The sequence below is a fragment of the Streptomyces sp. NPDC059224 genome, assembly GCF_042754285.1.
Taxonomy (GTDB): Bacteria; Actinomycetota; Actinomycetes; order Streptomycetales; family Streptomycetaceae; genus Streptomyces.
This window is the reverse complement of the sequence record NZ_JBHZAN010000012.1, coordinates 169,084-224,655: the sequence shown is the minus strand read 5'-3', so window position 1 is coordinate 224,655 and position 55,572 is coordinate 169,084. Positions and strand designations below refer to the sequence as shown.

General features: G+C 69.7%; 56 protein-coding genes, 4 tRNA genes and 2 pseudogenes (2 of these 62 cut by a window edge). 24 read left to right on the top strand and 38 right to left on the bottom strand.

From position 1 onward, the window contains the following. The 6 genes from fusA to ACFXI4_RS15450 all read right to left on the bottom strand — a co-directional run. Positions 1–1,953: the 5' portion of an elongation factor G gene (fusA, locus tag ACFXI4_RS15475; RefSeq protein ID WP_362716989.1), read on the bottom strand. Its footprint begins 174 nt before the window's first position; the window shows 1,953 of its 2,127 coding nt (coding positions 1–1,953); its start codon is at positions 1,951–1,953; its stop codon lies beyond the left edge, outside the window. Positions 1,954–1,992: 39 nt separating this feature from the next. Then, positions 1,993–2,463, bottom strand: a complete 471-nt coding sequence (gene rpsG / locus ACFXI4_RS15470; RefSeq protein ID WP_007384059.1) for a 30S ribosomal protein S7 — start codon at positions 2,461–2,463, stop codon at positions 1,993–1,995. 2 nt (positions 2,464–2,465) lie between these two features. Further along, on the bottom strand, positions 2,466–2,837 hold the full coding sequence (gene rpsL, locus ACFXI4_RS15465; protein WP_003948652.1) for a 30S ribosomal protein S12: 372 nt from the start codon (positions 2,835–2,837) through the stop codon (positions 2,466–2,468). 446 nt (positions 2,838–3,283) lie between these two features. Next, positions 3,284–3,481 (bottom strand): hypothetical protein, encoded by a 198-nt coding sequence (locus ACFXI4_RS15460; protein WP_384990688.1) that lies wholly within the window; start codon positions 3,479–3,481, stop codon positions 3,284–3,286. Beyond that, complete coding sequence (locus tag ACFXI4_RS15455; protein WP_384990686.1) at positions 3,478–4,182, bottom strand: hypothetical protein; 705 nt, start codon at positions 4,180–4,182, stop codon at positions 3,478–3,480. The genes ACFXI4_RS15460 and ACFXI4_RS15455 overlap by 4 nt, the downstream gene beginning before the upstream one ends. Next, positions 4,175–4,489 (bottom strand): WhiB family transcriptional regulator, encoded by a 315-nt coding sequence (locus tag ACFXI4_RS15450; RefSeq protein ID WP_362716979.1) that lies wholly within the window; start codon positions 4,487–4,489, stop codon positions 4,175–4,177. The genes ACFXI4_RS15455 and ACFXI4_RS15450 overlap by 8 nt, the downstream gene beginning before the upstream one ends. Before the next feature lie 257 nt (positions 4,490–4,746). Here ACFXI4_RS15450 and ACFXI4_RS15445 point away from each other — a divergent pair, with 257 nt between their 5' ends. The 5 genes from ACFXI4_RS15445 to ACFXI4_RS15425 all read left to right on the top strand — a co-directional run bounded on the left by ACFXI4_RS15445 (position 4,747) and on the right by ACFXI4_RS15425 (position 7,307). Then, complete coding sequence (locus ACFXI4_RS15445; protein WP_384990683.1) at positions 4,747–5,229, top strand: helix-turn-helix domain-containing protein; 483 nt, start codon at positions 4,747–4,749, stop codon at positions 5,227–5,229. A gap of 143 nt (positions 5,230–5,372) precedes the next feature. Then, the gene (locus ACFXI4_RS15440) at positions 5,373–5,786 is read left to right on the top strand and encodes a hypothetical protein (protein WP_384990680.1); all 414 of its coding nucleotides are present in this window, start codon (positions 5,373–5,375) and stop codon (positions 5,784–5,786) included. Between the two features lie 129 nt (positions 5,787–5,915). Beyond that, the gene (locus ACFXI4_RS15435) at positions 5,916–6,515 is read left to right on the top strand and encodes a phage tail protein (protein WP_384990678.1); all 600 of its coding nucleotides are present in this window, start codon (positions 5,916–5,918) and stop codon (positions 6,513–6,515) included. 79 nt (positions 6,516–6,594) lie between these two features. After that, positions 6,595–6,885 (top strand): hypothetical protein, encoded by a 291-nt coding sequence (locus tag ACFXI4_RS15430; protein ID WP_384990675.1) that lies wholly within the window; start codon positions 6,595–6,597, stop codon positions 6,883–6,885. Positions 6,886–6,950: 65 nt separating this feature from the next. Further along, a complete protein-coding gene (locus ACFXI4_RS15425; protein ID WP_384990726.1) occupies positions 6,951–7,307 on the top strand; it encodes a hypothetical protein in 357 nt (118 codons plus the stop codon). 103 nt (positions 7,308–7,410) lie between these two features. Here ACFXI4_RS15425 and ACFXI4_RS15420 read toward each other — a convergent pair whose 3' ends face one another. Together ACFXI4_RS15420 and ACFXI4_RS15415 are read right to left on the bottom strand one after the other, a co-directional pair. Beyond that, entirely contained in the window at positions 7,411–7,725 is a 315-nt protein-coding gene (locus tag ACFXI4_RS15420; protein ID WP_384990673.1) for a hypothetical protein, read from the bottom strand. Positions 7,726–9,022: 1,297 nt separating this feature from the next. After that, positions 9,023–9,445, bottom strand: coding sequence for a DUF3592 domain-containing protein (locus ACFXI4_RS15415; protein ID WP_384990670.1), 423 nt, complete (start codon positions 9,443–9,445; stop codon positions 9,023–9,025). Positions 9,446–9,564: 119 nt separating this feature from the next. Here ACFXI4_RS15415 and ACFXI4_RS15410 point away from each other — a divergent pair, with 119 nt between their 5' ends. From ACFXI4_RS15410 to ACFXI4_RS15355, 12 genes are all read left to right on the top strand, one after another. Continuing rightward, a complete protein-coding gene (locus tag ACFXI4_RS15410; RefSeq protein ID WP_384990668.1) occupies positions 9,565–10,377 on the top strand; it encodes a hypothetical protein in 813 nt (270 codons plus the stop codon). A 27-nt stretch (positions 10,378–10,404) separates the two neighbouring features. Further along, positions 10,405–11,595 (top strand): phage tail protein, encoded by a 1,191-nt coding sequence (locus ACFXI4_RS15405; protein WP_384990666.1) that lies wholly within the window; start codon positions 10,405–10,407, stop codon positions 11,593–11,595. After that, positions 11,592–12,842, top strand: coding sequence for a tape-measure protein (locus ACFXI4_RS15400; protein ID WP_384990664.1), 1,251 nt, complete (start codon positions 11,592–11,594; stop codon positions 12,840–12,842). Before ACFXI4_RS15405 ends, ACFXI4_RS15400 begins: the two co-directional genes overlap by 4 nt. Before the next feature lie 26 nt (positions 12,843–12,868). Then, the gene (locus tag ACFXI4_RS15395; RefSeq protein ID WP_384990662.1) at positions 12,869–13,789 is read left to right on the top strand and encodes a phage distal tail protein; all 921 of its coding nucleotides are present in this window, start codon (positions 12,869–12,871) and stop codon (positions 13,787–13,789) included. A gap of 43 nt (positions 13,790–13,832) precedes the next feature. Next, the gene (locus ACFXI4_RS15390; RefSeq protein ID WP_384990660.1) at positions 13,833–15,050 is read left to right on the top strand and encodes a hypothetical protein; all 1,218 of its coding nucleotides are present in this window, start codon (positions 13,833–13,835) and stop codon (positions 15,048–15,050) included. 63 nt (positions 15,051–15,113) lie between these two features. Continuing rightward, positions 15,114–16,211, top strand: coding sequence for a hypothetical protein (locus ACFXI4_RS15385; RefSeq protein ID WP_384990658.1), 1,098 nt, complete (start codon positions 15,114–15,116; stop codon positions 16,209–16,211). Then, the gene (locus ACFXI4_RS15380; RefSeq protein ID WP_384990655.1) at positions 16,208–17,350 is read left to right on the top strand and encodes a hypothetical protein; all 1,143 of its coding nucleotides are present in this window, start codon (positions 16,208–16,210) and stop codon (positions 17,348–17,350) included. Before ACFXI4_RS15385 ends, ACFXI4_RS15380 begins: the two co-directional genes overlap by 4 nt. Continuing rightward, positions 17,350–18,042 carry a hypothetical protein gene (locus ACFXI4_RS15375; RefSeq protein ID WP_384990653.1) on the top strand — a complete coding sequence of 231 codons (693 nt, stop codon included), beginning with the start codon at positions 17,350–17,352 and terminating at the stop codon, positions 18,040–18,042. The genes ACFXI4_RS15380 and ACFXI4_RS15375 overlap by 1 nt, the downstream gene beginning before the upstream one ends. A gap of 29 nt (positions 18,043–18,071) precedes the next feature. Further along, the gene (locus ACFXI4_RS15370; protein WP_384990650.1) at positions 18,072–18,497 is read left to right on the top strand and encodes an ATP-binding protein; all 426 of its coding nucleotides are present in this window, start codon (positions 18,072–18,074) and stop codon (positions 18,495–18,497) included. Positions 18,498–18,596: 99 nt separating this feature from the next. Continuing rightward, positions 18,597–19,463: a peptidoglycan-binding protein gene (locus tag ACFXI4_RS15365; protein ID WP_384990647.1), complete on the top strand. Its 867-nt coding sequence runs from the start codon at positions 18,597–18,599 to the stop codon at positions 19,461–19,463. Between the two features lie 27 nt (positions 19,464–19,490). Then, positions 19,491–19,718, top strand: coding sequence for a hypothetical protein (locus ACFXI4_RS15360; protein WP_384990644.1), 228 nt, complete (start codon positions 19,491–19,493; stop codon positions 19,716–19,718). Next, complete coding sequence (locus ACFXI4_RS15355) at positions 19,705–19,968, top strand: hypothetical protein (RefSeq protein ID WP_362564606.1); 264 nt, start codon at positions 19,705–19,707, stop codon at positions 19,966–19,968. Before ACFXI4_RS15360 ends, ACFXI4_RS15355 begins: the two co-directional genes overlap by 14 nt. Before the next feature lie 55 nt (positions 19,969–20,023). Here ACFXI4_RS15355 and ACFXI4_RS15350 read toward each other — a convergent pair whose 3' ends face one another. The 10 genes from ACFXI4_RS15350 to ACFXI4_RS15305 all read right to left on the bottom strand — a co-directional run bounded on the left by ACFXI4_RS15350 (position 20,024) and on the right by ACFXI4_RS15305 (position 33,331). Continuing rightward, entirely contained in the window at positions 20,024–23,923 is a 3,900-nt protein-coding gene (locus ACFXI4_RS15350) for a DNA-directed RNA polymerase subunit beta' (RefSeq protein WP_362719895.1), read from the bottom strand. 102 nt (positions 23,924–24,025) lie between these two features. Beyond that, positions 24,026–27,511, bottom strand: a complete 3,486-nt coding sequence (gene rpoB, locus ACFXI4_RS15345; RefSeq protein ID WP_362719898.1) for a DNA-directed RNA polymerase subunit beta — start codon at positions 27,509–27,511, stop codon at positions 24,026–24,028. Between the two features lie 579 nt (positions 27,512–28,090). Next, positions 28,091–28,474 carry a 50S ribosomal protein L7/L12 gene (gene rplL, locus ACFXI4_RS15340; protein ID WP_384990724.1) on the bottom strand — a complete coding sequence of 128 codons (384 nt, stop codon included), beginning with the start codon at positions 28,472–28,474 and terminating at the stop codon, positions 28,091–28,093. Between the two features lie 136 nt (positions 28,475–28,610). Then, positions 28,611–29,141, bottom strand: a complete 531-nt coding sequence (gene rplJ, locus ACFXI4_RS15335) for a 50S ribosomal protein L10 (RefSeq protein WP_362719901.1) — start codon at positions 29,139–29,141, stop codon at positions 28,611–28,613. 285 nt (positions 29,142–29,426) lie between these two features. Next, complete coding sequence (locus tag ACFXI4_RS15330) at positions 29,427–30,293, bottom strand: hypothetical protein (RefSeq protein ID WP_384990640.1); 867 nt, start codon at positions 30,291–30,293, stop codon at positions 29,427–29,429. Positions 30,294–30,484: 191 nt separating this feature from the next. Beyond that, complete coding sequence (rplA, locus tag ACFXI4_RS15325; protein ID WP_351748951.1) at positions 30,485–31,210, bottom strand: 50S ribosomal protein L1; 726 nt, start codon at positions 31,208–31,210, stop codon at positions 30,485–30,487. 81 nt (positions 31,211–31,291) lie between these two features. Further along, positions 31,292–31,726, bottom strand: a complete 435-nt coding sequence (rplK, locus tag ACFXI4_RS15320) for a 50S ribosomal protein L11 (RefSeq protein ID WP_132857189.1) — start codon at positions 31,724–31,726, stop codon at positions 31,292–31,294. A 156-nt stretch (positions 31,727–31,882) separates the two neighbouring features. Next, positions 31,883–32,782, bottom strand: coding sequence for a transcription termination/antitermination protein NusG (nusG, locus tag ACFXI4_RS15315; protein ID WP_384990638.1), 900 nt, complete (start codon positions 32,780–32,782; stop codon positions 31,883–31,885). 80 nt (positions 32,783–32,862) lie between these two features. Next, complete coding sequence (gene secE, locus ACFXI4_RS15310) at positions 32,863–33,150, bottom strand: preprotein translocase subunit SecE (protein ID WP_071385039.1); 288 nt, start codon at positions 33,148–33,150, stop codon at positions 32,863–32,865. A 108-nt stretch (positions 33,151–33,258) separates the two neighbouring features. After that, a tRNA-Trp gene (locus ACFXI4_RS15305) sits at positions 33,259–33,331 on the bottom strand. Positions 33,332–33,593: 262 nt separating this feature from the next. On the opposite strand from ACFXI4_RS15305, the gene ACFXI4_RS15300 reads away from it, so the two are divergent. Both ACFXI4_RS15300 and ACFXI4_RS15295 read left to right on the top strand, forming a co-directional pair. Further along, complete coding sequence (locus ACFXI4_RS15300) at positions 33,594–34,820, top strand: pyridoxal phosphate-dependent aminotransferase (protein WP_362725344.1); 1,227 nt, start codon at positions 33,594–33,596, stop codon at positions 34,818–34,820. Between the two features lie 134 nt (positions 34,821–34,954). Next, entirely contained in the window at positions 34,955–35,995 is a 1,041-nt protein-coding gene (locus tag ACFXI4_RS15295) for an adenosine deaminase (RefSeq protein WP_384990635.1), read from the top strand. 12 nt (positions 35,996–36,007) lie between these two features. Here ACFXI4_RS15295 and ACFXI4_RS15290 read toward each other — a convergent pair whose 3' ends face one another. The 10 genes and pseudogenes from ACFXI4_RS15290 to ACFXI4_RS15245 form a co-directional block, all read right to left on the bottom strand. After that, positions 36,008–36,679 (bottom strand): hypothetical protein, encoded by a 672-nt coding sequence (locus ACFXI4_RS15290; protein WP_384990633.1) that lies wholly within the window; start codon positions 36,677–36,679, stop codon positions 36,008–36,010. Between the two features lie 18 nt (positions 36,680–36,697). Continuing rightward, positions 36,698–36,873 (bottom strand): annotated as a pseudogene (locus ACFXI4_RS15285) (TetR/AcrR family transcriptional regulator); the annotation flags it as partial. A gap of 154 nt (positions 36,874–37,027) precedes the next feature. Next, on the bottom strand, positions 37,028–38,083 hold the full coding sequence (locus ACFXI4_RS15280) for a UDP-N-acetylmuramate dehydrogenase (RefSeq protein WP_384990630.1): 1,056 nt from the start codon (positions 38,081–38,083) through the stop codon (positions 37,028–37,030). A 116-nt stretch (positions 38,084–38,199) separates the two neighbouring features. Next, positions 38,200–39,648, bottom strand: a complete 1,449-nt coding sequence (locus ACFXI4_RS15275) for an MFS transporter (protein ID WP_384990627.1) — start codon at positions 39,646–39,648, stop codon at positions 38,200–38,202. A gap of 94 nt (positions 39,649–39,742) precedes the next feature. Next, positions 39,743–40,324, bottom strand: a complete 582-nt coding sequence (locus tag ACFXI4_RS15270) for a TetR/AcrR family transcriptional regulator (protein ID WP_384990625.1) — start codon at positions 40,322–40,324, stop codon at positions 39,743–39,745. A gap of 173 nt (positions 40,325–40,497) precedes the next feature. Next, positions 40,498–40,926, bottom strand: a complete 429-nt coding sequence (locus ACFXI4_RS15265) for a MaoC family dehydratase (protein WP_362725925.1) — start codon at positions 40,924–40,926, stop codon at positions 40,498–40,500. A 7-nt stretch (positions 40,927–40,933) separates the two neighbouring features. Continuing rightward, positions 40,934–41,395, bottom strand: coding sequence for a MaoC family dehydratase N-terminal domain-containing protein (locus ACFXI4_RS15260; RefSeq protein ID WP_362725923.1), 462 nt, complete (start codon positions 41,393–41,395; stop codon positions 40,934–40,936). A 117-nt stretch (positions 41,396–41,512) separates the two neighbouring features. Next, the gene (gene rpmG, locus ACFXI4_RS15255; RefSeq protein ID WP_003948671.1) at positions 41,513–41,677 is read right to left on the bottom strand and encodes a 50S ribosomal protein L33; all 165 of its coding nucleotides are present in this window, start codon (positions 41,675–41,677) and stop codon (positions 41,513–41,515) included. 89 nt (positions 41,678–41,766) lie between these two features. Next, positions 41,767–41,839, bottom strand: a tRNA-Met gene (locus ACFXI4_RS15250). A gap of 44 nt (positions 41,840–41,883) precedes the next feature. Beyond that, positions 41,884–41,956 (bottom strand) — tRNA-Thr (locus ACFXI4_RS15245). 266 nt (positions 41,957–42,222) lie between these two features. Between ACFXI4_RS15245 and ACFXI4_RS15240 the strand changes: the two genes are divergently transcribed. Both ACFXI4_RS15240 and ACFXI4_RS15235 read left to right on the top strand, forming a co-directional pair. Next, positions 42,223–43,491 carry an amidohydrolase family protein gene (locus tag ACFXI4_RS15240; protein WP_384990623.1) on the top strand — a complete coding sequence of 423 codons (1,269 nt, stop codon included), beginning with the start codon at positions 42,223–42,225 and terminating at the stop codon, positions 43,489–43,491. Between the two features lie 211 nt (positions 43,492–43,702). After that, positions 43,703–44,359 carry an SDR family oxidoreductase gene (locus ACFXI4_RS15235; protein WP_384990621.1) on the top strand — a complete coding sequence of 219 codons (657 nt, stop codon included), beginning with the start codon at positions 43,703–43,705 and terminating at the stop codon, positions 44,357–44,359. Between the two features lie 54 nt (positions 44,360–44,413). Here ACFXI4_RS15235 and ACFXI4_RS15230 read toward each other — a convergent pair whose 3' ends face one another. Then, complete coding sequence (locus ACFXI4_RS15230; protein WP_362716164.1) at positions 44,414–44,626, bottom strand: hypothetical protein; 213 nt, start codon at positions 44,624–44,626, stop codon at positions 44,414–44,416. A 316-nt stretch (positions 44,627–44,942) separates the two neighbouring features. Then, a tRNA-Tyr gene (locus ACFXI4_RS15225) sits at positions 44,943–45,024 on the bottom strand. Positions 45,025–45,247: 223 nt separating this feature from the next. Here ACFXI4_RS15225 and ACFXI4_RS15220 point away from each other — a divergent pair. Continuing rightward, positions 45,248–45,736: a YajQ family cyclic di-GMP-binding protein gene (locus tag ACFXI4_RS15220; protein WP_362716161.1), complete on the top strand. Its 489-nt coding sequence runs from the start codon at positions 45,248–45,250 to the stop codon at positions 45,734–45,736. Positions 45,737–45,819: 83 nt separating this feature from the next. Here ACFXI4_RS15220 and ACFXI4_RS15215 read toward each other — a convergent pair whose 3' ends face one another. Next, entirely contained in the window at positions 45,820–46,086 is a 267-nt protein-coding gene (locus ACFXI4_RS15215; RefSeq protein WP_384990616.1) for a GlsB/YeaQ/YmgE family stress response membrane protein, read from the bottom strand. 189 nt (positions 46,087–46,275) lie between these two features. Between ACFXI4_RS15215 and ACFXI4_RS15210 the strand changes: the two genes are divergently transcribed. After that, entirely contained in the window at positions 46,276–47,520 is a 1,245-nt protein-coding gene (locus tag ACFXI4_RS15210) for an APC family permease (RefSeq protein ID WP_384990614.1), read from the top strand. A 31-nt stretch (positions 47,521–47,551) separates the two neighbouring features. Here the strand turns inward: ACFXI4_RS15210 and ACFXI4_RS15205 are convergent, their stop codons facing one another. Both ACFXI4_RS15205 and ACFXI4_RS15200 read right to left on the bottom strand, forming a co-directional pair. Continuing rightward, a complete protein-coding gene (locus ACFXI4_RS15205) occupies positions 47,552–48,124 on the bottom strand; it encodes an SMI1/KNR4 family protein (protein ID WP_384990612.1) in 573 nt (190 codons plus the stop codon). 131 nt (positions 48,125–48,255) lie between these two features. Beyond that, the gene (locus ACFXI4_RS15200; protein WP_384990721.1) at positions 48,256–48,546 is read right to left on the bottom strand and encodes a YccF domain-containing protein; all 291 of its coding nucleotides are present in this window, start codon (positions 48,544–48,546) and stop codon (positions 48,256–48,258) included. A 117-nt stretch (positions 48,547–48,663) separates the two neighbouring features. On the opposite strand from ACFXI4_RS15200, the gene ACFXI4_RS15195 reads away from it, so the two are divergent. Next, positions 48,664–49,065, top strand: coding sequence for a YccF domain-containing protein (locus ACFXI4_RS15195; RefSeq protein ID WP_384990609.1), 402 nt, complete (start codon positions 48,664–48,666; stop codon positions 49,063–49,065). Between the two features lie 341 nt (positions 49,066–49,406). Here ACFXI4_RS15195 and ACFXI4_RS15190 read toward each other — a convergent pair. From ACFXI4_RS15190 to ACFXI4_RS15170, 5 genes and pseudogenes are all read right to left on the bottom strand, one after another. Further along, a pseudogene (locus tag ACFXI4_RS15190) lies at positions 49,407–49,565 on the bottom strand (YccF domain-containing protein); the annotation flags it as partial. Beyond that, entirely contained in the window at positions 49,562–50,425 is an 864-nt protein-coding gene (gene htpX / locus ACFXI4_RS15185; protein WP_362716151.1) for a zinc metalloprotease HtpX, read from the bottom strand. The gene htpX and the pseudogene ACFXI4_RS15190, both read right to left, overlap by 4 nt. Before the next feature lie 224 nt (positions 50,426–50,649). Further along, entirely contained in the window at positions 50,650–52,173 is a 1,524-nt protein-coding gene (locus tag ACFXI4_RS15180; RefSeq protein ID WP_384990606.1) for an NADH-quinone oxidoreductase subunit N, read from the bottom strand. Next, the gene (locus tag ACFXI4_RS15175) at positions 52,170–53,744 is read right to left on the bottom strand and encodes an NADH-quinone oxidoreductase subunit M (protein WP_384990604.1); all 1,575 of its coding nucleotides are present in this window, start codon (positions 53,742–53,744) and stop codon (positions 52,170–52,172) included. Before ACFXI4_RS15175 ends, ACFXI4_RS15180 begins: the two co-directional genes overlap by 4 nt. A 6-nt stretch (positions 53,745–53,750) precedes the next feature. Then, positions 53,751–55,572 carry the 3' portion of an NADH-quinone oxidoreductase subunit L gene (locus ACFXI4_RS15170; RefSeq protein WP_384990601.1) on the bottom strand. The gene runs 173 nt beyond the window's last position, so only the last 1,822 of its 1,995 coding nucleotides appear in the window; its start codon lies beyond the right edge, outside the window — the gene reads right to left on this strand; its stop codon occupies positions 53,751–53,753.

Sequence of the window (55,572 nt, the reverse complement as noted above, 5' to 3'; positions counted from 1 at the left end):
CCGCTCCTCCATGGCCTGGATCTGGCCACGGCGGGAGTTGATGTCGCCGATGACGTCACCCATGTAGTCCTCGGGCGTGACGACCTCGACGGCCATCATCGGCTCGAGGAGCACGGGGGACGCCTTGCGCGCGGCCTCCTTGAAGGCCTGCGAGCCGGCGATCTTGAACGCGAGCTCGGAGGAGTCCACCTCGTGGTAGGCACCGTCGAGAAGCGTGACGCGGACGCCCGTCATCTCGTACCCGGCGAGGATGCCGAACTGCATGGCCTCCTGCGCACCGGCGTCCACCGAAGGGATGTACTCCTTCGGGATACGGCCACCGGTCACCTTGTTCACGAACTCGTACGAGGCGTCGCCGCTCTCGATGGGCTCGATCGCGATCTGCACCTTGGCGAACTGACCGGTACCACCGGTCTGCTTCTTGTGGGTGTAGTCCACGCGCTCGACGGCCTTGCGGATCGTCTCACGGTAGGCGACCTGCGGCTTGCCGACGTTGGCCTCGACCTTGAACTCACGGCGCATCCGGTCGACCAGCACCTCGAGGTGCAGTTCGCCCATACCGCCGATGATGGTCTGGCCGGTCTCCTCGTCCGAGTGAACCTGGAAGGAGGGGTCCTCCTCCGCGAGACGCTGGATGGCGACACCCAGCTTCTCCTGGTCACCCTTGGACTTGGGCTCGATGGCGACCTGGATGACCGGCGCCGGGAAGTCCATGGACTCCAGGATCACCGGCTGCTTGTCGTCGCACAGCGTCTCACCGGTCGTGGTCTGCTTCAGACCCATGACGGCGATGATGTCGCCGGCGCCCACCGACTCGATCTCCTCACGCTTGTTCGCGTGCATGCGGTAGATCTTGCCGATGCGCTCCTTCTTGCCCTTGACGGAGTTCAGCACGGCGGTGCCGGACTCCAGGCGGCCCGAGTAGACCCGGACGAAGGTGAGCTTGCCGAGGTGCGGGTCGCTCATGATCTTGAACGCCAGCGCGGACAGCGGCTCCTCGTCGGACGGCTTGCGCTTGACCACGACCTCCGGGTCCTTCACGTCGTGGCCCTCGATGGCCTCGACGTCAAGGGGGGAGGGCAGGTAGCGCACGACCGCGTCGAGCAGGGGCTGAACGCCCTTGTTCTTGAACGCGGTACCGCAGAACACCGGGGTGACCGTGATGTCCTTGGACTTGCCGGACGCGATGGTGATACGACGGATCGCGGCGTACAGCTGCTCCTCGGAGGGCTCCTCGCCCTCCAGGTACAGCTCCATGATCTCTTCGTCGTTCTCGGCGACGGCCTCCAGCAGCTTGCCGCGGTACTCCTCGGCAGCCTCGGTGTGCGTGGCCGGGATGTCGACGACGTCGTACATCTCACCCTTGGTGGCCTCGGCGGACCACACGAGCGCCTTCATGCGGACCAGGTCCACGACGCCCTGGAAGTCGGCCTCGGCACCGATCGGGAGCTGCATGACGATCGGCTGCGCGCCCAGACGGTCCTTGATCATGTCCACGCAGCGGTGGAACTCGGCACCGGTCCGGTCGAGCTTGTTGACGAAGCAGATACGCGGCACGCCGTAGCGGTCCGCCTGACGCCAGACGGTCTCGGACTGGGGCTCGACACCAGCGACGCCGTCGAACACCGTCACGGCACCGTCGAGCACGCGGAGCGAACGCTCCACCTCGACGGTGAAGTCGACGTGGCCCGGGGTGTCGATGATGTTGATCGTGTGGTCGACGTCTTCCAGCGGCCAGTGACAGGTGGTGGCAGCAGAGGTGATCGTGATGCCACGCTCCTGCTCCTGCTCCATCCAGTCCATGGTGGCGGCGCCGTCGTGAACCTCGCCGATCTTGTACGACACACCGGTGTAGAACAGGATCCGCTCGGTAGTGGTCGTCTTGCCCGCGTCGATGTGGGCCATGATCCCGATGTTGCGGACCTTGGCCAGGTCAAGTGAAGTGGTAGCCATAAGGCTTCAGTCTTCTCTCGGTCTCGATGTGGGTAGCGACTACCAGCGGTAGTGCGCGAAGGCCTTGTTGGACTCGGCCATCTTGTGGGTGTCCTCGCGCTTCTTGACGGCCGCACCGAGGCCGTTCGAAGCGTCGAGAAGCTCGTTGAGCAGACGCTCGGTCATGGTCTTCTCGCGACGGGCGCGGGAGTAGCCGACCAGCCAGCGCAGCGCCAGGGTGTTGGCGCGGCCGGGCTTGACCTCGACCGGCACCTGGTAGGTGGCGCCACCGACACGGCGGGACTTGACCTCAAGCGTGGGCTTGATGTTCTCCAGCGCGCGCTTGAGCGTGATGACCGGGTCGTTGCTGGTCTTCTCGCGCAGGCCCTCCATGGCGCCGTACACGATGCGCTCGGCGGTGGAGCGCTTGCCGTTCAGCAGCACCTTGTTGATGAGCGACGTGACAAGAGGAGAACCGTAGACCGGGTCGATGATGACCGGGCGCTTCGGGGCAGGGCCCTTACGAGGCATTCTTACTTCTCCTTCTTGGCGCCGTAGCGGCTGCGGGCCTGCTTGCGGTTCTTGACACCCTGGGTGTCGAGCGAGCCGCGGATGATCTTGTAGCGAACACCGGGCAGGTCCTTCACACGGCCGCCGCGCACGAGCACGATGGAGTGCTCCTGCAGGTTGTGTCCCTCACCCGGAATGTAAGCAGTGACCTCGATACCGCTGGTCAGACGCACACGCGCGACCTTACGCAGGGCCGAGTTCGGCTTCTTCGGGGTGGTCGTGAACACACGCGTGCAGACGCCACGACGCTGAGGGGAACCCTCGAGTGCGGGCGTCTTGTTCTTCTCGACCTTGTCCTGCCGGCCCTTGCGGACCAGCTGCTGGATCGTAGGCACTACTTCTCCGGTTTCTGTGTGCCGAATGGTGAAGCTAACCTGGAACGTCGCCGACCCACGCGGTCGGGTGTGTCGGATTCCGTGGACTCCTGCCGAACGGCAGAAGGGGGCGCGGATCGCGGTGGCCACTTCGTCACTCCGGTGCGGTTTGAAGGCACGCACGAGGATCAGGGCACACCCCAGGCACAAGGTCTGAGCGTACCCAGCGCAATCACTTCGGTCAAAACAAGGAAGCCGGGACCGGTCACGGAGGCTCTGATCAGCGGTTTCGAGGCCGCCTTCCGATATACCACGAAGACGAACGACACGCGAACGGAACGCGTCGCGAGCTGCCGGTGGCGGGTTTCACAGACGGGCGGGAGTGTGGCGCAAGGCGCGTGGGGACCGCGTGACCAGCCCCCACGCGCCCCCGGGTGCCCGCCCGCGCCGAGGCGCACCCCTGGTCGTCACGGACGGCGGGACGCCGTGCGTTCCGCCGCGAAGACGTCCTCCAGGCGGAACAGGGCCGACCGGCCCGCCTTGCCGGCGGCCGTGAGGTGGCCCAGCTGCACCCATTTCCTGATGGTGGCCGGCGCGACGCCGGCCTCCTGGGCGGCGAGCGGCCCGGGGACGAGAGTGGGCGGGTCGGTGTGCGTGGACTTCATCGGCGCTGCCACTCCCCCTCGGCCCAGGCGTGCCGGCAGGCCGGGTCGTCGTGGCAGCCGCAGTCCGGGTCCGTGCAACGGCAGGCCGGGTTGACGCAGAGGACGGCGGCCCGGTCCGGGAAGGCCCGCAGCGAGACGGAGTCGCACCAGGGGCAGCGCCCGGAGACACGGACGACGGTCTCGGTGTCACCGAGGGCACGGGCGCAGCGCCGGGCCATCCGGCGGGCCTCGTCCCGGACGTGGGCGGCGAGAACCGCGTCGGCGGCGATGTCGTCGAGGAGACCGGCGATCCGGCGCAGCCGCTCCGGTACGGAGGCGCGGCGGACGCGGGGCAGCCCCAGCCGCTCCCGTACCGCCTCCTCGAGCTCGACCACGCCGTCGGTGACGTCCCGGATGGTGTCGGAGATGTGCAGCCGCAGCGGGGCGGCGCTGTGGCCGGGGACGACGAGACCGTGGACCTGCTGGAGCCGCAGGGCCTCGGCGCGCTCCGTACGGAGCCGGCCTGCGAGGTGCGCGGGCGGCGGCGCGGGCGTGGGCCGGTGGTCCGGGGCGGCGCGGCCGGGGGCGAGCTCGACGGACAGCTCCGGGAACTGCCGCAGGAGCAGGCCGATCCACAGGGCGGCGCGCTCGGCGGCGTTGCGGGCGGGGCGGTCGCCGGAGGGAGCGTCAGGAGAAGCAGGGGTCGTACGGCGGTCAGGCAACGGAGCCTCCGCGGCGCAGGGCGCCCCGTACGACCGGGCCCTGCATGACCGGCAGGAGCTGGGCCGGTATCGCGACGGCACGGCCCCGGCGCCAGAGGCGGCCGCCGCAGACGCCGTCGAACCAGTTGTCGGCGGGGGCGACGGCCTCCTCGCAGTGACGGCGCACCGGGCAGCGGGTGCAGGCCCGCAGGGCGGGCGCGGCCTCCGTGACCTTCCTGGAGAAGACGATCCGGGGCGGGAGCCCGGCGCAGGCGGCCGCGGCCTGCCAGGCGGGTGGTGGACATGAACCGGTGACGGAGACGGACATGAGGCCTCCCAAAGTGGCTCCGGTGGGGCTGGTGTGAGGCGAGCGCCGTCAAGACTTACAGATTGCGCGCGCGCTCGCAACAAATATGCCAGTGGCCCTTTCGGCCGATCATGGAAGAATCAGGACCACCCGGGCGCCTCCCCCCACGGAATCTCCCCGTATCGCACGGACTTTCCTCGTTGCTTGCACGAGAGCACGTAATTCCGTGCGCGCAAGCAAGCTAAACTTGCCGCACTCCGAAGGAAGCGAGCCCTCAGATGACCAGTCAGGACCTGGAGTCGTTCGCCGCATGGGTCGAAGACCTGATGCGCGAGCGCGGCTACGACATCGACAGCCCACGCGGCGGCGGCAAGTCGCGCATAGCGGACGAAGCGGGGGTCCACCGGGCCGCCGTCACCCGCCTGCTGCAGCGCCAGAGCATGCCGGACCTGGAGACCACGCGCAGGCTCGCCCGCGTGCTGGGCGTCCCGGTCCGCGAGATGCTGATCCGCTCCGGTCGCCTCACGGCGGAGGAACTCGCCGACCCGCACGACCACCTGACCGCACCGGCGCCGAGCGCGGAGTTCGGCCGCCGGCCCACCCTCGAGGAGGTGGCCGACCTGCTGGGAGTGCCGGCGGACCGACGGGAGATGTTCGTGCGCGTGGTGGAACAGTTCCTGCCGGCCGAGGTGGCGACGGCCGTCGGACACGGCCACGAGGAGGGCCGCCCCCTGGCGGACGCGGCGACCGCCGGCGACTGAGCCCTTCCCCCGCCCCCTCTCCCCCGATCCCCTCCACGACTTAGTTGCGTGCGCGCACGCTCTCTGTCACAGTTGGTGCAGCGGCGGAGCTGTGTCCGCAGGCCGGCCGCACTCATCCCGACGCTGCCCCGAGGTGATCCGGCATGACCACACCCACCCCACCCGCCTCGTTCCCCGACATCGAGGCGATGATCGTCGACGTCCTCGACGACGACTCCAGACTCTCCGGCGCCACCGTCGCCGTACAGGCACCGGCCGGCTTCGACGGCACGGCCCCCGCGGTCTTCGTCAACCGCCGCGGCGGCGCCTGGGTCGGCGAGCGCCATGTCGACCAGCCGCTGATCGAGCTGGAGGTGTACGGCCCGACGAAGCAGGCCGCGCACGTACTGGCCAACGACGCCCGCCAGATCCTGCTGTCGATGGCGGACCACCGCTACGGCACCAACCTCGTCACGGAGGTCGAGGAGCAGGACGGCCCGCGCTGGCTGCCTGACTACCTCTACTCGGCCGCCAACCGCTACGTGACCGTGATGAAGGTGTACGTCGACGTCCACTGACGCCCCCGCCTCACCCCCCACCCCACAGACCGAAGGCCCCGCCACCCCGGCGGGGCCTTCGTCGTACCCGGACAGGACCCGGTACGGCAGCCCACCCCGACAACGACCCCACCACCAAGGAGAACGACCATGGCAGGAACCAACTCCTCCGAGATCCGCATCGCCGGCGTAGGCCGCCTCTACGTCGCCACCGCCGGCACCGACGTGCCGACGACCTTCTCCACCGACACCGCCACCGACTGGGCGAGCTGGAAGAACCTCGGCTTCACCTCGGGTGACGGCGTGACCTTCTCCAAGAAGGACAAGCTGGAGCCGGTGGACGTGTGGCAGGCCGTGAGCCCGGTGCACTTCGTGTACTCGGACCGCGACCTGACCCTGAAGTTCTCGCTGATGCAGTTCAACGAGGACACGCTGCCGTTCTTCATGGGCGGCGGCACGGTGGACGCGGTGACCGGCTCGACCGGTGTCTACAAGTACGACATCGCCGACCGTCCGTTCGCCGACGTGCGGGCGCTGGGCCTGGAGTTCACGGACGTCAAGGCGAGCGACGGCACCGCCGTCACCTACCGCTTCGGCATCCCGCGCGGCCAGGTCACCGCGGCCGACGACATCAAGCTGGCCCGCAAGTCGGCGGCCCAGCTCGGCATCACCTTCACGGCGATGGCCTCGGCCGACGGTTCGGCGCTGGCCGGCTTCGTGATGAAGGACTCGGCGTACGCCGCCTCCTGATCCGCCCGGGTGGGACGGACACCTCGGTCCGTCCCACCCCGGACCCGCCCCACCCCCCGCCTCTCACACAAGGAGCACCATGACCCGTTTCGACGTCAACGCCGCCCGCGCCCAGCGCCTGGAGGCCCTCGGCCGTACCTGGTCGTTCGACATCGACGAGGAGAGCTACACCCTGCCGACCGAGCTGACCCGCACGACCGCGAAGGCCCTGCGCAAGCTCGACGACAACGACGTGGACGGGCTGCTGCGGCTGCTGCTCGGCGAGAAGCAGTTCGCCCGTTTCGAACAGCACGAGGTCACCATGCAGGACATCGCCGCCGTACTGGAGGCCTACGGCAAGGAGACCGGGCTCGGCCTGGGGGAAGGCTGAGCCTCGTCGGGTTCGTGGACGAACACGCCGAGGCCCTCGAAGCGGACCTGCTCCGCTACTACGGCATCGACCTGCTCGACTGGCATCGCCAGACGCTGTCCGCCCGGCGTCTGGCGCTGCTCGTCAAGCACCTGCCGCGCGACAGCGCCCTGAACCGGGAGCTGCACGGCGAGGCCGCGGAGTGGTCGGTGTCCGACCACCTCCTGGCCGCCGCCGTGGACCATCTGGCGGCCGCGAACTGGATGTTCGCGTCCGTCAACTCGGAGGAGGGCGACCAGCCGGATCCGCCGACGCCGGTACCGAGACCGTCGTACGACGACGCAAAACCACCGGCCGCCGAGAGCGCACCGGGCCCGGCCGCGGCCTCGCCCGCCTCCGACGCGGCACCGTCGGCCGTGCAGCTGGCCCGCTTCTTCGGCTGACCCGCCCTGCGGCCGGCAGGTCACTCGTCCCGGCGCCGGCCGGGGGCCCGGCCCTCCAGCTCGTCCGCGAGGGCCCGGGCCTTCTCCGAGAGCCGCGTCCCGGTCACCGGATCGCCCTCCTCCTGCCGCTCCCGGCGTCCGGCCGGCGCACCTTGTCCCGGCCGCCGGCCACACCCTCACGATGCAGCGGAGGCACGCTGGGCCGCCCGTTCCGCCGTACGACCGAACGCCGTTCGGCGGCGGCCGGCACCACCCGCTTCTCGCGCACCTCGCGGGCGGAGAGCAGGGTGTCGGTGCCGGGACCGGCGCCCATGTCCGCGTCCGCCTCCACTTCCGCCTCCGCGTCCTCGCAGACGCCGGGGTCGGCCCGCGGTCCGCCGTCCGCGACGAACCGCTCCCGCTCCCCGCACTGTTCCACCCGCTCCATTCGGACGGCGGGCGCAGGAGTTGGACGTACGGCAGGTGAATGAGCTCACCGCCACCGCCGGGCTGCCCTTCCGGCCTGCGGGCCCGCCGGGGCAGCCGCCCGGTCCGGGCGTCCTCCTGACCCTGGAGATAGGCGGCCGTGATCCGTTGCTCGTACGCCCGCCGGACGACCGGAAGCTGCTCGTCGACCACGTCGGCCCAGCCCGCGCTGTAGGCGGCCGTCTCCCGCCGGTCGAGTTCACCGCGCGGCAGGACGACCAGGTCCTGCGGCCGGCGGCCGAGGCTCAGGACCAGCTCGGAGAGACGAGCGATGAGATGTGGCAGATCGGCGGCCTGTTCGAGCCAGTCGATCACCTGCCGTTGCCGCGCGTTACCCGCCTCCGCGTCCCCGTCCACCCCGTAGGCCTTGCTCTCGTCCCTGCCCCATCGCGCCCCCTGCGCGAGGACGGCCGCCCTGTGGCCGTCCACCGTCGTATGACAGACCCTCAGGTCCCTTGCGAGGCCACACCGTTCACTTTCACTTCACCGACGGGAGAACGGCCGGATCCTGCTCCACGGATCTGACACAACATCCACTGCACCCCCGCATCGCCGCAGGTCCGGCCCCGGTGACGACAGAGAGTGAAACCAATCGGCTTCGGCAAACACGGAGCGACACCACGGGATTACTCGTACACTAGTTCGAACAGACGCTCGAGCGCGTCAGGAGCGCACCTGTACCACCAGCCCAGCGGACAGACCGGAAAGCAGGCCGACAGACATGGCGACTGGCACGAGCAACTTCCCGCAGCAGCCGATCGACACCTACTCCCGCCTCGCCCACCTCCTGCACTCGCCCGCGCCCGACCGCGAGGCACTGCTCGACCGGCTGTACTAGGAACTGCTCACCCGCGAGTCCCGGGCCTACGCGGCCGGCTGGACCGACGCGCTCACCGAAGCCCGCCGCGTCCGCCGCTGACGCTCTCGGGGAACGCGCACCACACCGGCTTCTCGCCATACACCGCCCGGCGCCGTCCCGACCCCCGCGACACCGCCTCGACCAGCCGCAGCCCCCTCCCGCCAGCCCGCCGACGGGTCGCTGCTGACCGGCAGTCGAGGCATCCGGGCCGACTCCCGGTCGAGCACGCGACCACCCGAAGCGGCGGCGCGATCCACCGTCCCGCCCCCGGGACCCGTGGTGGCGCCCGGTTCCCGCCCGGTACGACCGACAGCCGCAGCGAGCACCCGACCGGACCGCGAGGACGGCGAAGGCCGCCGCGCGCCGGCCACGCGCTTTCGGCCGAAGGCCGTCAGAAGAACGGACGGGACAGGGCCACCATCAAAATCCCGGCGGCAAACAGGGCCAGCCCGCCGTACCCGAAGAGGAAGACCATCATGCGCTCGTCGCGGTAGTCGATATCGCCGCGGGTGCCGGTTCTCGCCCGCGTCGGCCTTTCCGGGTCATAGATGACGGGCACCTCGTCACCCGGCGATCCGATCGGTTCCAGCATCACCTCTTCGAATTCGCCCGAAGACCCTCCTCCGGACAGGCGGACCTGAAGGTACAGCCGCATCTGTCCGCCCACGGGCTCCCAACGGGCAATGGTTGCCGCACCCTCCACACCACTGCGCTCCAGCTTCCTCAGGCGCCGATAATCCCAAAAGCTGTTCAGCTGGAGAATTAGACTGCACGTCCCCAGGAATACGAAAAGTATTCCCAGGAGGTCGACCACACCGCCTGGCCTCACCAGACCCCCCCTTCTGCAATTGAATATCCGCCTGCAATCAAAAAAGCTAACAGGCGCTGATCGGCAGAGTCAACCGTTCATCGACTTTCGAAGTGAGGTGGAAAATGGCCAGCGATTCAAACGCACAGGTCCTGGAGAAAATCGCCGAACTCAAGCAAGACATCGGTACGGTAAGTGTCACACTCAACACACACGTGAAGAACGGTGATAATCTCAATCAAAAGGACAAGAAGGACATCCTTGATGCCGTCAAGGATGGGCCGGACGAGCAGAAGAAGCCCTGGGAAGCATTCCTTGAGTCGATCGGCTTCAAGGACCTGATGGACGCTTTCAAACAATTGAGCGGCTGGAGCATCCTCATCCTCGCGAGCGCCGCCGGGATCACCTTCCTCAAGGACAGGGTCCTCAACTACGGGGCCATTCTCAACGCGATCTCGAATCGTCTGACGGGCAAGGTCTTCACTATCGGGGAGAACGGCCTGCCGGCCAGGCGGACACGCGCCCAGGTCGAGGCGGACAACGCCGTCTCCATCAACCCGCACGGTATCCAGCCGCAGCTGCTGAACGACCTCAGGACCGCACTCAGTGGACTCCCGCCGAAAATCCACGCGTTCAACGCCGAGATGGCACAGACGAAGTCCGCGAGCACGATCAAGAAGATCTCCGACGCCATCGGGAAGCTGGCTGAAAAGCTGGAGCCGGATCCCACACACACCATCAAGGACGTGGCGGGGGCCGTCGGCGAACTCCACACGAAGCTCCAGTCCTTCGATCACGAAAAGCTTCCGAAAGCGACGACCCTGCGAGGCGTCGCCGAGGCCGCCAGGGATCTGAGTCGCAACGCCGACAACGTCAAGAGGATGTTCCAGGACCTGGGGGTCGCGTTCACCGAGACCGCCAACCGCATCGGCGCCTGACCCGGCTCTCTCCCAAGGAGGTGTCCCATGAGTCTCGTCAGTTCCCTGAAGAAAGCCTCCGGTTCGCTGGAGGACTTCAAGTCCAGGGCCTCCGGCGCCGGCACCGCGGCCAAGGGGATCGGCAGTGACAGTCAGAAGAGCGCCGGTCAGCTGAAGGCGCTGAAGACGGCCGCCGACGGGTCCGGGAAGGAGTTGAAGGAGCTCAAGACCGCGTCGGACCAGGCCGAGAAGTCGCTCGGCAAGGCCGGCAAGACCGGTACCAGTGCCGGGAAGAACCTCGGGAAGTACGAGTCCGGGGCGAGCAAGGCGGCCAAGGGCCAGGACAGGATGAACAAGTCGATGAAGGGCAACTTCTTCGGCCTGCTCATGCAGTTGCTGCAGCCGCTCATCGACAAGGTCATCGACATGGTGACCAACTCGAAGACCATGCAGAAGGTCCTCAAGCAGGTCTTCGAGGTCATCAAGAGCGTGATCAGCGACGTCATGAAGGCCATCGGGCCGATCATGAAGAACGCCGGCAAGCTGATCAAGTCGGTCTGGAACGGCATCAGGACGGCGATCACCACCATCGTCAAGGCCGTCGCCACCGTCATCCGCACCTACGTCACCATGTGGAAGACGATCATCACCGGCACGCTCAACGCCATCCGCTCGGTCGTCTCCGGGGTGTGGAAGGGCATCAAGGCCGTCGTCTCGCCGGTCGTCAGCTGGATCAGGTCCGCGATCCCGAGCGCCTTCCAGACCGTCAAGAACCGGCTCTCCAGCATCTGGGGCGGCCTCAAGGGCATCGCCGGCCGCGCCTTCGACGGCATCAAGGGTGCGGTCCGCGGTCCGATCAACGGGGTCATCGGCCTCATCAACTCGGCGATCGGCGCCCTCAACGGCATCCACGTCTCCATCCCCGGCTGGGTCCCGATGGTCGGCGGCAAGACCTTCGGTGTCAGCCTGCCGAGGATCCCCGCGCTGGCCACCGGCGGTGTCGTACTGCCCCGCTCCGGCGGTGTCCCGGCGCTCCTCGCCGAGGCCGGTGAGGCGGAGGCCGTACTGCCGCTCAGCAAGCTCGACCGGCTGCTGAAGCGTGCGGCCGCCCGAGGCACCACGAGCGGCTCCACCGCAGACGGTGGCGCGCTCCACATCGAGCACTACTACGCGGCCGAGACCAGCAGCCCGCAGCGCACCGCCGACGCGCTGATGTTCCTGGCGAAGGCGCGCGGATGAGCAGCACGGTCGCAGGCAACCCGTTCAAAGGGGCCGTTCCCGCCCTGCTTTCGTTCCGGACCAGGGTGGAGCAGACCCAGGCCGGGCTGCGGTCCCTCTCCGATCGCGTCAAGGATGCCGCCGACGACCTCAGCCGCGTCGGTGCTCCAGCAGGCCAGGGCGCCACCGCGGTCCAGAACATCAAGGCGAACGCCGCCACCGCGGCCCGCTCCGTCGCCAGGGCCGGACAGACCGCCACCGGATCGGCCTCGGACCTCAGGTCCGTCGGCGGCGGGGTGAGGAGCGCCGGGAGCTCCCTCGGCAAACTCAGAGCCGGGCTCGGCGGCGTCTTCGCGATCGTGGGCGCGCTGATCTCCGCCTCCGGCGTCCTCGGCGGTCTCCTGGACACCTTCGGCACCGCCATGACCATCGGCTCCGGCGTGATGATCGTCGTCAATGCCCTGACCCGCGCCAACCCGGTCGGCTTCGTCACCGGCTTGCTCCTCCCGGTGGCCGGCTGGCTGCTGGACATCGCCCTCAACTCCGAGACCGGGCAACGGCTGATGGACCAGCTCGCCAAGCTGATCCTCCAGTACGTCACCGGCTACCTGGCCGTCCTCGGCCCGGTCCTCAGGGCCGTCGCCGCTGCCGTGAACCTCTACGTCACCGGCTACCTCACCCTGATCACCGGCGTCCTGACCACCCTCGGCACCCTCATCGGCACCGGCTTCGCCGTCCTCAAGGCGCTCACCACCGGGGACACCCGCGCACTGAGCGGCAGGGTGTCGGCGGTCTGGAACGGGCTGAAGAGCGCCGTGCGGCCCGTCCTCGACTGGATCACCAAGGACATCCCCCAGGGGTTCACCCGGATCAAGGACGCCACCTCCCGCACGCTCACCGCGATGGGGCAGTTCGTGACCACCGGCGCCCAGACCGTCGCCGGGGTGATCAAGGGACCCCTCCAGGGGCTCGTCGCCTTCGCGAACCGGGTGATCGACGGGCTGAACAAGCTCAGCTTCAGCCTCCTCGGCAAGAAGTTCGGCGTGCACCTGAGCAGGATCCCGATGCTGGCGGAGGGCGGGGTCGCCGTGCCCGGAGCGGCCCGGCCGGGCAAGGTGCTCCCGCTCACCGCCCTCGCCCGCACCCGGCCCAGCCGGGCCGTCCGCGACGCCCACCGTGTCAAGGAGTTCCACGAGAGCCACGGCGCCGGCGCCCACGCCACCGCGACCGACCTGCTCTTCCTGGCCTCCGCCCACGCCTGCCCATGACGACAGTCAAGTGAGGTGACCGCCCGATGGCCGACCTGACCACAACCGCATACGCCGACGACGTTCCCCCCGGCTCACTCATCACCCGCGACGGGCAGATGCAGTGGGCCGGTCTGCTGCTCGGCCCCGGTACGCCGTACGAGATCGGCAGTGACGGGCTGACCGGCTGGGAGGACCTGCCGGACTACGACACCACCGACGCCGACCACCCCACCGCGCACGGCGCCTGGCCCGGGGCGCGCTACGCCAAGCCCCGCAAGGTCGGCGCCACGATGTGGACCGTACCGCCGTCCGACGACAGCGCCTCCTGCCTCGCCGCGACGCGCACGCTGCGCCAGGCCCTGCTGCTCGGGGACGCGGAGCGCTGGCTGGCGGTGCGGCTGCACGGCGAGACGCTGGCCGTCCGGGCCCGGGTCGCCCAGCGCGTGCTGGGCGCCGACCGGACCTACACCACGCAGGGCGTCTCCAGGGCCGCCGTGCAGTGGTACGCCACCGACCCGCGCCGCTACGCCGTGGACGAGCAGGCGGCCGTGACCGGCGCCCCGCAGCCGGAGAGCGGGCTCACCTGGCCGCTGACCTGGCCGCTCCACTGGGGTCAGGCGGCCTCGACCGGTGACGTCAGCGCCGACAACAACGGCTCGGCGCCCACCCATCCGACCCTCGTCTTCACCGGCCCGTGCGCCAACCCGACCGTCACGGACCGGACTTCGGGCCGCAAGTTGCGCTACCTCATCACACTCGCGGCCGGTGACGAGCTGGTCGTGGACACGGCGGAGGGCACGGTCACCCTCAACGCCACCGCCTCCCGCCGCCACACCGCCGCCACGGACAGCAGCCCCGAGGAACTGTTCGCCTTCGAGCCCGGCCGCGCCCAGCTGGCGTTCCGCCCCGACGCCTACGACACCGGCGCCCGGCTGACCGTCCGCTGGCGCTCGGCGGAGTGGTGAGCAACGCCCCTGCCCACGTCGACACACCACAGGAGACCCGCAGATGAACCTCCGCAGCTCATGGGCGGCCGAGAGCGGTCAGACCCGCGAGGACACCCGACTGACCCAGCTCGGCGCGACCACGCCGGCCAACCCGCTCGAAGTCCGCTCCGGCATCCTGCCGGGGTCGTACGACGGTCTCTCCCGGCTGTCCGGCCTGGCGCTGGAAGGCGCCTCGGGCGCCATGACGGCGACCGTCCGCGAGGGCCGGGCCGTCATCGCGGGCTCGGCCGCCCAGGGCGCGTACCCGGTCACGCTGTCCGAGCCGACCGCCCTCACCTTCGCCGACGGCGACGCCGCCAACTCCCGGATCGACCTGGTCGTCCTGCGGATCTACGACTCGCTCTACGACAACTCCGGGCAGACCAGGGCCGCCCTGGAGATCGTCCAGGGCACCCCGGCCGCCGTCCCGGCCGTGCCCGCCGCCCCGCCCATCGCGCTGCCGCTCTACCGGGTCACCGTCCGCGCCGGTATCAGCGCCGGCAAGGGCGGCATCAACTGGAGCACCGACGTCACCGACCTGCGCACCCCCACCGTGGCGGTCGGCGGCATCCTGCCGGTGGTCGGCGAGACCGGCAACGGCGCCTACCCCGGCCAGTACCGTGACTCCGGAGGCGCGTTCCAGCGCTGGGACGGCTCGGCCTGGGTGTCGTACCCGAGCGCCCTGGGCGGGATCGCCCCGGCCGGGGCGGTCACCACCGCCGGCTACACCGGGCAGTACCGGGACTCCTCCGCCGGACTGCTCCAGCGCTGGAACGGTTCGGCGTGGGTCTCGTACCAGCCGGTGCCGACCTGGACCGACTACACGCCCGTCTGGCGTGCCGAGACCGGCGCCGCGCCCGTCCTCGGCAACGGCACGCTCGCCGGGTCGTACGCGAAGACCGGCACCATCGTGCACGTCAGGATCTATCTGCTGATCGGTTCGACGACCAACCTCGCCGCCCAGGACGCCAACGCCAACTGGACGTTCTCACTGCCGGCCGCGCCGGTGTCCACCGGGTGGAAGCTGGACGGGCGGGTGCTGACCGCGGTCGCCTACGACCAGTCGGCCCAGCTCTTCTACCAGGGCAGCGGGCTGCTGGCGACGACCAACGGGGGCGTCGTCCGCTCGCTGCGCGACGGCTTCGCCGCCACCACCGCCATCTGGGACAAGTCGGCGCCCGTGACCTGGGGCGCCGGTGACGTGCTGTCCGTCTACGGAACCTACGAGTCCGCCTCCTGACACAGGCGCGCCGCGCGGCCGCCCCCTCGCCCCCGGCTCCCCCGATCCAGCAAGGAGTTCACCATGCCCGTACGCTCCGGCTGGCTGTCCCCGGACAGCCAGACCCGTGAGGACACCCGGCTCGCCGCCCTCGGCGTCCTCACCCCGACCTCCCCCGTCGCCACCCGCTCCGGCATCCTGCCGGGCTCCCCCGACGGCCAGTACCGCATCTCCGGTTTCACCCTGACGGGCGCCACCGGCACCATGACGGCCACGGTCAGCCCCGGCCGGGCCGTCGTCCAGGGCGCCGACGCGCAGGGCGCCTACCCGGTCGCGCTGACCGAGTACCTGCCCCTGACCTTCACCGACGGCGACGCCCAGTACGGCCGGATCGACCTGGTCGTCCTGCGCGTCTACGACGACGCCTACGACGGCTCCGGCCGCACCGAGGCCACCGTCGAGATCGTCCGGGGCATCCCGGCCGCCACGCCGGCCGTACCCGCGACACCGGCCCTGTCGATCCCGCTGTACCAGGTCGCCGTGGCCAAGGGGGCCGGCGCCGGCGGCAACGCCATCGACTGGACCGGCGCACTGACCGGTATGCGTACCGCCACCGTCGGCCTCGGCGGCATCCTCCCGGTCACCACCGACAGCGCGGGCGGCGCCTACCCGGGTCAGTACCGTGACGTCAACGGCCAGTTGCAGCGCTGGAACGGCACCGCCTGGGCCAACTACCCGGTGCTGCCCGTCTGGCAGGACTGGACGCCGGCCTGGACGACCAGCAGCGGCAACGCGCCGCCCGCGTTCGGCAACGCCGCCGTCAGCGGCCGGTACGTCAAGTTCGGCACGACCGTGCACCTCAACTTCTCGATCACCTTCGGCAGCACCACCGGCTTCGGCGCCGGGGCGACCACCAGTGACAACTGGCGCTTCTCGCTGCCGACCGCGGCCGTCGCGACCCGCCCGCTGATCGGCTTCGCCGAACTCGCCGTCGACGCGCCCAACCGCGTCACGGCCAGGGTCTCGCTGGCGACCAGCACGGCCTTCGAGCTGATCGTCTCCTCCGGGCGGCCCTCCGGCGCCGCCTTCACCAACACCGGCGGCGTGGACTCCCTGACCCCCTGGACCTGGGCGAGCGGCCATGCCGTGGTCGGCACCGCCACCTACGAGGCGGCCTCATGACCACGTCCGTCAGCACGCCCTACCGGGCGATCTTCTGCGACCTGCTCACCGACAGGACCATCGACATCCTGCCGCTGCGCGATGTCACCGTCGACGACTACATCGGCAAGGCCGGGTCGCTGTCCGGCACCGTCCCGGTCCCCAACGCGGAGGTGGCCGCCCGGGTCCGCAGGATCGAGGAGGGCCGTACCTCGGTCTACCTCCAGCGCGGCACCGACCTGTGGTGGGGCGGGATCATCTGGACCAGCACCCTGCAGAGCGACGACCAGGGCATCCTCACCCTCGGCATCCAGGCGGCGACCTTCGAGTCGTACGCGGGGCGGCGGGTGATCCGGGCGGACACTCCCGCCTACGACCCCTTGTTCAAGCTGCCCTTCACCGACGCCGACCAGCTGGACATCGCCCGCGGCCTGTGGGACCACATGCAGACCCAGCTCGACGGCGGGAACATCCTCGTCACCTCCGGCACCGAGACCTCCCCGGTGCCGCGCACGATCACCTACCGGGACGGCGACGAGACCTCCTACCAGGACGCGCTGGACGCGCTGGCCGCCCTGGAGAACGGCTTCGAGTACCACGTCAGCGTCTACACCGACCCGGTCGCCGGGACCCGGGTACGCCGGCTGGTGCTCGGCTGCCCGCGGATCGAGACCGGCTCCACGCCCCTGGTCCTGGACCGGCCCGGCTCGATCCTGTCGTACTCCTTCCCGCGTGACGCCACCCGCGGCGGCACCACCGCCCGGGCCCGGGGCGCCTCCGTCAACGACGACCAGTCCGCCGAGTCCCGGCCCCTGGCCTCCACGGTCGCCGTCGCCGACCGGCTCATCGGCGCCGCCGGCTACCCGCGCATCGACCTCACCTCCGACCACAACGACGTCAGCGACCCGGCCACCCTGAACGCCCTCGCCCGTACCGAACTGACCGCCGCCACCGGCGCGGTGGTGGTCCCGGAGATCAGCATCCGGCTCGACGACCTGGTGCCGACCGCGCTGCTCGGCCGGACCGCGCGCATCCGCATCACCGACGAGTGGTTCACCGAGGGCCTGGACGCCGGCTACCGGATCATCGGCGTCAAGGTCAGCCCGGCGCAGCGCGGCCGCCCCGACACCGCCGAGCTCTACCTGGAGGAGGCCGCCTGATGCCCCAGCTCCCCGAAGACATCATCGACCGGCTCACCCAGATGGAACGCCGGATCCAGCAGCTGTCCACCGCCGTCAACACCCGGCCGCCGCTCAGCACGGTCTCCGGCTCCCTGTCGGTCGGACCGTCCGGCGGGGCCGCCATCTTCCGGGTCGGCAACTGGAACGGCGGCGAGTACCAGATGGAGCTGCGCCGCCAGACCGGCAAACGCGCCCTGAGCATGTACAACGGGGACGGCACCGCCGGCTCGCTGCAGCCGCTGCGCATCTACGACTCCGCCGAGCGCGAGCTCATCTCCGACGACATCGGAGCCGGCGGCCTGGCCCGGCCCTGGCTGAACATGCTGCCGCCGCAGGACACCACCCTGTCCCGCTGGCCGCAGACCACCACGACCAGCGGCTTCACGACGGTCGCGATGTCGTACAACGTCGTCTGGCAGCCGAACATGCGCCTGCTGGTCAACACCCGGGCCAGCTCCGGGGCCACCGGTCAGGTCAAGGTGCTGGTCAACGGCGTCCAGTGGGGCGGTGTCGCCGACACCCCGGCGGACTTCGACTACTCGGGCCCGCTCAGCGCCGACTTCGCGTCCGTCTACAACACGCTGCTCAAGGTCGAGATCCAGGCCGTGGTCACCAGCGCGTCCGGCACCGTCTACGCCAACCCCGTGCTCATGTACGGCCGCCAGACCTGACCCCCTGCCAGGAAAGGACCCCCCCTCCCATGGACATCGACACCAGCCAGCCCTGGGGCCTCGCCATCGACTTCGCCGGCCGGGCCACCCTCACCGAGGCGGGCCACACCATCCACGTCAACGTCTCCGACACCAGCCTGAGCGACGTCATCGGCCCGGACTCGATCACCGGCACCTACTCCGCGGTCAACGTCATCGCCCAGTTCACCGAGTCCGGCACCGACAACGCCGTGCTCCGCGGCATCGGCCGGGTCACCGTCCCACCGGTCGGCACGGCCCCGGTGGTCCCCGACCAGACGGCGGTCCAGCGAGCGGTGGCCGCCGCCCTCGCCGACTTCACCCAGAACACCGCGGCTTACACGGCCCTGTGCGCCACCTGGACCCCCGCCGCCGACGGATCGGGCGACGGGCCGACGGACACGGCCTCCGGGTCCGGTACGGAGACCGGCGCCTGACCGTCCGCCCACTCCACGCCGCGCCCCAGCCGCACCCCGAGCCGCCTCGCGCCGGCCGGGGTTTTTTCATGCCCGCATATCCCACCCGGAAGGATCCCGATGGCCACACCCCTCTCCGCCGAAGTCCTCCTGTCCGCTCTCGGGGCCGAAGGCGTCACCGTCGTCGAGCACGACGGCTGGCGCACCCACAACAGGGCCGGACACGGTGCCTGGGGCCCGGTGAACGGCGTGATCATCCATCACACCGTCACCTCCGGCACCAGCACCTCCGTCAGCATGTGCTTCAACGGCCGCTCCGACCTGCCCGGCCCGCTCTGCCACGGCGTGATCGCCAAGGACGGCACGGTCCATCTCGTGGGCAACGGCCGCGCCAACCACGCCGGCAGCGGCGACGGCGACGTCCTGCGGGCCGTCGCCGCCGAGAGCGCCTCGCTCCCCGCACCCGACCGGAACGACACCGACGGCAACGCCCACTTCTACGGCTTCGAATGCGTCAACCTCGGCGACGGCAAGGACCCGTGGCCCGCCGTCCAGCTGGAGGCCATGGTCCGGGCGTCGGCCGCGCTGTGCCGGGCGCACGGCTGGAGCGCCCGTTCGGTGATCGGCCACAAGGAGTGGACCAACACCAAGATCGACCCCAAGGGCTTCGCGATGGCCGACCTCCGCGGCCGGGTCGCGGCCCGGCTGGAAGCGAGGACCCCACCCGGCAAGCCCGCCTACCAGCCCTTCCCCGGTGCCGACTGGTTCCGGAAGAAGCCGAGGTCGGCGGTGGTCACCGCGCTGGGCAGGCGGCTCGTCGCCGTCGGCTGCTCCGCGTACGCCGACGGCCCCGGGCCGCAGTGGACCGAGGCCGACCGGGCGTCGTACGCGAAGTGGCAGCGCAAGCTCGGCTACACCGGCTCGGCGGCCGACGGCTGGCCGGGTGCCGTCTCCTGGGCGGCGCTCAAGGTCCCGTACAGCTCCTGAACGCCCTTCGAAGAAACGAGGCACCCCATGTCAGAGGCCGCCAGGCGGACCCTCCGTACCGTCGTGCAAACCGCTGTCGGCCTGAGCGTCCTGCTGCCGACGGTCGTCGACACCGCCGGCATCCCGGCCACCCTGCCCTGGGCCGCCGGCGCACTGGCCGTCGCCGCCGGCGTCACCCGGGTCATGGCCGAACCCGCCGTACAGCCGCTGCTGCCGTCCTGGCTGCGGACGGGAGGCGCCGATGACCGACGCTGACCCGAACGACCCGATCGCCGTGGCCCTGGAACTGGAGCGGCTGCGGGGCACCCTGGAGGCCGGGTTCGCCCGCGTCGACGGCTCCCTCGCACTGCTGGTCCAGCGCAGCGACCAGACCGACAAGCAGCTCGCCGACCACGAGCAGCGCCTGGACGCCCTGGAGCGGTCGCGCTGGCCGCTGGCCAGTGTCGGCGTGCTGGCCGCCGTCGCGACCGTGGTCGTCGCCGCGCTGGAACTGACGGCACGGTGAGACGCCGAAGGGCGGTCACCCCGCAATCGGGGTGACCGCCCTTCAGAACCCGCTACTACTGGTTGTACGGACCGTAGTCGTAGTCCTCCAGCGGAACGGCCTGGCCGGAGCCCGTGCCGAACGGCGAGTAGTCGATGTCGTCGTAGCCGACGGCCGAGTACATCGCGGCCTTCGCCTCCTCGGTCGGCTCGACCCGGATGTTGCGGTAGCGGGACAGACCCGTACCGGCCGGGATGAGCTTACCGATGATGACGTTCTCCTTGAGACCGATGAGCGAGTCGGACTTGGCGTTGATCGCCGCGTCGGTGAGGACTCGCGTCGTCTCCTGGAAGGACGCCGCCGACAGCCAGGACTCCGTGGCCAGCGAGGCCTTGGTGATACCCATGAGCTGCGGGCGACCGGAGGCCGGGTGACCGCCCTCCTGGACCACACGACGGTTCTCGTGCTCGAACTTCGAGCGCTCGACCAGCTCGCCGGGCAGCAGCTCGGCGTCGCCGGACTCGATGATCGTCACACGGCGCAGCATCTGCCGGATGATGATCTCGATGTGCTTGTCGTGGATCGACACACCCTGCGAGTTGTAGACCTTCTGGACCTCGCCGACCAGGTGGACCTGGACGGCACGCTGACCCAGGATGCGCAGCACGTCGTGCGGGTTGGTGGCACCCACGGTGAGCTTCTGGCCCACCTCGACGTGCTCGCCCTCGCTGACCAGGAGCCGGGCGCGCTTCGAGATCGGGAACGCCGTCTCGTCGCTGCCGTCGTCCGGGGTGATGACGATCTTCTTGGTCTTCTCGGTCTCCTCGATCCGCACGCGGCCCTGGGCCTCGGAGATCGGAGCGACACCCTTCGGGGTACGGGCCTCGAAGAGCTCGACGACACGCGGCAGACCCTGGGTGATGTCGTCACCGGCCACACCACCGGTGTGGAAGGTACGCATCGTCAGCTGGGTACCGGGCTCACCGATGGACTGGGCGGCGATGATGCCGACCGCCTCACCGATGTCGACCAGCTTGCCGGTGGCCAGCGAACGGCCGTAGCACATGGCGCAGGTGCCGACGGCGGACTCGCAGGTCAGGACCGAGCGGGTCTTGACCTCGGAGACACCACGGGCGACGAGCTCCTCGATGAGGACGTCACCGAGGTCGGTGTTGGCCGGGGCCAGCACCACACCGTCGACGACGATGTCCTCGGCCAGCGCACGGGCGTACACGCTGGTCTCGACGTTCTCCGCCTTGCGCAGCACGCCGTCCGCGCCGACCTCCGCGATGTGCAGCTTGAGGCCGCGCTCGGTGCCGCAGTCCTCCTCGCGGATGATGACGTCCTGGGAGACGTCCACCAGACGACGGGTGAGGTAACCCGAGTCGGCGGTCCGCAGGGCGGTGTCGGCGAGACCCTTACGGGCACCGTGCGTGGAGATGAAGTACTCCAGCACCGACAGGCCCTCACGGAAGGACGCCTTGATCGGACGCGGGATCGTCTCGTTCTTCGCGTTCGACACCAGACCGCGCATACCGGCGATCTGCCGCATCTGCATCATGTTTCCTCGGGCACCCGAGTCAACCATCATGAAGATGGGGTTGGTCTTGGGGAAGTTCGCGTTCATCGCCTCGGCGACCTCGTTGGTCGCCTTGGTCCAGATCGCGATGAGCTCCTGCGTGCGCTCTTCCTTGGTGATCAGACCGCGCTCGTACTGCTTCTGGACCTTCTCGTCCTGAGCCTCGTAGCCGGCGACGATCGCCTTCTTCGCCTCGGGGACGACGACGTCGGAGATGGCCACGGTGACACCGGAGCGGGTGCCCCAGTAGAAGCCGGCCGCCTTCAGGTTGTCGAGCGTCGCCGCAACGATGACCTTGGGGTAGCGCTCCGCCAGGTCGTTGACGATCTCGCCGAGCTGCTTCTTGCCCACCGAGTAGTCGACGAACGGGTAGTCCTCGGGCAGCAGCTCGTTGAAGAGCGCGCGACCCAGGGTGGTGCGCAGCCGGAAGGTGTCACCGGTCTGGTACTCCGGCTCGCCCTCCTCGACAGCCGGCGGGGTCCAGCCGCGCGGCGGGATGGTGCCCACCGGGAAGCGGATGTCGATCGCCGACTGCAGCGCCAGCTCGCCGGCGTCGAACGCCATGGTCGCCTCGGCCGTGGACCCGAACGCGCGGCCCTCGCCCTTGGTGTCGCGCAGCTCGCCGTCGGTGGTGAGGAAGAACAGACCGAGGACCATGTCCTGGGTCGGCATCGTCACCGGACGGCCGTCGGCGGGCTTGAGGATGTTGTTCGAGGACAGCATCAGGATGCGGGCCTCGGCCTGCGCCTCCGCGGACAGCGGCAGGTGCACGGCCATCTGGTCACCGTCGAAGTCCGCGTTGAACGCGGTGCAGACGAGCGGGTGGATCTGGATGGCCTTGCCCTCGACCAGCTGCGGCTCGAAGGCCTGGATGCCCAGGCGGTGCAGGGTCGGCGCACGGTTCAGCAGCACCGGGTGCTCGGCGATGACCTCTTCGAGGACGTCGTACACGACGGTGCGGCCGCGCTCCACCATGCGCTTGGCGGACTTGATGTTCTGCGCGTGGTTCAGGTCGACCAGGCGCTTCATCACGAACGGCTTGAACAGCTCCAGCGCCATCGCCTTCGGCAGACCGCACTGGTGCAGCTTGAGCTGCGGACCCACGACGATCACGGAACGCGCGGAGTAGTCCACACGCTTGCCGAGCAGGTTCTGACGGAAGCGGCCCTGCTTGCCCTTGAGCATGTCGGACAGCGACTTCAGCGGACGGTTGCCGGGACCCGTCACCGGGCGGCCACGACGGCCGTTGTCGAAGAGCGCGTCGACGGCCTCCTGGAGCATGCGCTTCTCGTTGTTCACGATGATCTCGGGCGCACCGAGGTCGAGAAGGCGCTTCAGGCGGTTGTTGCGGTTGATCACACGGCGGTACAGGTCGTTCAGGTCGGAGGTCGCGAAGCGGCCACCGTCCAGCTGCACCATCGGGCGAAGGTCCGGCGGGATGACCGGGACGCAGTCCAGGACCATGCCCTTGGGGCTGTTGGACGTCTGCAGGAACGCGGAGACGACCTTCAGCCGCTTCAGGGCACGGGTCTTCTTCTGGCCCTTGCCGGTGCGGATGATCTCGCGGAGCTTCTCGGCCTCCTCGTCGAGGTCGAAGGACTCCAGGCGCTTCTGCAGCGCCGCGGCACCCATCGAGCCGTCGAAGTACGTGCCGAAGCGGTCACGCAGCTCGCGGTAGAGAAGCTCGTCGCCCTCCAGGTCCTGGACCTTGAGGTTCTTGAAGCGGGTCCACACCTCGTCGAGGCGGTCGATCTCGCGCTGCGAACGGTCGCGCAGCTGCTTCATCTCACGCTCGGCACCCTCGCGCACCTTGCGGCGCACGTCGGCCTTGGCACCCTCGGCCTCCAGCTCGGCCAGGTCGCTTTCCAGCTTCTTGGCGCGGGCCTCGAGGTCGGAGTCGCGGCGGTTCTCGACCTGCTGGCGCTCCACCGAGACGTGCGCCTCCAGGGAGGGCAGGTCGCGGGTACGGCGCTCCTCGTCGACGAACGTGATCATGTACGCCGCGAAGTAGATGACCTTCTCCAGGTCCTTCGGGGCGAGGTCGAGCAGGTAGCCCAGGCGCGAGGGGACACCCTTGAAGTACCAGATGTGGGTGACGGGCGCGGCCAGTTCGATGTGGCCCATCCGCTCACGGCGCACCTTGGCGCGGGTCACCTCGACGCCGCAGCGCTCACAGATGATGCCCTTGAAGCGGACGCGCTTGTACTTGCCGCAGTAGCACTCCCAGTCCCGGGTGGGGCCGAAGATCTTCTCGCAGAAGAGCCCGTCCTTTTCCGGCTTGAGGGTGCGGTAGTTGATGGTCTCGGGCTTCTTGACCTCGCCGTGGCTCCACTGACGGATGTCGTCAGCGGTGGCCAGGCCGATCCGGAGCTCGTCGAAGAAGTTGACGTCGAGCACTATGCGTCAATCCCTCTCAGGGTTGTGAGTCTTTGGTCTGAAACGGGGGCCTGGGGGTCGGCGGGGGCCTCACACGGTGGCGAGGCCCCTACCGGACTCCCGTCAGACCTCTTCGACGCTGCTCGGCTCGCGCCGGGACAGGTCGATGCCGAGCTCCTCCGCAGCGCGGAAGACGTCCTCGTCGGTGTCACGCATCTCGATGGACATACCGTCGCTGGACAGCACCTCCACGTTCAGGCAGAGCGACTGCATCTCCTTGATGAGGACCTTGAAGGACTCGGGGATGCCGGGCTCGGGGATGTTCTCGCCCTTGACGATGGCCTCGTAGACCTTCACGCGGCCGGTCACGTCGTCGGACTTGATGGTCAGCAGCTCCTGGAGGGCGTACGCGGCGCCGTAGGCCTCCAGCGCCCACACCTCCATCTCACCGAAGCGCTGGCCACCGAACTGGGCCTTACCACCCAGCGGCTGCTGGGTGATCATCGAGTAGGGGCCGGTCGAACGGGCGTGCAGCTTGTCGTCGACCAGGTGGTGGAGCTTGAGGATGTACATGTAGCCGACCGAGATCGGGTCCGGGAACGGCTCACCGCTGCGGCCGTCGAACAGCCGCGCCTTGCCGGACGGGAGGACCAGGCGGTCACCGTCGCGGTTCGGGATGGTGTGCTGGAGCAGACCCGCCAGCTCGTCCTCGCGGGCACCGTCGAACACCGGGGTGGCGACGTTGGTGCGCGGGGCGACCTGGTCGGCGCCGATGACCTGGAGCCGCTGGGCCCACTCGTCGGCGAGGCCGGAGACGTCCCAGCCGCGGCTGGCGAGCCAGCCGAGGTGGATCTCCAGGACCTGTCCCGGGTTCATTCGGGACGGGACACCCAGCGGGTTGAGGATGATGTCGACCGGGGTGCCGTCCTCCAGGAACGGCATGTCCTCGATCGGCAGGATCTTGGAGATGACACCCTTGTTGCCGTGCCGGCCGGCGAGCTTGTCACCGTCGGTGATCTTGCGCTTCTGCGCCACGTAGACGCGGACCAGCTGGTTCACGCCCGGCGGGAGCTCGTCGCCCTCTTCGCGGTCGAAGACGCGGACGCCGATGACCTTGCCGATCTCGCCGTGCGGGACCTTCAGCGAGGTGTCACGGACCTCACGGGCCTTCTCACCGAAGATCGCGCGCAGCAGGCGCTCCTCCGGCGTCAGCTCGGTCTCACCCTTGGGCGTGACCTTGCCGACGAGGATGTCACCGGCGACGACCTCGGCACCGATCCGGATGATGCCGCGCTCGTCGAGGTCGGCGAGGACCTCCTCGGAGACGTTCGGGATGTCCCGGGTGATCTCCTCGGGGCCGAGCTTGGTGTCACGGGCGTCGACCTCGTGCTCCTCGATGTGGATCGAGGAGAGGACGTCGTCCTGCACGAGGCGCTGCGACAGGATGATCGCGTCCTCGTAGTTGTGACCCTCCCACGGCATGAACGCCACGAGCAGGTTCTTGCCGAGGGCCATCTCGCCGTTCTCGGTGGCCGGACCGTCGGCCAGGACCTGGCCGGTGATGATCCGGTCGCCCTCGTTGACGATGACCTTCTGGTTGACCGAGGTGCCCTGGTTGGACCGGGAGAACTTGGCGAGGCGGTACGTGATGTACGTGCCGTCGTCGTTGGTGGTGGTGATGTAGTCCGCGGAGACCTCCTGGACCACACCGTCCTTCTCGGCCTTGACCACGTCACCGGCGTCGACGGCGGAGCGGTACTCCATGCCGGTGCCGACGAGCGGGGCCTCGCTCTTGATGAGCGGCACGGCCTGGCGCATCATGTTCGCGCCCATGAGGGCACGGTTGGCGTCGTCGTGCTCGAGGAACGGGATCATGGCGGTCGCGACCGACACCATCTGGCGCGGCGAGACGTCCATGTAGTCCACGTCTTCACCGGCAACGTAGTCGACCTCGCCGCCACGGCGGCGGACCAGGACGCGGTTCTCGGAGAAGCGCAGGTCGTCGTTGAGGCCGGCGTTGGCCTGCGCGATGACGAATCGGTCCTCTTCGTCGGCGGTCAGGTAGTCCACCTCGTCGGTGACCTGGCCGTCGACGACCTTGCGGTACGGGGTCTCGACGAAACCGAACGCGTTGACGCGACCGTAGGAGGCGAGCGAGCCGATCAGACCGATGTTCGGGCCTTCGGGCGTCTCGATCGGGCACATACGGCCGTAGTGCGAGGGGTGCACGTCACGGACCTCGAAGCCGGCCCGCTCGCGGGAGAGACCACCCGGGCCAAGAGCCGACAGACGGCGCTTGTGGGTGAGACCCGACAGCGGGTTGTTCTGGTCCATGAACTGGGACAGCTGGCTGGTGCCGAAGAACTCCTTGATGGAGGCGACGACCGGCCGGATGTTGATCAGGGTCTGCGGCGTGATCGCCTCGACGTCCTGGGTGGTCATGCGCTCGCGCACGACGCGCTCCATACGGGCCAGACCCGTACGGACCTGGTTCTGGATGAGCTCGCCGACGCTGCGCAGCCGACGGTTGCCGAAGTGGTCGATGTCGTCGGTCTCGACGACGATCGAGCCGCCGCTGTCGCCGACCGTCTCGGTCTCGCCGGCGTGCAGCTTCACCAGGTACTTGATCGTCGAGATGATGTCCTCGACGGTCAGGATGCCGGCGTCCAGCGGAGCGTCCGCACCGAGCTTCTTGTTGACCTTGTAGCGGCCGACCTTGGCGAGGTCGTAGCGCTTCGGGTTGAAGTACAGGTTCTCCAGGAGCGTCTGCGCGGCCTCACGCGTGGGGGGCTCGCCCGGACGCAGCTTGCGGTAGATGTCGAGCAGCGCGTCGTCCTGGCCCTGGGTGTGGTCCTTCTCCAGGGTGGCGCGCATCGACTCGTACTCGCCGAACTCCTCGAGGATCTGCTCGGTGGTCCAGCCGAGCGCCTTGAGCAGGACGGTCACCGACTGCTTGCGCTTGCGGTCGATGCGGACACCGACCATGTCGCGCTTGTCGATCTCCATCTCCAGCCAGGCACCCCGGGAGGGGATGATCTTGGCCGAGAAGATGTCCTTGTCGGACGTCTTGTCGATCGAGGAGTCGAAGTAGACACCGGGTGAACGGACCAGCTGCGACACCACGACACGCTCGGTGCCGTTGATGACGAAGGTGCCCTTGTTGGTCATGAGCGGGAAGTCGCCCATGAAGACCGTCTGAGACTTGATCTCGCCGGTCTCGTTGTTGGTGAACTCGGCCGTGACGAAGAGCGGGGCGGCGTACGTGAAGTCGCGCTCCTTGCACTCGTCGATGCTGTTCTTCGGCGGCTCGAAACGGTGGTCGCGGAACGTCAGCGACATCGACCCGGAGAAGTCCTCGATCGGGGAGATCTCCTCGAAGATCTCCTCCAGACCGGACTTGGTGGGGACGTCCTGACCTGACTCCAGAGCCTCCTCGACCCGACTCTGCCAGGCGGTGTTGCCGAGCAGCCAGTCGAAGCTCTCGGTCTGCAGCGCGAGCAGGTTGGGAACCTCGAGAGGCTCCTTGATCTTTGCAAAGGAGATGCGCAGCGGGGCGGTGCTGGCGCCGTTGTTCATATTCGCGTTCGAGGCAGTGCGCGAGGCGGCCAAGAGGGGGTCCTTCCGAGGGCTCGGACTCACTACGCGCTCCCCGGTCCCTTCCCGGACACAGAGACGGAAACCCCAGTTCAGAGGAGGTTCGGTCGTCGGCATTCGGGTGAGGGCAGACCCCTGGTGACGGGCAGGGGACAGCTAACAGGCAGCGCAAAGGGTCAGTGTAGCCACTTGGCACACTGATGTCCAGTCTCCATTTTCTGAGACCCTCATCATCGTCAACGCCTGCGTCATCCCTGCCCTCAACGCACGTTCATGCTGCCCTCTTCAACGCACGTTCATACTGCCCTCTTCGTCGCCGATCCATGCCTCGGATTCGGACCGTTCTGGCGACGCGTCCTGAGAATTGCGCGCTGCGTGCGGTTCGTCAAGGCCCCGCTGCGCAAACCCGGTGCGCCAGGGACACGACGAAGATCACCATACCCCCCGCCGGAGCGGGTGCAAGGCAACCGTGGTCGGCCTCCCGGGAACGCCGAAGAGCGACCACCCGGATGGATGATCGCTCTTCGCGGTCCGCGCGTTACAGGCCCGAGGGGCGTGTTTCAGCGCACAGAGGTCTGCGCGACCTCAGAGGCCTTACTTGACCTCGACGGAGGCGCCGGCGCCCTTGAGGGACTCGGCGGCCTTGTCGGCGGCGTCCTTGGCGACCTTCTCGAGGACGGGCTTCGGGGCGCCGTCCACGAGGTCCTTGGCCTCCTTCAGGCCGAGCGAGGTCAGCTCACGCACGACCTTGATGACCTGGATCTTCTTGTCGCCGGCACCGGTGAGGATGACGTCGAACTCGTCCTTCTCCTCAGCGGCCTCGACCGGGGCGCCCGGGGCGGCGGGGCCCGCGACGGCGACCGCGGCGGCGGCGGTGACGTCGAACTTCTCCTCGAACGCCTTCACGAACTCGGAGAGCTGGATGAGGGTCATGCCCTCGAACTCGGCGAGCAGTTCGTCCTGGGTGAGAGCCACGATGGCTTTCCTTCCACTAATTTCGGCTGGTGCCGGATGTACATGTCTGGCGGGCGTACGTTCGGCCCGCTACGACCTCTGCCTCAGGTGCTTCGCTTGCGACGGCGAACCTCAGGCGGCGGTCATTTCGGGAGCCGAATTACTCGGCACCGCCCTGCTCGTCCTGCTTGGCACGGAGCGCGTCCACGGTGCGGACGAGCTTCGAGGGAAGCGCCTGGAAGAGCTGAGCAGTCTGCGTCTGCTTGCCCTTCATGGCGCCCGCCAGCTTGGCGAGCAGAACCTCGCGGGACTCGAGGTCCGCAAGCTTCTTGATCTCGTCGGCGGACAGCGCCTTGCCGTCAAGGACACCGCCCTTGATGACGAGGTTCGGGTTGTCCTTGGCGAAGTCACGAAGACCCTTCGCCGACACCACCGGGTCACCGGTGACGAAGGCGACCGCCGTCGGACCGTTGAACAGGTCGTCGAGCGTCGAGATCCCGGCCTCGTTGGCCGCAATCTTGGTCAGCGTGTTCTTCACCACGGCGTACTGGGCGTTCTCACCGAGCGAACGGCGCAGCGTCTTGAGCTGCGCCACGGTGAGACCCCGGTATTCGGTCAGCACGGCGGCGTTCGAGCTGCGGAACTGCTCCGTCAGCTCGGCTACCGCGGCAGCCTTGTCGGGCCTTGCCATAGAGCGTCGGCCTCCTTCCGGGTGATGAGGACCGCTCAGAAGGGGCTGAGAAAACGAAACGCCCCGGCGCAGGCGCACGGGGCGTAGCTCGACCGATCACACACACCTGAGCATGTGTCCCGGGAGCACTTCCACAGTCACCTGCGCGGGTCGTCCGCGGTTCAGCGGATCCTTCGGCCACCGCGCCCTCTTACGAGCACACGGCAACGACCAGCGGTCTTTGGCTTCTCCAGGAGAGTACGGGACCGGTGCACTGTCGAGCAAATCCGCTCCGAACGGCCGCTCTCACGAGGTCGATCCGGTGCCGCCCTGCTTCTTCAGCAGCGTCCTGAAGTCCTCGGTGTCGCCGGCCGGCGGCTGCTCGGCGGCGACCGGCACGCCGTAGTCGCTGTAGTAGGCGGTCTGGGCCATCGTGCCGCTCGCCGTGGCGGCCCTCTCGACCTTCTTGACCAGCAGGTTCTTGTCGTCGACCCAGATGTCGACGGTCTCGGTGCCGACACCGGCCTCGGTGAGCTGGGCGCGCAGTTCGCTCTCGCCGCTCAGGTCGGAGACGCTCACCGTGCCCGAGTAGTGCGTGGTGTGCACGCCGGAGACCTGCTCCTCGCCCGTCCTGCGTACGTCCCCGGAGGCGAGCAGCAGCCGCACCGACCGGTTGGGCGTGGTGTTGCGCATCAGGTCGGTCATCATCGCGCCCGAGCCGCCGCCCAGGGTCGCGAGGTAGTCGTAGGGGTACTTGATCCAGTGCTTGCCGCCCAGCTTCCGGGCGAAGGCGGGACCGACCTTGGCGTAGTAGGCGTCGTGGAGGTAGCGGGTCTCCAGGGACGTCGAGTCGAGCCTGCGCATCAGGTCGGCGGTGCTGCCTCCGGTGTAGGTGATGGTCAGCGTGCCGGTGAGGCCGTCCGCCCAGTCGAGGGCACCCTCGGCCCTCGTGGACATCAGGGAGCCCAGGGCCGTGGTGGAGCGGACCCGCACCGACCGGGCCCGCTGCGTGGACCGCTCGGCGGAGCGCAGGGCGGCCAGGGCGCGGGCGTGGTGCGCGCTGCCGCCGCTCCCGGTGTCCGGGCCGGACGAGGAGGTGCAGGCGGCCGCCCCGGTCAGCGTGATCGCCACCGCTATCGCCGGGACCACCCGGCGCACCCTCGGCCTCGTCATCTCGGCCCACCCCCCCTACGACTCCCGCACCCCCGACGCTAACCCAGGCCACCGACAGCCGGGGCCGAGGTCCTGCGACGCGGGAGCCCGCGCGGCCGGGAAACGGGACGGGCCCCGCAACCCTCCGGGGTTGCGGGGCCCGTCCTGGTGGTGACGCGTCCCTGACGCGGCTGCCGGACCGAGCGCGGGGCTCAGACGGCGGCCGGGTCCTCCTCGGTGAGGAGGTTGCGGGTGCGGTTCGAGTCGACCGGAATGCCGGGGCCCATCGTGGTGCTGATGGCGGCCTTCTTGATGTAGCGACCCTTGGCCGCGGACGGCTTCAGACGGAGGATCTCCTCCAGCGCGGCGCCGTAGTTCTCCACCAGCTTGTCGTCGTCGAAGGACGTCTTGCCGATGATGAAGTGCAGGTTCGAGTGCTTGTCGACGCGGAACTCGATCTTGCCGCCCTTGATCTCGGTCACAGCCTTGGCGGTGTCCGGGGTCACGGTGCCGGTCTTCGGGTTCGGCATCAGACCACGCGGGCCGAGGACGCGGCCGAGGCGGCCGACCTTGCCCATGAGGTCCGGGGTGGCGACGACGGCGTCGAAGTCCAGACGGCCCTTCGCCACCTCGTCGATCAGCTCGTCGGCGCCGACGATGTCGGCGCCCGCGGCACGCGCGGCCTCGGCACGGTCACCGGTCGCGAAGACCAGGACCCGGGCGGTCTTACCGGTGCCGTGCGGGAGGTTCACGGTGCCACGGACCATCTGGTCGGCCTTGCGCGGGTCGACACCCAGGCGGAAGGCGACCTCGACGGTGCCGTCGAACTTGGTCGTGGAGGTCTCCTTGGCGAGACGGACGGCCTCGAGCGGGGCGTACAGCTTCTCCCGGTCGATCTTCTCGTCCGCAGCGCGAAGGGCCTTGCTGCGCTTGCTCACAACTTGCTCCTGTGGGTTCTGAAGGAGTCGTGGTGTACGGGCCGAGCAGGCCCTGCCACGGTGGTTCTACGAAGGTGGGGATCAGCCCTCGACCGTGATGCCCATGGAACGGGCGGTGCCGGCGATGATCTTCGACGCGGCGTCCAGGTCGTTGGCGTTCAGGTCGGGAAGCTTGGTCTGGGCGATCTCCCGGACCTGCTCCTGGGTGATCTTGGCGACCTTGGTCTTGTGGGGCTCGCCGGAGCCCTTCTCGACACCGGCGGCCTTGAGGATCATCTTCGCGGCCGGCGGGGTCTTGGTGACGAAGGTGAAGGACCGGTCCTCGTAGACCGTGATCTCGACCGGGATGACCCAACCGCGCTGCGACTCGGTCGCGGCGTTGTAGGCCTTGCAGAACTCCATGATGTTGACGCCGTGCTGGCCGAGCGCGGGGCCGACCGGCGGGGCCGGGTTCGCCGCACCGGCGTTGATCTGGAGCTTGATAAGCCCCGTGACCTTCTTCTTCTTGGGAGGCATAGCTCTCCGGGTCCTTTCCATTCGGGTCCTGCCCGCACCCGGGGACCACCCGGACGCAGGCATACCGCACAACGATAACGGGTATGGATGCGCGGCCAAAAACCGAGCAGGTCAGGCGAGGCCTGACCTGCTCGGAAGTGCGATCTCCAGAAGGGACTAGTTCTTCTGGATCTGGTCGAAGGACAGCTCCACCGGCGTCTCCCGACCGAAGATCTCCACCAGACCCTTGACCTTCTTGGAGTCGGGGTTGATCTCGTTGATCGTCGCCTGCAGCGTCGCGAACGGACCGTCGGTCACCGTCACCGAGTCGCCCACCTCGAAGTCCAGCACCTGGACCTCGACCTTGCGCTGCGGCACCGGCTTGCCCTCGGCCTCCGCCGCCTCGCGCGCTGCCTTCTCCTCGGCCTCCGGCGCGAGCATCTTGACGATCTCGTCCAGGGTCAGCGGGTAGGGGTCGTAGGCGTTGCCGACGAAGCCGGTGACACCCGGGGTGTTGCGGACGACACCCCAGGACTCGTTCGTCAGGTCCATGCGGACGAGCACGTAACCGGGCAGCTTGTTCTGCTTGATGGTCTTGCGGTCGCCGTTCTTGATCTGGACGACCTCTTCCTGCGGCACCTCGGCCTGGAAGATGTAGTCCTCGACGTTCAGCGAGACGGCGCGCTGCTCCAGGTTGGTCTTCACGCGGTTCTCGTACCCGGCGTAGGTGTGGATGACGTACCACTCGCCCGGCAGCAGGCGGAGCTCCTCGCGGAGCGCCTGGACGGGGTCGACCGGCTCGGCGGGCTCTTCCGCGACGGCCTCTTCGGCCTCGTCGGCGTCTTCCTCGGCGTCCTCGTCGGTCTCTTCCGACTCCTCCGCGCCGACAGCCTCGTCCTCGTCCTCGTCCTCGACGTGGACCGCGGTCTCCTCGGCCGGCTCCCCCAGTTCGGCCTCAGCAGCCTCGAACTCGTCCTGCTCGTCCGCGCCCTCGACGATGTCGAGCTCGTCGTCGACCGTCTCGGCCGCCTGCCCGCGGGGCTCGGTGGCGTCGTCGTTCAGGTTCGGGTCAGACACGATGGCTGCTTCTTCCTGGATACATAGGGGTGGAACATGCGAAAACGGGCGCCGGTACCACGGCGCCCTTCGCTCTGTGCTCAGCCGAAGACGTACTTGGCAGCGTGGTTGAGTCCATAGTCAATCACGGTCACCAGAGCGATCATGATGGCGACGAAGAAGATCACCACGGTGGTGTACGACGTCAGCTGGTTACGAGTCGGCCAGACGACCTTGCGGAGCTCCGCGATGATCTGGCGGTAGAAGGTGGCAAGGCGCTTCAGCGGGCCCTTCTTGGCACGCTTACCGCCCTTGCGGGCCTTCTTCTTGGACTCCGACACCTCGTCCTGGGCATCAGGCGTATCGATGGAGCCCACGGCGTCCGTCATTCATCCTCACCTGATCCCGGGTCGTGGCCGTGCCGCGCCCGGTTCCTGAGCCGCACGGCGGTGCAATACTTGTACGTACATGCGCACACATCCTGGCGGTGTGTGTAGCAGGGCCGGAGGGACTTGAACCCCCAACCGCCGGTTTTGGAGACCGGTGCTCTACCAATTGAGCTACGACCCTTTGCTGTGTCCACCAACGTACCGCATCCGGCCGAGTGCTCGGAGTGCACTCGCTCGGTCGCGCCCGCTGAAGGCCAACGAGGAGTGAGTGTACGTGGTCCACGGCGCCGCGTCGAACAGAAAGTGGCAGTCCGGGACGACCGTACGGAAGATCGTCCTGGCCGCGGCCGGGATCCGGACGCTTGTTCACGGCCTGGCCCGTGCTTGTTCAGTCTGTGAAACCGGCGTGCCACGCAGGTTTCCGGTCTGAAACGATGGACCCCATGAGCGCTGCAACCCCTCCCACCGAGCGCCGGGTCTCCGCCCGAGTCGGCGCGATCTCCGAGTCCGCCACCCTCGCCGTGGACGCCAAGGCCAAGGCCCTGAAGGCCGCCGGACGCCCGGTGATCGGCTTCGGCGCCGGTGAGCCCGACTTCCCGACCCCGGACTACATCGTCGACGCCGCGATCGAGGCCTGCAAGAACCCGAAGTACCACCGGTACACGCCGGCCGGCGGTCTGCCCGAGCTGAAGGCCGCGATCGCCGCGAAGACGCTGCGCGACTCCGGTTACGAGGTGGACGCGGGCCAGGTCCTCGTCACCAACGGCGGCAAGCAGGCGATCTACGAGGCCTTCGCCGCGATCCTGGACCCGGGCGACGAGGTCATCGTCCCCGCCCCGTACTGGACGACGTACCCGGAGTCGATCCGGCTGGCCGGCGGTGTCCCGGTGGAGGTGGTCGCCGACGAGACCACCGGCTACCGCGTCTCCGTGGAGCAGCTGGAGGCGGCGCGCACGGAGAAGACGAAGGTCGTGCTCTTCGTCTCCCCGTCGAACCCGACCGGCGCGGTCTACAGCGAGGCCGAGACCGAGGCGATCGGCCGCTGGGCCGTCGAGCACGGCCTGTGGGTGCTGACCGACGAGATCTACGAGCACCTCGTCTACGGCGACGCGAAGTTCACCTCGCTGCCGGCGATCCTGCCCGAGCTGCGCGACAAGTGCGTCGTCGTCAACGGGGTCGCCAAGACGTACGCGATGACGGGCTGGCGGGTGGGCTGGGTCATCGGCCCCAAGGACGTCGTCAAGGCGGCCACGAACCTCCAGTCGCACGCCACCTCGAACGTCTCCAACGTGGCGCAGGTCGCCGCCCTGGCCGCCGTCTCCGGCGACCTGGCGGCCGTGGCGAAGATGCGCGAGGCCTTCGACCGGCGCCGCAGGACCATCGTGCGGATGCTCAACGAGATCGACGGCGTGGTCTGCCCGGAGCCCGAGGGCGCCTTCTACGTGTACCCGTCGGTCAAGGGGCTGCTCGGCAAGGAGATCCGCGGCAGGCGGCCGGCCTCCTCGGTGGAGCTGGCCGAGCTGATCCTGGAGGAGGCCGAGGTCGCGGTCGTACCCGGTGAGGCCTTCGGCACGCCCGGCTACCTGCGGCTGTCGTACGCGCTCGGTGACGAGGACCTCGCCGAGGGCGTGAGCCGCATGCAGAAGCTGCTGGCCGAGGCGCAGGACTGACCTCTTTTCTTCCGCGCTGCACGCGCGTGCGGGCCGTTTCCCTCCGGGGGAGGCGGCCCGTTCGCGTGTGCGAGCAAGGCCACTAAAGGGGAATCGGCTACCGGTGCACCGGTCGTGTGCGGCAGGATCCTGGAATGGAGCACGTACGTGATGTCACTGAGCTGCCGAAGGCTCACCTGCATCTGCACTTCACCGGTTCGATGCGGCCGGCAACCGTCCTGGAGCTGGCCGACAAGTACGGTGTACGCCTTCCCGAGGCGCTGACCGACGCCCTGACCAGCGGCGAACCACCCAGACTGCGGGCCACCGACGAACGCGGCTGGTTCCGCTTCCAGCGGCTCTACGACGCCGCGCGCTCCTGTGTGAGAGAGCCCGAGGACATCCGGCGACTGGTCCGGGAGGCCGCCGAGGAGGACGTCAGGGACGGCTCGGGCTGGCTCGAGATCCAGGTGGACCCGACGTCGTACGCGCCGCGCCTGGGCGGGCTGATCCCGGCGCTGGAGATCATCCTGGACGCGGTGGAGACGACGTCCCGGGAGACGGGCCTCGGGATGCGCGTCCTGGTCGCCGCGAACCGTATGAAGCACCCTCTGGACGCGCGCACGCTCGCGCGGCTGGCCGTGCGGTACGCGGACCGCGGTGTGGTCGGCTTCGGGCTCTCCAACGACGAGCGGCGGGGCATGGCCCGGGACTTCGACCGGGCGTTCCACATCGCGCGCGAGGGCGGACTGCTGGCGGCCCCGCACGGCGGCGAGCTGACCGGGCCGGCGTCGGTACGGGACTGCCTGGACGATCTGCACGCCTCCCGGATCGGGCACGGTGTGCGGGCGGCGGAGGACCCGAGACTGCTCCGGCGTCTGGCGGACCGCGGCATCACCTGCGAGGTGTGTCCGGCCTCCAACGTGGCCCTCGGCGTCTACGACAAGCCCGGGGACGTCCCGCTGCGCACGCTGTTCGAGGCGGGCGTCCCGATGGCGCTGGGCGCGGACGACCCACTCCTGTTCGGCTCCCGTCTGGCCGCCCAGTACGACATCGCGCGCGTGCACAACGGTTTCACGGACGCGGAACTGGCGGAGCTGGCCCGGCAGTCGGTACGGGGTTCGGCGGCACCGCAGGACGTGAAGGCGAGGCTCCTGGCGGGCGTCGACGCATGGCTGGCCGCGCCGGCGTCCTGATCGGCCTCTTCGTCAGGGCCTTCGGAAGTGGGCGTAGGGCGGGTACGCCTTGAAGCAGACTAGGACCTCGACCGGGTGCCCGCCGCCGGGCGGCTGCCTCAGCCCCCACAGTCCCGACACCAGTGCCGCCTGCCCCTCGGACACCCTCTTCTGACGCGGCCCCCAGCCGGCCGCGCGGGCGAGCGACATGGCGGCCTCGGCGAAGACGTCCCGGCTGCCGAAGAGGAAGAACGTGCTCGCGTGGACGGTGTGGCGCAGCTCGTCGAGGCGGTCGGTGTGCCGCTGCCGGGCGAGCAGGCCGGCGGCGTCCCGCGCGGTGCGCGCCTCGTCGGTGCGGACGGTGAGCGGGACCCCGTCGCCCCGCCGCAGCCGTCGGCGCAGCCCGGGCCACTGCGAGGCGCGCAGGCCGAGCGAGCCGTGGGCCAGGACGAGATCGACGAGCGGCCCTCGGCCCTCGTCGGGCGGCACCCCGTCCCGCAGGGGCACGTGGACGATCGTGTGCGGTGAGTGGGCGGCGAACGAGAACAGCCCCGCGAGCCGGCTGAGCCCGTCGTGGTCGCCCATGAGCGTGCCGACGGGCGCGGGCCGGCGCAGGGAGGTGTGGCGCAGGGGCTGTCGGGGCTGGACGACCCGGCGCTCGTGCGGGCCGGTGCGGGGCCGGAACTCGCGGAGTCTCAGCCGCATGGGGCATGCCTCATGGCATCAGGGTCGCGGGCCGCGGGGCTCCCCGGCAACGGAGATTCCGTCGAGCAGGGTGCTGACGAGCCGGGCGGCGAACGTGTCCGGCGGCGGGCGTCCGCCGGTCGGGGCGCCTCGAAGGCGAAGCCCCGCTGGACGCGGGCGCCGAGCAGCAGGGAGGCGGCGGCGAAGGTGTCGGCGCCCCTACCGCACGGCGATCGGCGGCTTCCCGGCGAAGGGCAGCTTCATCGCCCGGGCGGAGGTGGCCCAGGCGATGAACCAGCGGGTGGGTGGTGTGGCGTACTGAAGTCCCACGCGAGCGGGGCGCCGTACCGCCCACGGCCGGCAGGGCCGCTACAGACTCACTCCCACGGTCACCGGCTCGTTGACGAGCGTCACGCCGAACGCCCGGTGGACACCCGCCACGACCTCCCGTGCCAGCTCCAGCAGGTCCTCGGTGGTGGCCCCGCCCCGGTTGGTCAGCGCCAGCGTGTGCTTGGTGGAGATCCGGGCCGGCCCGCTGCCGTATCCCTTGGCGAACCCGGCCTTGTCGATCAGCCAGGCCGCCGAGGTCTTGGTACGCCCCTCCCCGGCCGGGTAGGCGGGCGGCTCGGCCCCGTCCCCGAGCCGCTCGCGCACGCGCGCGTGGAAGTCGGCGAGCTGCGCGTCCGTGAGGATCGGGTTGGTGAAGAAGGATCCCGCCGACCAGGTGTCGTGGTCGTCGGGGTCGAGCAACATGCCCTTGCCGGCGCGTAGTTCGAGCACGGCCTCGCTGGCGCGCGCCAGCGGCGCCCGGTCCCCCTGATCCACTCCGAGGGCCCGCGCGGCCTCGGCGTACCGCACCGGCGCCGACAGCCCGCCGGCGTCCTCCAGCCCGAAGCGCACCCGCAGGACGACGTACCGGTCGGGGTCGGCCTTGAACCGGCTGTGCCGGTAGGAGAACACGCACTCCTCGTTGGTCAGTGTCACCGTCTCGCCGGCCCGCCGGTCGTAGGCGACGACCTCGGTGATGGTCGAGGAGACCTCCTGGCCGTAGGCCCCGACGTTCTGGATGGGCGTGGCGCCGGCGGACCCCGGGATCCCGGCGAGGCACTCGATGCCCGCGAGGCCCGCCTCGACGGTGCGGGCGACCGCGTCGGTCCACACCTCGCCGGCCGCCAGCTCCAGCGTCGTACCGCGTGTCTCGAAACCGGTGGTGGCGATGCGCAGGGCAGTGCCGTCGAAGCCCTTGTCACCGATGACCAGGTTCGAGCCGCCGCCGATGACCAGCAGCGGGGTCCCGCTGTCGTCGGCCTCGCGGACGGCGGCGATCACCTCCGCGTCGGTGGTCGCGGTCACCAGCCGGGTGGCGGGGCCACCGAGCCGGAAGGTGGTGAGGGGGGCGAGGGGGGCGTCGTGGAGTTCCTGCACGCGCCCAAGACTACGAGACGCCACCGGCGCTCCCTCCGTCACGCAGCGCACGCGCGCGTAGGGCCCCGTCTCCGCCGGACGGGGACCCCACGCGCGCGTGCGGTCGGTCGCTGCCGTCAGTTGCCGACACCCTCCAGAACCGGGGCCGACTCCCCCGCGGTCACCGTCCGCGTCGCACGACGCCGGCCGGGGATGCACAGGGCGGCGATCCCGGCGAGGGCGACCACGGCCGAGCCGGTGACCAGGGCGGGCCGCAGCCCGTCCACGAAGCTCTGGGCGCTCTCGTAGCCACCCTGGGCGGCGAAGATCGACGACATGACGGCGATGCCGAGCGCGCCGCCGACCTCGCGCAGCGCGTTGTTGGCACCGGAGGCGATGCCCTGTTCCTGCGGGCGTACGGCGGACATCACCAGGTTGGCGGCGGGGGCGAAGTACAGCGCCATGCCGATACCGCTGATGATCAGACCGGGCAGCTGGACACCGTAGGAGGCATGGGCGGTGACCACGGAGGCCATGTAGCCGAGCCCGGCGGCCTGCAGGAAGAGTCCGGCGGCGGCGACCGGGCGGCCGCCTATCCGGTCGGAGAGGATCCCGGCGACCGGCGCGACGAGCATCGGCATGCCGGTCCAGGGCAGCATCCTGAGGCCCGCCTCGGTGGGCGAATAGCCGAGGACGCCCTGCATGTACTGGCTGAGCAGGAAGATCGAGCCGAACATCCCGAGGAACATCAGCAGGCTGGCCGCGTTGATCCCGGAGAAGGCGCGGGAGCGGAAGAGCCGCATCGGCAGCATGGGGTTCTTCGCGCGGCTGCCGTGGATGACGAAGCCGACGAGCAGGGCGCCGCCCGCGAACAGTCCGGTCAGCACGAGGGAGCTGGTCCACCCGTCGGCGGGGCCGCGCACCAGGCCGTAGACGATTCCGAAGAGTCCGCCGCTGGCGAGCAGGGTGCCGGGGAAGTCGAGCGGGGCGCCGGTGCCGTGGGACTCGGCGAGACGGAGCCGGGCGAGGGGCAGCAGCGCGAGGCCGAGCGGGACGTTCAGCCAGAAGATCCAGTGCCAGGACACGTGTTCGGTGAGGCTGCCGCCGATGAGCGGCCCGGAGGCGACCGCGAGCCCGTTGACGGCCCCCCAGATGCCGTAGGCCATCCCGCGCCTGGCCTCCGGCACGGCCGCCGTCAGCAGGGTGAGCGTCAGCGGCATCATCACGGCCGCGCCGACGCCCTGCACCGCGCGGGCGGCGATCAGGGAGTCGATGCCGGGTGCCATGGCCGCGGCGGCGGAGGCGCCGGTGAAGACGGTGAGTCCGGCGAGGAAGAGCCGGCGGCGGCCGAAGCGGTCACCGAGGGCCGCGCCGAACATCAGCAGGACGGCGAAGGTGAGCGTGTAGGCGCTGACGGTCCATTCGAGGTCGTCCAGCGCGCCGCCGAGGTCCTTGCGGATGGAGGGCAGCGCGGTGGTGACGACGAGGTTGTCGAGGGCCGCCATGAATCCGGCGACACTGGTGATGACGAGCGCCCATGCGGCGCCCCCCCGACGTGCGTTCTGCTGTGCGGTCTCTTGTGACATCGCTCCCCCAGAGCGTGTGTGACAGTCGCTTAGTTATTGATCACTAATTTTTGGGCCCATGAAGAGGCCCGCAAGGAAGCGGCCGGGCGCCCCCTCACTCGTCGCCGCACCCGTCCAGCCGCCCCGTGGTCGCGGCCTTCGCGTACATCCCCTGCCAGACCCGGTGCTCGGGCGGAAAGCCCATGGCCGCGTAGGTGTTGATGAGCATGCCCTTGGCCAGGAAGGTCGTCGTGCGGTCGACGTCGGCCCCCGAGAGCAGGTGGACGGTGTCCCACAGGCGCCCCCAGCCGGCCCGCACCAGTTCGCCGAACTCGTGCTCGCCCTCCGCCTCGGCGGCCGACACGGTGATGTACGTCTGCATCTGCATCTGGAGCCACTCGGGCCGCTCCTGGATCAGCCGCACGTACGCGTCACCCATGGCATGCAGGGCCTCTTCGCCCTGCACCCCCTCGGCCGCCCCCTCGAAGAGTTCGCACATCTCGTCGATGCAGCGCTGCGAGGCGGCGGCGAAGATCGCCTTCTTGCCGGGGAAGAGCCGGAAGAGGTACGGCTGGGAGACACCGACCCGTTTCGCGATCGCCTCGGTGGAGGTGCCGTAGTAGCCCCTCTGCGCGAACTCCGTGATCGCCGCACGAACGACGCTCTCACGCCGCTCCTCAGCACTCATCCTGACCATGCGGAGAAGTTAGTACTCAATCACTAACTAAGTCAAGCAGCCGGAACACCGGCTCCCCCTCGGCCGTTCGACGGGTAGGGGGGCCGCACATGCGTAAGGGACGCCCCGCAAGGGAGAGCGCCCCTTACCGCGCTGTGGGACCCGCCGGGTCAGGCCGGTCTCACGAGCCGGGTTCAGGCCAGCCGTACGACCGCCCGTGACATGCCCAGCACCTTCTGTCCCGCGCTCGTCGCCGTCAGGTCGACGCGCACGGTGTTGTCGTCGAGCTTGGCCGCGACCTTGCCGCTGACCTCGACCAGGGCGCCCTGGTCGTCGTTCGGGACGACGACGGGCTTGGTGAAGCGGACGCCGTAGTCGACGACCGCTCCCGGGTCGCCGATCCAGTCGGTCACCACGCGGATCGCCTCGGCCATGGTGAACATGCCGTGCGCGATGACGTCCGGCAGGCCCACCTCCTTGGCGAACTTCTCGTTCCAGTGGATCGGGTTGAAGTCCCCGGAGGCACCCGCGTACCGCACCAGCGTGGCACGGGTCACGGGGAAGACCTGGGCGGGCAGTTCGGTGCCGACCTCGACGTCCTCGTACGCGATCTTCGCCGTCATCGGATGCTCACGCCCCCTCTTCCACGTCCGCCGCACGGGCCACCAGCTTGGTCAGTGCGCTCACCACGAGTTCACCCGTCTCGTCGCGGACGTCGCCGCGGATGTCGATGACGTCGTTGCCCGCGAGGGACTTGACGGCTTCGATCGTCGAGACGACGGTCAGCCGGTCGCCGGCACGCACCGGGCGCCGGTAGGCGAACTTCTGGTCGCCGTGCACCACCCGGCTGTAGTCGAGGCCCAGCTGCGGGTCCTCGACGACCTGTCCGGCCGCGCGGAAAGTGATCGAGAAGACAAAGGTCGGCGGAGCGATCACGTCGGAATGGCCGAGCGCTTTGGCGGCCTCCGGGTCCGTGTACACGGGGTTGGTGTCGCCGACCGCTTCGGCGAACTCACGGATCTTCTCCCGGCCCACCTCGTAGGGCTCGGTGGGTGGGTAGGTCCGTCCCACGAAGGACTGGTCGAGCGCCATTGGCCCGGCACCTCCTGATGTCTGCTGTGATGCCCCACAAACTAGCGGGAAAGCCGACTGCCGAAACGCCGTGAGGCCGCCCCCGGGATGGGGACGGCCTCACGAACGAGCCTGTTGTTACCGTGTTTCGCGATGCGCGGTGTGCGCATTGCAACGCGGGCAGTGCTTCTTCATCTCAAGACGATCCGGGTTGTTACGCCGGTTCTTCTTGGTGATGTAGTTCCGCTCCTTGCACTCCACGCAGGCCAGCGTGATCTTCGGGCGGACGTCGGTGGCAGCCACGTGAGTGCTCCTAAGACGAACGGATGGACTGATTCAACGCAAAAAGAGTAGCCGATCGAAGGACCGACCCCGCAATCGGCTACTGTCAGTAGCGGTGACCGGACTTGAACCGGTGACACAGCGATTATGAGCCGCTTGCTCTACCGACTGAGCTACACCGCTTTGATGAGATCAGTCCCGCCTCGCGACGGGACCTCTCACACCAGAGCCCCAATACGGAATCGAACCGTAGACCTTCTCCTTACCATGGAGACGCTCTGCCGACTGAGCTATTGGGGCGAGCGATGAAGACATTACACGCTCGGCCGCCGTTCACCCAAATCCGTTTCCCGCCGCTCCACCGGGCCCCTTCCACCTGGCTCACTGCGGCCTCCGGGGCCCCTCCAGAAGCTCCTCACGCGCGCGTGTCGAAGCGTTGCCGACCGGTCCGACCAGGCCGGTACGACTATTGCGCTCCTCCCCGCCGCGCACGGTTCGCCACCCTAGGCTCGACTCACTCTGCGTGATCTTGAGTCCCCCGCCCGGACCGACCCTCCTGGAGCGCGATGCCTGACAGCCAGCCGCAGCCGCCCTCGTCGTCGTCCAACTCCCCGGGCTCCTCGGGACAGCCCGAGCCGGCCGGGCTCCTGCTGTGCGGGGCACGGCTCACCGACGGCCGCACCGTGGACGTACGGCTGGGCGGCGGGCGCATCGAGGCGGTCGGTACGGCCGGCAGCCTGGCACCGGGTCCGTCCCGCCCGGGCGGCACGCGCGTGGACCTCAGCGGCTACCTCCTGCTCCCGGCCCCCGCCGAACCGCACGCCCACGGCGACACCGCCCTCTCCGCCGACCGGGGCGGTCCCGTCCCGTACGACCCCGACGACGTCCAGCGCCGCGCCACCGAGGCCGCCCTGCTGCAACTCGGCCACGGCGCGACGGCGGTACGCGCGCACGTGCGCGTGGGCGACGTCCAGGGGCTGGCCGCCCTCGCCGCCGTTCTCCAGGCCCGCCGTTCGCTGCGCGGGCTCGCGGAGCTGACGACGGTCGCGATGCCGCGCGTGCTGACCGGAGTGGCCGGCGTCGAGGGGCTGGCGCTGCTGCGGGACGCCGCGAAGATGGGCGCGTCCGTGCTGGGCGGCTGCCCGGACCTGGACCCCGATCCGACGGGCTACGCGGAGGCCGTCCTGGAGGTGGCCTCCGAGCACGGCTGCCCCGTCGATCTGCACACGGACGCCGTGGACGCGGCCCGGCTGGCGAGGCTCGCGACGATGGCGGGCGGCATGCGCCCCGGCGTCACGCTCGGTCCGTGCGCCGGGCTCGCGCGCCTGCCCGCCGAGGCGGCGAACCGGGTCGCGGACCAGCTCGCCGCGGCCGGCGTCACGGTGGTGTGCCTGCCCCAGGGCGGCTGCGGCTCCGTCGACCGCCGCGGCACCGCCCCGGTACGGCTGCTGCGCGCTGCCGGTGTACGGGTCGCCGCAGGCAGCGGCGCCCTGCGCGACCTGTCGAACCCCGTCGGCCGCGGCGACCCCCTGGAGGCCGCCTACCTCCTCGCCTCCCGCCACGGCCTGCGCCCCGAGGACGCCTACGAGACCGTGAGTACGTCCGCCCGCGCCGCCCTCGGCCTTCCCGAGGTCCGTGTCGAGGCGGGTTTCCCCGCCGAACTCCTCGCCGTACGAGGCGACCACCTGGCAGGCGTCCTCTCACTCGCCTACAGCCGGATCGTGGTGCACCGGGGGCGCGTGGTGGCACGCACGAGCGCGGTCCGCGAGTACTGCAACTCGGCGGCGACAGCGGAACTGGGGCTGCCCAGGCAGGGACGGGGCGAGGTGTCCTGAGGGGCGCGCCGGGGGCGGAGGGGCCGGGCGGATGCCGGCGGTCCGAGCGGATACCTGAGCCGAAGAGCCGGCGTGCGGTGACGACCGTGCGCGGGGGCGCGTCCGTGAGGACGACCCCCACCCGGCCAGGCACTTCACGGGCTCGGCGCGGACGCGCGGGGCGCATGAAGTCGTGCGGCGGATGCGGGGCTTCGGGCGTACGGTCGGAGACATGCGCATTGTCATCGCTGGTGGTCATGGTCAGATCGCGTTGCGGTTGGAGCGGCAGCTCTCCGCGCGCGGGGACGAGGTCGCGGGAATCATCCGGAAGGCCGAACAGGGCGACGATCTGCGGGCGGCCGGCGCCGAACCGGTGCTGCTCGACCTGGAGTCGGCGTCGGTCGAGGAGGTCGCGGCGTGTCTGCGAGGAGCGGACGCCGCGGTGTTCGCGGCGGGCGCGGGCCCGGGCAGCGGCACGGCCCGCAAGGAGACGGTCGACAAGGGTGCGGCGGTGCTGTTCGTGGACGCGGCCGTCCGCGCGGGCGTGCGCCGCTTCGTGATGGTCTCGGCGATGCGTGCGGATCCGGCACACCAGGGTGACGACGTCTTCGACGTGTATCTGCGGGCCAAGGGCGAGGCCGACGCGTACGTCAGCCGGCAGACCGCCCTGGACTGGACGATCCTGCGCCCCGGCTTGCTGACGGACGAGCCGGGTACGGGACTGGTGCGTCTGGAGGCGCACACGGGCCGGGGACCGGTCACGCGTGACGATGTGGCCGCCGTGCTGGCGGAGTTGGTGGACACGTCGGCGACCGCCGGTCTGACCCTGGAGCTGATCGGTGGTTCGACGCCGGTCACGGTGGCCGTGAAGTCGGTGGCCGGGAACTGAGCCCGCCGCCCGGCCGTTGGGACTTGTGACGGTGACGACAGCCGGGCGCGCTCGTCAGAACAGCGGCAGCTGTCCGGGAAAGGCCGGCACGGTGTAGCCGTCCAACGACGGCTGGACCGCGCCGAGTTCGGCCTGCCGCCGCGAGCCGGAGCAGGAGACCAGGTCGCCGGTGTCCCGCGCCCCGGGCGGGTCGTGCCGCGCGAAGCGTCCCGCGACGACGGCGATTTCGCGGTGGCACACCGGACAGGTTCTGCGTCGGGAGGACATGATCCCAGTGTGCCCCGGGGCGTGCCACACGTGCCGGGGGCCGCGGGGTCCCGGGCGGCTGGTCGAGCGCCCACGGCGTCTCCGGCGCCCACACCGGCCGCCGCGACCGGGGAGGCGCACCGCTGCCGGTCACGAGGGCCGTGCCAACCGCACCCGCCCGACGGCGGGACAGGGATTCCGCGGACGCGGCGCCGGGGCGGGGATGTCGTCGCGCCTCCGCTCGCCGCATCCATGGCACGACAAGCTCCCACGGCACAACAAAAGGAGACCCCCTCCGACCTGTGTTTCCACAGTCCGGAGGGGGTCTTCCCCAAAGTGGCGGCGCCAGGATTCGAACCTGGGAAGGCGAAGCCGGCAGATTTACAGTCTGCTCCCTTTGGCCGCTCGGGCACACCGCCGGGGTTTGCCACCAAGTCGAACCGTTTTTCGGCGGTGCTCCCTGGCAACGACGTAAACAATACCCGATCCCCAGGGGTGCTCCGCCACCCGATTGATCTGCGCTCACGAGACGTGGGGTGGCTAGGCTGGTGCGGATGCGGCCCGGTCCCCACACCAGGCGCTGTCGCCGTCGCGCGCCGGAACGCATCCCGTTACGCCCCCCGATACAAGGAGCCACAGGACATGGCCGACTCCAGTTTCGACATCGTCTCGAAGGTCGAGCGGCAGGAGGTCGACAACGCCCTCAACCAGGCCGCCAAGGAGGTCTCGCAGCGCTATGACTTCAAGGGCGTCGATGCGTCGATCGCCTGGTCGGGCGAGAAGATCCTGATGCAGGCGAACTCCGAGGAGCGGGTCAAGGCCATCCTCGACGTCTTCCAGTCGAAGCTGATCAAGCGCGGCATCTCGCTGAAGGCGCTGGACGCGGGTGAGCCTCAGCTCTCCGGCAAGGAGTACAAGATCTTCGCGTCGATCGAGGAGGGCATCTCCCAGGAGAACGCGAAGAAGGTGGCGAAGATCATCCGGGACGAGGGTCCCAAGGGTGTGAAGGCCCAGGTCCAGGGCGAGGAGCTGCGCGTCAGCTCCAAGAGCCGCGACGACCTCCAGGCCGTGATCGCGCTCCTGAAGGGCCAGGACTTCGACTTCGCGCTCCAGTTCGTGAACTACCGGTAGTCACCCCCAGGCCGAGACGGACGAAGGGTGGGCGCCCGGGGCGCCCACCCTTCTCGTCTCCCGTCCGTCGGCCTGCCGGGCGGTCAGTCGCGCGAATTGCCGAAGAGAAGGCGGTAGAGGATCAGCAGGACCAGCGAGCCGCCGATCGCCGCCACCCAGGTCGCGCCGTCGTAGAAGTTCCTGGTGACGGGGTGGTCCAGCCAGCGGGCCGAGATCCAGCCGCCGAGGAACGCGCCCACGATGCCGATGAGAGTCGTGCCGATGAAGCCGCCCGGGTCGCGTCCCGGCAGCAGGATCTTGGCGATGGCGCCGGCCAACAGTCCCAGGATGATCCAACCGATGATGCCCATGCGCTGAACCTGCCCTTCCGCGCCGTGTTCGCACTGATCCGGCCCTGTGATTTCGTTCTCTGCCGGCTGTGCCGGACAAGTTGTCCGAGTCATCCGCAGATGGCCGTCGCGCACATGCGTTCGCGCCCTGTCTGCTAAGAGGACGCCACGGCGACACCCTGCGGTTGCGGCGATCAGTAGGGTGCGCGCATGTCCTCCTCCCTTCCCGGCCTGCGGCGCACGCTGGGTCTGCACGACGCTGTTCTCATCGGCCTCGGCTCGATGATCGGGGCGGGCGTGTTCTCGGCTCTGGGCCCGGCGGCCCGCGCGTCCGGTGCGGGGCTGCTGCCCGCGCTGGCCGTCGCTGCCGTCGTCGCCTACTGCAACGCCATGTCCTCGGCCCGCCTCGCCGCCCGCTACCCGCAGTCGGGCGGCACCTACGTGTACGGACGGGAGCGGCTCGGCGCCTTCTGGGGGTACCTCGCGGGCTGGGCGTTCGTCGTCGGCAAGACGGCGTCCTGCGCCGCGATGGCGCTGACCGTGGGCGCTTACGCCTGGCCGGGGCAGGCACACGCGGTCGCGGTCGCGGCCGTGGTGGCACTGACCGCCGTGAACTACGGCGGTATCCAGAAGTCGGCCTGGCTGACGCGGGTGATCGTGGGCGTGGTGCTGGCCGTCCTCGCCTGCGTGGTGGTCGCGTGCCTGACGTCCGGGCGAGCGGACGCCGGGCTGCTGCACATCAGTCTGTCGTCGGGTGCGGGCGGCGTCCTTCAGGCGGCCGGCCTGCTGTTCTTCGCGTTCGCGGGGTACGCGCGGATCGCGACCCTCGGCGAGGAGGTACGGGACCCGGCGCACACCATCCCGCGCGCGATTCCACTGGCCCTGGGTATCGCGCTGGTGGTGTACGCGTGCGTGGCGGTGGCCGCGCTCTCCGTGCTCGGCGCCGACGCGCTGGGGCGGACGGCGGCGCCGCTGGCGGACGCGGTGCGGGCGGCCGGGGTGCCAGGGCTGGTGCCCGTGGTGCGGGTGGGGGCCGTGGTGGCCGCGCTCGGCTCGCTGCTGGCGCTGATCCTGGGCGTGTCACGGACCACGCTCGCCATGGCCCGGGACGGCCATCTGCCACCGGCGCTGGCCGCCGTGCATCCGCGCTTCGAGGTCCCGCACCGCGCGGAGCTGGCCGTGGGCGCGGTGGTCGCCGTGGCCGCGGCTACCGCGGACGTCCGAGGCGCCATCGGGTTCTCCTCCTTCGGTGTGCTGGTGTACTACGCGGTGGCCAACGCCTCGGCCTGGACGCTCGATCCGGCGCCGCGTGCCCGCGTGGTACCGGTGGTGGGCCTGCTGGGGTGCGCGGTGCTCGCCTTCGCCCTGCCGGTGGTGTCGGTGGCCGCGGGGGCGGCCGTGCTGGCCGCGGGCGCGGTGGCGTATGCGGTGCGGCGGCGGGTGACGGCTCCGTAGCCGGCTGCCGCCTTCCGGGAGGCCCGGTCGTTCAGGGGGCCTGCCGCGGGGCCGGTGCCGTGCGTATCCGCAAGTCGTCCCACGGGGCCAGATCCGTGCCCTCGTCGGTCTCCTCGTACCAGCCCGTGCGGTTCATCCAGACGCACAGCCAGTCGGTGAGGGTGGCCGCGTCCACGAACCAGGCGCCGTCGGCACCGTCGCCGTTCGGTTCGTAGAGCAGGACTGTGGCCTGCGGGGTACGGCAGTCCACGCACGCGTACATGCCGCAACCCCAGTGCGAGATGGGCAGGACGCCCTCCGGCCAGGGCCACTCCGGGTTCTTGCGGCCGTACTCGCGGTTGGTGAGGTACTGGGCGACGGCGGCCGGTTCGCCGGACGGGGCGGCGTCCAGCAGGGGCAGCAGACCGTACGACGGGCCGAAGCCTCCGTCGCCGACCTCCTCGTACAGCGCGGCGAGGAGGGGTGGCAGGGGGAAGCCCAGGGCCTCCCGGGCTCGGTCGAGGGTGGCTGCGTCTACGGGTGCGGGAAGCGACGGCCAGCCCCACGGGCGGGTGTCGCGGGCCCGCAGGGCCACCTGTGTCAGCAACTGCCCGATCTCGGTCATGGCTTCATGATGCAGGCCGCCGCTGACAGTCGCGGCGGCCTGTGGACAACCCTTGGCCCGGATGCGGGCCTGTGGACAACTCGTGTGCGGCGGGAGCCGCATGAGGTGTGGTCAGCGGGTCGCGGGGGTGGTCAGCGAGTCGCGAACGGCTGGTCGGTGGGCACGATCTCGCGTCCCGGTGGAAGCAGTGAGACCGGGATCGGCTTGAAGTTGACGATGCCGAAGGGGATCCCGATGATCGTCAGGCACATCGCGACACCGGTGACGATGTGGGCGAGTGCCAGCCACCAGCCCGCCAGGACCAGCCACAGGACGTTGCCGACGCAGGAGGGGGCGCCGGCGTCCCGCCGCTCGAGGGTCGTGTACCCGAAGGGCCACAGGGCGTAGACGCCGATACGGAGGACCGCGAGGCCGAACGGGATCGTCTCGGGATGTTCCCAATCGCGCTACAAGGGCGCTGAGGTTCCGCCTGGACGCCTGACCGGCTGATACTTGTGGCAGCAGGCATGCCGACGAAGTGACCTGGAGAGGTACCGATCATGAAGGTGTTCAACCTGCTGCTCAACATCCTGTGGCTCGTCTTCTGCGGCCTGTGGATGGCGATCGGCTACGCGATCGCAGCACTGATCTGCTTCGTCTTGATCATCACCATCCCGTTTGGCATCGCGTCCCTGCGTATCGCCGGCTACGTCCTGTGGCCGTTCGGGCGGACCACGGTGGACCGACCAGACGCCGGCGCCGGGTCCTTCATCGGCAACGTGATCTGGGTGATCTTCGCCGGGTGGTGGCTGGCTCTGGCTCACCTGATCACGAGCATCCCGCTGTTCCTGTCGATCATCGGGATCCCGTTCGGGTGGGCCAACCTGAAGCTCATCCCGATCTCGCTCATGCCTTTGGGACGCGAAGTTGTGCCGACGGACCAAGGCTTCGGAGGCAGGTGATCGGGGAGCAACATCAGGCTCTCGACCACGAGTTCCATCATCAACGAGTCCCGGAACCTCGCCATCCGGATAGCCGTTCAAGCGCTATGCCTACTGGTAGAAACCAGGCGGGATCCGTTGGATATTGGCGACAGTGGCAAGCGAGGCGCATCATGCTTGAGTAGCACCCTTCGATCCCGGAGCACCTGAAGTGATCAAGGACACTGGCGCCACCGTCCAGGCCTCGAAGCACTTCAATGCGTGGACGTCAGATGACACGTGGACCCGCGTGAACGCCGCGCTGTCGGACGTGGAACGGGTCCCTCTTCCCGAACTTCAGCTCCTACCGCCGATGATCATCGAAGGGCGAGTCGACCCGAGCGCGATGCTGCACCCTGAGGGACTATCCCGAACGGGATGCCGATGATCGTGATGCAGAGGATCACGCCCGCCAGCAGGTAGCCGAGGAACAGCCAGAAGCCGCTCAGGACGAGCCAAATGGCGTTCAGGATGGTCTTCACTGCGGGCGACCTGCCATCTTCTCCAGTCGGGCGATCCGCTCCGCCATGGGCGGATGCGTCGAGAACATCTTGGACAGTCCCTGGCCCGGACGGAAGGGGTTCGCGATCATCATGTGGCTCGCGGTCTCGATCCGGGGCTCGGGCGGCAGCGGGAGTTGCTTGGTGCCGGCCTCCAGCTTCCGCAGGGCGCTGGCGAGGGCGAGAGGGTCGCCGGTGAGCTGGGCACCGGAGGCGTCCGCCTCGTACTCCCGGGAGCGGCTGATGGCGAGCTGGATGAGGGTGGCGGCGAGCGGGCCCAGGATCATGATGAGCAGCAGGCCGAGGAAGCCGGGGCCGTCGTCGTCGTCCGACCGGCCGACCGGGATCAGCCAGGCGAAGTTGACCAGGAACATGATCACCGAGGCGAGGGCGCCGGCGACCGACGAGATGAGGATGTCGCGGTTGTAGACGTGGCTGAGCTCGTGGCCGATCACGCCCCGCAGTTCGCGCTCGTCCAGGATCCGCATGACGCCCTCCGTGCAGCACACGGCGGCGTTGCGGGGGTTGCGGCCCGTGGCGAAGGCGTTCGGCGCCTCCGTCGGGGAGATGTACAGGCGGGGCATGGGCTGGCGGGCCTGGGTCGAGAGGTCGCGGACCATCCGGTAGAGGGCCGGGGCCTCGAATTCGCTCACGGGGCGCGCGCGCATCGCGCGTAGCGCCAGTTTGTCGCTGTTCCAGTACGCGTACGCGTTCGTGCCGAGGGCGACGAGGACCGCGACGATCAGACCCGTCCGGCCGAAGAAGCTGCCGATGACGATGATGAGTGCCGACAGTCCCCCGAGGAGAACTGCCGTCCTGAGTCCGTTGTGCCGGCGGTGCACGGTACGCCCTCCAAGTCGTGCGGCAGGGGAACCCTTTGCCTGCGGTGCTGCCTTCCGATCTGCGATGCCACCGGTGTCGTGGTGTCACGTCCAGTGGACCCTTACGCACTGGTCAACGCCAGGCGACGGCCGCTAGTTCCCTTGTGTCCGCTGTGCGCCGCGTGAGCCGTTCGGGTGAGCGCCGCGTCCCGGCACACGTGGGCCCGCACGCGCGCGTGAGGGCGTCAGAACAGTCCGGTGGCGGCGAAGCGGAGCACCAGCTGGGGTGCGCCGGAGAGGGCGACACCGAGGGCGCCGGTGAGGGCGAGTGCGGCGGTGAGCGGGGCAGGCAGGCGGTGCTTGGCCGTCTCGCCTTCCGGAGCACGGAACAGCAGGCCCGTCCACTGCAGGTAGTAGTAGAGGGCGATCACGACGTTGACGGCCATGACGACGGCCAGCCAGCCGAGGCCGGCGTCGACGGCCGCCGAGAAGACGGTGACCTTGGCGAAGAGTCCGACGATGCCCGGCGGCAGTCCGGCCAGGCACAGCAGGAAGAACGCCAGGAGCAGCGCGGTCAGCGGGTTCTTGCCGTACAGGCCGCGGTAGTCGGAGAGCCGGTTGAGTGCCTTCGTCCGGCCGACCAGGGCGGCCACCGCAAAGGCGCCGAGATTCACGGCCGCGTACATGAGGGCGTAGGCGACGGTGGAGCCGACGGCCTTCTGGGGGTCCTTGGCGTATCCGGCGGCGGCGATCGGCACGAGCAGGTAGCCGGCCTGGCCCACCGAGGACCAGGCGAGCAGTCGTACCGCGCTGTACGCGCGCGTGGCCTGCTGGCGCAGGGCCGCCACGTTGCCGACGGTCATGGTGAGGGCGGCCAGGGCGGCGAGTGCCGGGCCCCAGACGTCGGCGTACGACGGGAAGGCGACGACGGTGACCAGGATCAGGCCGGAGAAGCCGACGGCCTTGCCGACGACCGACAGGTAGGCGGCGATTGGGAGGGGGGCGCCGACATAGGTGTCGGGGACCCAGAAGTGGAAAGGGACCGCGGCCGTCTTGAAGGCGAAACCGACCAGGGTGAGGACGACACCCGTCTGGGCGAGCGTGTGCAACTGGCCGTCGACGTGCTGGATGCGGTCGGCGACCTGGGTGAGGTAGAGGCTGCCGGTGGTGACGTACACGAAGCTGACGCCCAGGAGGCTGACGGCGGTCGCGGTCACCGAGGACAGGAAGAACTTCAGGGCGGCTTCGGAGGACTTCGCGTCCCCGTGCCGGATGCCGACGAGGGCGAAGGCGGGCAGGGAGGCGACCTCCAGGGCGACGATCAGGGTGGCGAGGTCGCGGGAGGCGGGCAGCAGGGCCGCGCCGGCGGCCGAGGAGAGCAGCAGGAACCAGAACTCGCCGTGGGGATAGCGGCGGTTGCCGTCCTTGAGGGTGGTGACGGACAGCAGGGCGGTGAGCAGGGCGCCGCCGAGCACCAGGAACTGCACGATCAGGGTGAACCGGTCGGCCGTGTAGCTGCACGCGCGCGTGGCGCCCGTCAGGCAGAAGGTGCTGCGGTCGTGGTCCAGGAGTGGCAGCAGCAGGACGGCGGCCGCGGCGAGTCCGGCGACCGACACCCAGCCGAGCATCGGCTTCCTGGCCTCGGGCACGAACAGGTCGGCGACCAGGACGGCGAGGGCGACGACGGCGGTGAGGGTGGGCGGGGCGACGGCGAGCCAGTCGACGGACTGGACGAGGTTCGTGGCCATGGGCTGGGCCAGGGCACTCATCGGGGGCCTCCTGCGAGGAGCTGCTGCACGGCCGGGTCGGTGAGTCCGAGCAGGGCCTTCGGCCACAGTCCGGCGACGACGGTGAGGGCGACGAGCGGGGTCCAGGCCGCGAACTCGTAGCTGCGGACGTCGGCGAGTTCCGGCCTGTCCTGCGGTACGGCGCCCATGCAGACGCGGCGGACCACGGCCAGCATGTACGCGGCGGTCAGCAGGGTGCCGAAGGCGGCGATCGCCATGAAGGTGAGGAAGGCCGGGCGGTTGAGGCCGGTGGCGGGCTTGAACGCGCCGAACAGGGCGAGCATCTCGCCCCAGAACCCGGCGAGGCCCGGCAGTCCGAGTGAGGCGACGGCGGCGAAGGCGATGAGGCCGCCGAGACGCGGTGCCTTGCCGTACAGGGCGGCGCCCGTTTCCTCGGCAAGGGTGTCGAGGTCGGTCGTGCCGGTGCGGTCCTTCAGGCCGCCGACCAGGAAGAACAGCAGGCCGGTGATGAGGCCGTGGGCGATGTTGGCGAACAGGGCGCCGTTGACGCCGGTGGGGGTCATGGTGGCGATGCCGAGCAGGACGAAGCCCATGTGGCCGACGGAGGAATAGGCGATCAGGCGTTTGAGGTCGCCCTTCGCACCCCGTTTGGCCAGGTTCAGGCAGGCCAGGGAGCCGTAGATGATCCCGACCACGGCGAAGGCCGCGAGGTACGGGGCGAAGGTGCGGAATCCGTCCGGTGCGACCGGCAGCAGGATCCGGACGAACCCGTACGTGCCCATCTTCAGCAGGACTCCGGCCAGCAGGACCGAGCCGACGGTCGGCGCGGCGGTGTGGGCGTCCGGCAGCCAGCTGTGCAGGGGCCACATCGGGGTCTTGACCGCGAGCCCGATGCCGATCGCCAGAGCGGCGATGACCTGCACGGATGTGGTCAGTGACCGGCCGTTGTCAGTGGCGAGTGCCACCATGTCGAAAGTGCCCGCCTTGATTCCGATCAGGAGCAGGCCGAGCAGCATGACCACGGATCCGAGCAGGGTGAAGAGGATGAACTTCCAGGCGGCCCGGGTCCGCCCCGCACCGCCCCACCGGGCGATGAGGAAGTACATCGGGATGAGCACCATCTCGAACGCCAGGAAGAACAGCAGCAGGTCGAGGACGGCGAAGCTGGCGAGGGTGCCGGACTCCAGGACGAGCAGCAGTGCGACGAAGGCCTTCGGGGACGGGCCCGCAGGCATGTTGAAGTACGAGTAGAGCGCGCAGAGGAAGGTCAGCAGCGCGGTCAGGACCACGAGAGGCAGGGAGATGCCGTCGATGCCGAGGTGGATGCGCACGTCGAGTGCGGGGATCCAGCTGATGTCGGTCGTGGCCTGCATCCTCGACGGATGGTCCTGGTCGAAGCCGAGCGCGAGGACGATCGTGGCGATGAGGATCGCGCCGGTCACGGTCATGCCGTGGCGGAGCACGGCCTGCCCGGGTGACTTCCCCTTCAGCCCGGGCGGGGCGGGGAGCAGGGCGGCGACGGCGCCGAGGAGCGGGCCGACGACGATCAGTGCCAGAAGGAACTGCATCACGGACTCGTTGATATCGATCACGCCTGCTCACGCTCCGGTGGCGACGAGGAGGACGGCGACCGCCAGGACGACGGTGCCGGCGAGCAGCGCGCTCACATAGGTCTGGACGTTGCCGGTCTGGGCGCGGCGTACGGCGGCGCCGAGCAGGCGGGGTGCGGCGGCCGCGCCGCGGACGTAGGTGTCCACGACCTCGCGGTCGAGGAACTGGACGAGGCTCGCCGCCGCCAGGACCGGGCGGACGAACAGGACGTCGTACACGGTGTCCAGGTGGAAGCCTTCGGCGGCGTGCCGGCGCAGCGGGCCGAGCAGCAGCCGGGCGGGGTCCGCCGGGTCGGGTGCGTAGGCCACGTCGCCGAACGCGGGCTCGTGGGTGGCGATGGCCTCGGCCTCGACCAGTGCCGCGTCGCCCTCGGGGTGCGCGGCGACGGCGCCGATCGGGGCTCGGGCCGCCAGTGCCCTGGTGCGCTGCCAGGCGCCGTAGGTCACGAGTCCGCCGATCAGCGCGAGGCCGGTGCCGAGGACCGAGGTGGTGAGGGCCGGGGTGAGGTCACGGCCGTCGAACCAGCCGGGCAGCGACCGGTAGGCGAACCCGCCGAAGGCGAGGGACGGGACGGCCAGGACCCACAGCACCACGGTCATGGTCAGCGGCTGCCGGCCGTGGTCGGGGGCCTCGCTGCCCCGGCCGCGGAAGGCGAGCAGCCACAGCCTGGTCGCGTACGCGGCGGTCAGCAGGGCGGTGACCAGGCCGGCGACGAGGACGATCCAGCCGGCGCTGCCGGGAGTGTGCGCGGTGTGGCCGGTGGCCGCGTGCTCGGCGGCGCCCAGGACGGACTCCTTGGAGAAGAAGCCGCTGAAGGGCGGGATCGCGGCCAGCGCGAGGAGCGCCACTGTCATCGTCCAGTAGGCGTCCGGGACACGATCGCGCAGTCCTGCGGTGCGGGACATGACGGCCAGTGAGTTGGTGCCGGCGGCGTGGATGACCACGCCTGCCGCGAGGAACAGCAGCGCCTTGAAGGCGGCGTGGGACAGGAGGTGGAAGACGGCGGCGCCGCGGTCGCCGACGGCGAGGGCGCCGGTCATGTAGCCGAGCTGACCGATTGTCGAGTAGGCGAGGACGCGTTTGATGTCGTCCTGGGCGAGCGCGGCGAGAGCCGACCCGGCCATGGTGACGGCTCCCATGACGGCGAGGACGACCATCACGGCCGCGCTGGTCTCGAAGACCGGAAGGAGACGGGCGACGAAGTAGACACCGGCGGCGACCATCGTCGCGGCATGGATCAGTGCGGAGACGGGGGTCGGGCCCGCCATGGCGTCGGGAAGCCAGGTGTGCAGCGGGAACTGCGCCGACTTGCCCGCCACTCCGCACAGGAGCAGCAGGGCGACCAGGGTCGGGTGGTGCAGTCCGCCGTTCGCGACGGTGCCGAGGATCGTGGTGATGCGGAAGGAGCCGGCGTCGGTGGCGAGCGCGAACAGGCCGATCAGGAACGGCACGTCGCCGAGCTTGGTGACCAGGAAGGCCTTGACGGAGGCGGCGCGGGCCTCGGGGGTCTCCCAGTAGTGGCCGACCAGGAAGTAGGAACAGATGCCCATGACTTCCCAGCCGACCAGCAGCACGATCAGGTCGCCTGAGTAGACGACCAGCAGCATCGCCGAGGTGAAGAGGGAGACGAGGGCGGCGTACGAGGGGTAGCGCGGGTCGTCGCGCAGATAGCCGGTCGAGTAGATCTGCACGCAGGTGGCGACGAGGGCGACCAGGACGGCGACCAGAGCGGCGAAGCCGTCGATGTACAGGGCGAGTTCGATCGGGACCGAACCGGTCGGGGTGAGCTGGGTGTGGGCCTCGACGGCC

Excerpts from the sequence above, each read along its gene's own strand:
- rpsG (WP_007384059.1), bottom strand. The coding sequence starts at position 2,463 with ATGCCTCGTAAGGGCCCTGCCCCGAAGCGCCCGGTCATCATCGACCCG.
- ACFXI4_RS15460 (WP_384990688.1), bottom strand. The coding sequence starts at position 3,481 with ATGAAGTCCACGCACACCGACCCGCCCACTCTCGTCCCCGGGCCGCTC.
- ACFXI4_RS15450 (WP_362716979.1), bottom strand. The coding sequence starts at position 4,489 with ATGTCCGTCTCCGTCACCGGTTCATGTCCACCACCCGCCTGGCAGGCC.
- ACFXI4_RS15445 (WP_384990683.1), top strand. The coding sequence starts at position 4,747 with ATGACCAGTCAGGACCTGGAGTCGTTCGCCGCATGGGTCGAAGACCTG.
- ACFXI4_RS15440 (WP_384990680.1), top strand. The coding sequence starts at position 5,373 with ATGACCACACCCACCCCACCCGCCTCGTTCCCCGACATCGAGGCGATG.
- ACFXI4_RS15435 (WP_384990678.1), top strand. The coding sequence starts at position 5,916 with ATGGCAGGAACCAACTCCTCCGAGATCCGCATCGCCGGCGTAGGCCGC.
- ACFXI4_RS15430 (WP_384990675.1), top strand. The coding sequence starts at position 6,595 with ATGACCCGTTTCGACGTCAACGCCGCCCGCGCCCAGCGCCTGGAGGCC.
- ACFXI4_RS15410 (WP_384990668.1), top strand. The coding sequence starts at position 9,565 with ATGGCCAGCGATTCAAACGCACAGGTCCTGGAGAAAATCGCCGAACTC.
- ACFXI4_RS15405 (WP_384990666.1), top strand. The coding sequence starts at position 10,405 with ATGAGTCTCGTCAGTTCCCTGAAGAAAGCCTCCGGTTCGCTGGAGGAC.
- ACFXI4_RS15400 (WP_384990664.1), top strand. The coding sequence starts at position 11,592 with ATGAGCAGCACGGTCGCAGGCAACCCGTTCAAAGGGGCCGTTCCCGCC.
- ACFXI4_RS15395 (WP_384990662.1), top strand. The coding sequence starts at position 12,869 with ATGGCCGACCTGACCACAACCGCATACGCCGACGACGTTCCCCCCGGC.
- ACFXI4_RS15390 (WP_384990660.1), top strand. The coding sequence starts at position 13,833 with ATGAACCTCCGCAGCTCATGGGCGGCCGAGAGCGGTCAGACCCGCGAG.
- ACFXI4_RS15385 (WP_384990658.1), top strand. The coding sequence starts at position 15,114 with ATGCCCGTACGCTCCGGCTGGCTGTCCCCGGACAGCCAGACCCGTGAG.
- ACFXI4_RS15380 (WP_384990655.1), top strand. The coding sequence starts at position 16,208 with ATGACCACGTCCGTCAGCACGCCCTACCGGGCGATCTTCTGCGACCTG.
- ACFXI4_RS15375 (WP_384990653.1), top strand. The coding sequence starts at position 17,350 with ATGCCCCAGCTCCCCGAAGACATCATCGACCGGCTCACCCAGATGGAA.
- ACFXI4_RS15370 (WP_384990650.1), top strand. The coding sequence starts at position 18,072 with ATGGACATCGACACCAGCCAGCCCTGGGGCCTCGCCATCGACTTCGCC.
- ACFXI4_RS15365 (WP_384990647.1), top strand. The coding sequence starts at position 18,597 with ATGGCCACACCCCTCTCCGCCGAAGTCCTCCTGTCCGCTCTCGGGGCC.
- ACFXI4_RS15360 (WP_384990644.1), top strand. The coding sequence starts at position 19,491 with ATGTCAGAGGCCGCCAGGCGGACCCTCCGTACCGTCGTGCAAACCGCT.
- ACFXI4_RS15355 (WP_362564606.1), top strand. The coding sequence starts at position 19,705 with ATGACCGACGCTGACCCGAACGACCCGATCGCCGTGGCCCTGGAACTG.
- rplJ (WP_362719901.1), bottom strand. The coding sequence starts at position 29,141 with ATGGCAAGGCCCGACAAGGCTGCCGCGGTAGCCGAGCTGACGGAGCAG.
- ACFXI4_RS15330 (WP_384990640.1), bottom strand. The coding sequence starts at position 30,293 with ATGACGAGGCCGAGGGTGCGCCGGGTGGTCCCGGCGATAGCGGTGGCG.
- rplK (WP_132857189.1), bottom strand. The coding sequence starts at position 31,726 with ATGCCTCCCAAGAAGAAGAAGGTCACGGGGCTTATCAAGCTCCAGATC.
- secE (WP_071385039.1), bottom strand. The coding sequence starts at position 33,150 with ATGACGGACGCCGTGGGCTCCATCGATACGCCTGATGCCCAGGACGAG.
- ACFXI4_RS15300 (WP_362725344.1), top strand. The coding sequence starts at position 33,594 with ATGAGCGCTGCAACCCCTCCCACCGAGCGCCGGGTCTCCGCCCGAGTC.
- ACFXI4_RS15295 (WP_384990635.1), top strand. The coding sequence starts at position 34,955 with ATGGAGCACGTACGTGATGTCACTGAGCTGCCGAAGGCTCACCTGCAT.
- ACFXI4_RS15290 (WP_384990633.1), bottom strand. The coding sequence starts at position 36,679 with ATGCGGCTGAGACTCCGCGAGTTCCGGCCCCGCACCGGCCCGCACGAG.
- ACFXI4_RS15275 (WP_384990627.1), bottom strand. The coding sequence starts at position 39,648 with ATGTCACAAGAGACCGCACAGCAGAACGCACGTCGGGGGGGCGCCGCA.
- ACFXI4_RS15270 (WP_384990625.1), bottom strand. The coding sequence starts at position 40,324 with ATGGTCAGGATGAGTGCTGAGGAGCGGCGTGAGAGCGTCGTTCGTGCG.
- ACFXI4_RS15265 (WP_362725925.1), bottom strand. The coding sequence starts at position 40,926 with ATGACGGCGAAGATCGCGTACGAGGACGTCGAGGTCGGCACCGAACTG.
- ACFXI4_RS15260 (WP_362725923.1), bottom strand. The coding sequence starts at position 41,395 with ATGGCGCTCGACCAGTCCTTCGTGGGACGGACCTACCCACCCACCGAG.
- ACFXI4_RS15240 (WP_384990623.1), top strand. The coding sequence starts at position 42,223 with ATGCCTGACAGCCAGCCGCAGCCGCCCTCGTCGTCGTCCAACTCCCCG.
- ACFXI4_RS15235 (WP_384990621.1), top strand. The coding sequence starts at position 43,703 with ATGCGCATTGTCATCGCTGGTGGTCATGGTCAGATCGCGTTGCGGTTG.
- ACFXI4_RS15230 (WP_362716164.1), bottom strand. The coding sequence starts at position 44,626 with ATGTCCTCCCGACGCAGAACCTGTCCGGTGTGCCACCGCGAAATCGCC.
- ACFXI4_RS15220 (WP_362716161.1), top strand. The coding sequence starts at position 45,248 with ATGGCCGACTCCAGTTTCGACATCGTCTCGAAGGTCGAGCGGCAGGAG.
- ACFXI4_RS15215 (WP_384990616.1), bottom strand. The coding sequence starts at position 46,086 with ATGGGCATCATCGGTTGGATCATCCTGGGACTGTTGGCCGGCGCCATC.
- ACFXI4_RS15210 (WP_384990614.1), top strand. The coding sequence starts at position 46,276 with ATGTCCTCCTCCCTTCCCGGCCTGCGGCGCACGCTGGGTCTGCACGAC.
- ACFXI4_RS15205 (WP_384990612.1), bottom strand. The coding sequence starts at position 48,124 with ATGACCGAGATCGGGCAGTTGCTGACACAGGTGGCCCTGCGGGCCCGC.
- ACFXI4_RS15195 (WP_384990609.1), top strand. The coding sequence starts at position 48,664 with ATGAAGGTGTTCAACCTGCTGCTCAACATCCTGTGGCTCGTCTTCTGC.
- ACFXI4_RS15180 (WP_384990606.1), bottom strand. The coding sequence starts at position 52,173 with ATGAGTGCCCTGGCCCAGCCCATGGCCACGAACCTCGTCCAGTCCGTC.